Genomic DNA, 41010 nt, shown 5'->3' with positions numbered 1-41010 from the left:
GCCGGCCTATCCAATGTTGGGCCGTCCCTAATGGCCAAATCGCGCGTTCAGTTCATCTGCCAGAATTGCGGCTCGGTGCATCAGCGCTGGGCCGGCAAATGCGATGCCTGCGGCGAGTGGAACACGCTGGTCGAGGAAGGCACGTCCGGTGGCATCGGCTCGGGGCCGGCGAACACGCGCAACGCCCGCAAGGGCCGCGCCGTGGTGCTGACCAGTCTCGCCGGCGACATCGAGGACGCGCCGCGCATCGTGTCGGGCATCGGCGAGCTCGACCGCGCCACCGGCGGCGGCTTCGTGCGCGGCTCGGCACTTCTGGTCGGCGGCGATCCCGGCATCGGCAAGTCGACGCTCTTGACGCAGGCAGCCGCCGCGCTCGCCTCGAAAGGCCACCGCATCGTCTATGTCTCGGGCGAGGAAGCGGTGGCGCAGATCCGGCTGCGGGCACAACGCCTCGGCGTCGCCTCGACGCCGGTCGAGCTTGCGGCCGAAACCAATGTCGAGGACATCCTGGCGACCATCGCCGACGGAAAGCGGCCGGACCTCGTCATCCTCGATTCCATTCAGACGCTGTGGACCGATCTTGCCGATTCGGCCCCGGGCACCGTCACCCAGGTGCGCGCCGCCGCCCAGGCGATGATCCGCTACGCGAAATCCACAGGCGCGGCGATCGTGCTCGTCGGCCATGTCACCAAGGAAGGCCAGATCGCCGGCCCTCGCGTCGTCGAGCATATGGTCGACGGCGTGCTCTACTTCGAGGGCGAAGGCAATCACCACTTCCGCATCCTGCGCACGGTGAAGAACCGCTTTGGGCCGACCGACGAGATCGGCGTGTTCGAAATGTCGGACAAGGGGCTGCGCGAGGTTTCCAATCCATCCGAGCTTTTCCTCGGCGAGCGCCACGCAAAGTCCCCGGGCGCCGCGGTTTTCGCCGGCATGGAAGGCACGAGGCCGGTGCTGGTCGAGATCCAGGCGCTTGTCGCACCCTCCTCGCTCGGCACGCCGCGCCGCGCCGTCGTCGGCTGGGACGGCGCGCGGCTGTCGATGGTGCTCGCCGTGCTGGAGGCGCATTGCGGCGTCCGCTTCGGCCAGCACGACGTCTATCTCAACGTCGCCGGCGGCTATCGGATCTCGGAGCCGGCGGCCGATCTCGCGGTCGCCGCGGCGCTGGTTTCGTCGCTCACCGGTCTTGCCCTTCCCGCCGATTGTGTCTATTTCGGCGAAATCAGCCTATCGGGCGCCGTGAGGCCGGTTGCGCATGCGCAGCAGCGCCTCAAGGAAGCCGAAAAGCTGGGTTTTGGAAGCGCGGTGCTGCCGCTCGGCAGCGAGGAACTTGCCGGGGGGATCGGGGCCGGCGCTTTCCAGCCCACCGAGCTTGCCGACCTTGTGGCGCGCATAGCCGGCACACGGCGCGGTCGTGCCGACGACGGGGAGTGATGCGGCTCGTCGGGCCGTAAGACAGGAAGTGGGGCGAGAACCATGCCGATTACGCTGCTAGACGGAATCCTCGTCGGCTTCACCCTGGTCTCAGCAATGCTCGCCATGGTGCGCGGCTTCTCCCGCGAAGTGCTCTCGGTGGTTTCCTGGGCGGCGGCGGCGGCGGCGGCTTTCTTCTTCTACAAGCCGGTCCTGCCCTATGTTCAGCCCTATGTCGACAACGACAAGATCGCGATGGCGGCTTCGGCGGGCATCGTCTTCCTCATCGCGCTGATCGTCGTCTCCGTCATCACCATGAAGCTCGCCGACTGGATCATCGATTCGCGCATCGGCGCGCTCGACCGCACGCTCGGCTTTCTCTATGGCGCGGCGCGCGGCATCCTGGTGGTCGCGGTGGCGCTGCTGTTCTTCAACTGGCTGGCCGGCGCCAAGGCGCCTGCCTGGATCGCCAACGCCAAGTCGCGGCCGTTGCTGGAGACGATCGGCGCCAAGCTCGAAAGCGTGCTGCCGGAAAACACCGAGGAACTGGTCAACAAATACACCCATAAGGGCACGCCGCAGGCCGGCGCACCGGCCACGACTGACCAGCCCGCGGCCGAGCCTCCAGCAGGCGACGACAACGCGCCGGCGCCAGACGACAGCGAGGGCGAGGCGCCTGCCGACAACGAGCCGGCGCCGGCCACGCCAGCGCCCGCCCCGGCTCCAGCGCCGGCAAACTGATTGCGGGCCGGCTTGGCGCCGGTTGTGAATGCAAAAAAGCGTGCGTTGCGTTCGGCGAGAGATCGCCTTATATGGCGGCTTTAGCGGAGCTTGAGCACCAGATGGCAGACTCAACGGCAGATGAAGGCAAGGTCCTTTCCGCCGAGGCCGACGATCATTTTCATGACGAATGCGGCGTGTTCGGCATCTTCGGCCGGCAGGACGCGGCGGCCATCGTCACACTCGGCCTTCATGCCCTGCAGCATCGTGGCCAGGAAGCGGCCGGCATCGTCTCCTATGACGGCACCCAGTTCCACGTCGAACGCCATGTCGGCCTGATCGGCGATACCTTCACCAAACAGCGCGTCATCGACAGCCTGCAAGGCAACCGCGCGATCGGCCACACGCGCTACGCCACCACCGGCGGCGCCGGGCTGCGCAACATCCAGCCCTTCTTCGCCGAGCTCGCGGAAGGCGGTCTTGCCGTGGCCCACAACGGCAACCTCACCAACGCGCTCACCGTGCAGCGCGCGCTGCAGAAGCAGGGCTCGATCTTCTCCTCGACCTCCGACACAGAGACGCTGCTGCATCTGGTCGCGACCAGCAAGGAGCGCGATTTGAATTCGCGTTTCATCGATGCGATCCGCCAGGTCGAAGGCGCCTTCTCGCTGGTGGCGATGACCGCCAAGAAGATGATCGGCTGCCGCGATCCGCTCGGCATCCGCCCGCTGGTGCTTGGCGACCTCGACGGCGCCTGGATCCTCGCTTCCGAAACCTGCGCGCTCGACATTATCGGCGCCCGCTTCGTGCGCGACATCAAGCCCGGCGAGATGGTGGTGGTCACCGCGAAGGGCATCGAAAGCATCTTCCCGTTCGAGCCGCAGAAGACGCGCTTCTGCATCTTCGAATATGTCTATTTCGCGCGGCCGGATTCCTCGGTCGAAGGCCGCAACGTCTATGGTGTGAGGAAGCGCATTGGCGCGGAACTCGCGCAGGAAAGCCCGGTCGAGGCCGACATCGTCGTGCCGGTGCCGGATTCCGGCACGCCGGCCGCGATCGGCTTCTCCCAGGCCGCCGGCATTCCCTTCGAGCTCGGCATCATCCGCAATCACTATGTCGGCCGCACCTTCATCCAACCAGGCGATTCCATCCGCCACATGGGCGTGAAGCTCAAGCACAACGCCAACCGCCGCATGATCGAGGGCAAGCGCGTGGTGCTGGTCGACGATTCGATCGTGCGCGGCACCACCAGCCAGAAGATCGTGCAGATGGTGCGCGACGCCGGCGCCAGGGAAGTGCATATGCGCATCGCCTCGCCGCCGACCAGCGCGTCCTGCTTCTACGGCGTCGACACGCCGGAGAAGTCGAAGCTGCTTGCGTCGCGCATGTCGGTCGAGGAGATGGCGGAGTTCATCCGCGTCGATTCGCTCGGTTTCCTGTCGATCGACGGGCTCTACCGCGCCGTCGGCGAGGCACGCCGCGACAACGACCAGCCGCAATTCTGCGACGCCTGCTTCACGGGACAGTATCCCACCCGTCTGCTCGACTTCGAAGGCCACGACAATGTGCGCACGCTGTCGCTGCTGGCGAGCGGCGGGGCGTAGGGCGCCCGGACTATCAATTGCCTTCGCCGAGCTGTTTCGCGCCTTATGGAATCTCTCACATGACCCTCGACCTTTCAGGCCGCGTGGCGGTCGTAACCGGCGCCTCGCGCGGCATCGGCTATTTCATCGCCAGGGAGCTGGCGGCAGCCGGCGCGCATGTGATCGCGGTGGCGCGCACGGTCGGCGGGCTGGAAGAGCTGGACGACCAGATCAAGGCCGACGGCCGCGGCCAGGCGACGCTGGTGCCGCTCGATCTTGCCGACATGGCCGGCATCGACCGGCTGGGCGGCGCGATCCATGAGCGCTGGGGCAAGCTCGATGTCCTGGTCGCCAATGCCGGCGTGCTCGGCGTCATCTCGCCGATCGGCCATGTCGAGGCCAAGACCTTCGACAAGGTGATGACCATCAATGTGACGGCGACCTGGCGGCTGATCCGCTCGGTCGATCCGCTGCTCAGGCTCTCCGACGCCGGCCGCGCCATCATCCTGTCGTCCAATGCGGCGCATTCGGCGCGCGCCTTCTGGGCGCCCTACGCGGCCTCGAAAGCGGCGGTCGAAACGATGATGCGTTCCTGGGCACATGAAACCGAGAGCCTGCCGCTGAGGGTGAACGCCGCCGATCCGGGCGCAACCCGCACCGCAATGCGGGCGCAGGCCATGCCCGGCGAAGACCCGGAGACGCTGCCGCATCCGTCCGAGATCGCCAAGCGCATCGTGCCCCTGGCAAGCCCGGAACTGAAGGAAACCGGCCTGATCTTCCAGGCCAAGCACAACCGCTTCGTCGCCTACCGGCAGCCGGAATAAAGCCTGGGCGCCTGAGGCGTCGCGACCCCTCTATTCACGGGTCTGTGAACGGGGCGGCGAAAGCGTGTGCCGCCTCGCTGCTTTCGCTGCTCCATGGGAGTTGCTAGGATCGGCCCGACTCCGACATTTCAAAGCGAGGAATTCCCATGGCTGCTACTCCCAGCGTAGCGTTGGTCTGGTATCTGGTGATCGCCGGCCCGCAGGGCGGCATGGTGGTGCTGCCCAGCACCTTCGACACCCGCGAACAATGCACCAACGCCATCACCGAATATCAGAAGCAGCCGACCCCTCAGGGCTGGGCGGTGCAATGCGTGCCGAGCGCTTCGCCGTTTACCGATGAAGGGGATGCGGAAACGCCCTCGGCGCAGTAGCACGAGGCGTCGTTTCAGCGCCCAGCGCTCACGCTCAACGCCGGCTTGTTGTTGATCGTCTGGAACACCACGCAGTAGCGCTCGGTGAGCTTGATGAGCGAATCGATGCGCTCCTGCGGCTCGTCGGTGTCGAGATCGAATTTCAGTCTTATCTCGCGGAAGCCGACCGGCGCGTCGCGGGCGACGCCGAGCGTGCCGCGAAAATCGAGGTCGCCCTCGGCCTCGACGGTAGCGTTGCCGAGCTTGAACTCCAAGGCGGTCGCCACCGCTTTTAGCGTCACGCCGGCGCAGGCGACCAGCGCTTCCAGCAGCATGTCGCCCGAGCATAGCTCGAGGCCCGAGCCGCCGGTGGCCGGATGAAGCCCGGCGACAGCAAGCGCCCTACCGGTCTCCACCTTGCAGGCGATCGACTGGTCGTCGAGCGTGCCGCGGGCCTTCAGCGTGATCAGCGCCCTTGCGGCATCCTCGCGATAGGCGTCCTTCAACGGAGCCTGCATGGCCTTGAGGGCGGTGGAGTCCATTGTGTTGTCCTTCCGATCAGCCTTTGATGCCTTGATACCACTGATAGGCCGGCGGGACAGCGCCCCCCTCTGTCCTGCCGGACATCTCCCCCTCTTGGGGGGAGATTGGCAGCTTCTCCGGCGGCGCCCTTTCTGCAGCGCGTGGGAGATTAGCGAGCGTGGGAGAATGACGAAGGCCGACGCGACATCTGATCTCCTCCCTTGAGGGGGAGATGCCCGGCAGGGCAGAGGGGGGCGCGAAGGATCGCAACGTTTGCGATTGTTGTTTTGACTTCGCACGCCCAGGCCATACCTATTCCGAGACCATTTCCGGAGCCCACATGCGATCCAAGCTCGTCTCCCTCGTCCTGCTGGCGCTCGCCGCCTTCGCTCAGCCCACCTTCGCCGAAGCACCCGAGCGTCCAGCCCCGACCGGCGGCGTGCTGTCGCTGTTGCCGCCTCCGCAGGTGACAGAGCATTCGATCACGCTCGGCGGGCGCAAGCTGGATTACCAGGCGAAGGCCGGCACGCTGTCGCTCCTATCCGGCAAGGGCGAGGTGACGGCCGAGATCTTCTATGTCGCCTACTCGCAGCAATCGCCCGCCCCGGCGAAGGAGCGGCCGATCACCTTTGTCTTCAACGGCGGGCCCGGTGCTGCGTCGGCTTACCTGCATCTCGGCGCGATCGGGCCGCGCATCGTCGAGACCGCCGCCGACGGCGAGTTCCTGCGGCCGCCGCAGAAGCTCATCGACAACCCCGACAGCTGGCTCGACATGAGCGATCTCGTCTTCGTCGATCCGGTCGGCACCGGCTACAGCCGCGAGGCGCCTGGGCACGAGCCGAAGGAATTCTGGAGCGTCGATGCCGACGCCAGCTCGGTCGGCGCCTTCATCCGCCTCTATCTGGCGCAGAACGGCCGCACCGGATCGCCGCTGTTCCTCGCCGGCGAGAGCTATGGCGGCTTTCGCGCCGCGCTGCTTGCCCGCACGCTGCAGGAGAATGTCGGCCTCAGCCCCAGCGGCATCGTGCTGATCTCGCCAGCGCTGGAATTCATGCTGGTGCGGCCCGACCAATTCGACCAGCTGCACTGGGCGCTGGAGCTGCCTTCGCTGGCGGCAACGCGGCTGAAGGGCGACGGCGTGAGCGGCGACGCGTTGCGCGACAGGTTGGCCGAGGTCGAGCATTATGCGCTCGGCGATTACCTGACGGCGCTGAACAGCGGGCTGGAGCAAGGCAGCAAGCTCGCCGGCGGGCGCGTTTCAGAGATCACAGGCCTGCCGCTGGAGCTCGTCCAGCGCAATTTCGCCCGCATCCCCATCGGGCTTTTCGCCAAGGAATTCCAGCGCGCCACCGGCAAGGTTCTGAGCCCCTACGACGCCACCATCGGCACTGCCGACATCGCGCCGCAAAGCGCCCGTGAGGCCGGCCCCGACCCGGTGCTCGACCGCAGCGTTCCGGTGCTGACCTCTGCCTTCGTCGCTTACGCCCGCGACGAGCTGAACTACCGCACTGACGTCAGCTACCGGCTGCTCAATGGCGAGGTCAGCCGCAGCTGGGATTACGGCACATCAGGCCAAGGCTATGCCGGTGTGATGAACGACCTGCAGCGCGCCCGCTCGCTCAACCCGGCGCTGGGTGTCGTCATCGTCAACGGCTATACCGACCTCGTCACCCCCTATCTCGCCTCGCGCTATCTGGTGAACCAGCTTCCTTCGCTGTCAGGCGCCAGGCCGATCCGACTCGACGTCGTCGAGGGCGGCCACATGATGTATCTGCGGCCGGACGGACGGCGCGCGCTGAAGGATGCGGCATCGGAGCTCTATCAGGCGACGCAGTAAGGCCGACCGGCCTCCGGCAAACGACCTGCGCCAACGCAAGCGCCGCGCTGGAGCAGCGCAGTGCAAGCTTTCGCCCCTATAGCTGGAGCAACGGTCCCGACCGGGGCGGAACCGCCTCACGCAAACACGCTGAGCCCTTATGGCCGATGTCGTCATCCTGGAAAGCCGCGAAAGGGTGCTGGCCGGCATCCTGCTCACGGCCGCCGCCTATTTCCTGTTTTCGGCGCAGGATGCCTCGATCAAGCTCCTGGTCGCTGGCATGACGGTCTGGCAGATCATGTTCGTCCGCTCGATCACCGTGCTCGTCGCCTGCGGCGCGGCCGGCGGCAGGCGGCTGTTCGCCGACACGATCGATTCGCCGATCGTCAGGCCGATGCTGGTGCGCAGCGCCTTCACGCTCGCCGCCTGGCTTTGCTACTACAACGCCGCGCGCTCGCTGCAGCTTGCCGAGCTCACCACCATCTATTACGCCGCGCCGATCATCGTCACCGTGCTGTCCGTGCTGATCCTGGGCGAGACGGTGCCGCTGCTGCGCTGGCTGGCGGTGTTCATCGGCTTCGTCGGCGTCTTCATCGCCTGCGATCCGACCCGGCTCGGCTTCTCCGTGCCGGTGCTCCTGGTGCTGGCAGCGGCCGTCCTTTGGGGGATCGCCGTGGTGCTGCTGCGCAAGACGGCGCTGCAGGAGCGCACGACGATCCAGCTCGTGCTCAACAATTTCTATTTCCTGCTCTTCTCGGCCGTGCCGGCGCTGCTTTGGTGGCGCATGCCCGATTGGCGGCAGCTTCTTTTGCTTGTCAGCGTCGGGGCGCTCGGCGGGGTGGCGCAATATGCGCTGTTCGAAGGCATGAAGCGCGCGCCGGTGTCGATTATTGCGCCGTTCGAATACACCTCGCTGGTCTGGGCCTTCGCGCTGGGCTACGCCATCTGGGGCGACGTGCCCCGCACGGAAGTGTTCATGGGCGCGGCGCTGATCATCGGCGCCGGCCTGCTCATCGTCGGCAACGAGCATTTCCGCAGACGGGAGCAGGTCTCATGACAGAGAGCTGTCAGGAGCAACCGGGTAGGCTGGCGCCATGACGGACACGCTCGACATGCCGGAAAAGCTTGCGCCTGCCGCCGCCGACGTGGCTGCCGAGCGCACGCTCGGCATTATCCTGGTGTCGGCATCGGCGATCGCCTTCGCGCTCACTGGCGTGCTGACCAAGTCGATCCATGCCGATCCGCTGACGATCACCTGCTGGCGCGGTTTTTTTGGCTCGATCCTGATCAGCTTCTACGTGCTGTGGCGCCGGCGCCGCTCGGGCGGGCGCGAAAGCCTGAAACTCGGCTGGCGGGGCTGGCTGCTCGCGGTCGAGGGCGCCGCCGCCAGCATCGCCTTCATCTCGGCCTTCAAATTCACCTATGTCGCCAATGTCGCGGTGATCTACGCGACCTCGCCCTTCATCGCCGCACTGCTCGCCTTCCTTCTGGTGCGGGAAAAATTCCGGCTGCAGACGATGCTGGCCGCGGCCGTATCGCTTTGCGGCGTCGCCATGATGGTGGGCGCCGGCCTCGGCAGCGGGCACCTGTTCGGCGACGCGCTGGCGCTTTTGATGACCGCCGGCAGCGCGCTCTACATGATCATGGTGCGCGCTTTTCGCGACTCGCCGGTCGTCTGGGCGGGCGCTGTCTCGGCCTTCCTGCTTTTCGTGCTCGGCTGGTTCGTCACCGATCCGCTGGCCGTGTCCGCCCGCGACGTGGCGCTGCTTGCCACCTTCGGCTGCTCTTTCGCGCTCGCCTCGATCCTGTGGACGGAAGGCTCGCGGCTGATCCCGTCGGCGGAAGCCGGCCTGCTCGGTTCCGCAGAGGTGCCGTTCGCCATCCTGTTTGCCCTGCTGTTTCTGGGCGAACTCCCACCGATGGCCAGCATCATCGGCGGAGCCATCGTGCTTTGCGCGGTCTTTGCGCATGCCGGACGCGACTGGCTGAAGGCGAAATCGGCGGGTTCATAAAAATATTTCGCCGGTCACGGAACCATCATCCGCGTGGAGCATTATTGGATCGACGGGTCACCCCCCAAGTCCCCCCAAACCCCTCGACCCGTCCGACTAGAAGCCGACCCTCAAAAAGGTCGGCTTTTTCTTTGGGCGACCGGCCTCAGGACGGAAGGGCCAGGCCGCCGGCAAGCAGCTCCGCCAGGTCCCGCGCCGGGCGGGCGGCTTCGCGGCCGAGCCGGATGGCGAAATCGGCCATCGGCAGCGGCGGGAGGTCGAAATCGGCAGATACCTCGACGATGCCGGAATGGGCGAAACGCCGGGTGCGCGGCGTCAACGCGATGCCGGCATTGACTGCGGCGCGCAGCCCGGCAAGGCTGGCGCTGCCGGCGGCGATGCGATAGCGACGGCAGGCTGCGTCGAGCGCATTGAGCGCCGCCTCCCTGAAGCCGCAATAGGGATCGAGCAGCGCCAGCGGCACCACCTCCTGTCGCGCCGCCAGGCCTTGTTCCGAGCAGAGCCACAGCATCGGCTCGCTGATCAGGGCCGCTTCATCCGGCGATGGGGCATGGCGCATGGTGATCGCGAGGTCGAGCTGGCCTGCCTGCAACGCCGACCCGAGTTCCATGGAGCGGCCGACGCGCAGCTCGACCCTGACGCGCGGATGGCTGGCGGCGAAGGCCCGGAGCAGGTCCGGCAGGCCCTGATCGGCGAAATCCTGCGTCGTGCCGATGGCGATGCGGCCGCCGGCGCGCGCTCCCTTCAGCGCCAGCCAGGCCTCGGTGTGGACGGCAAGGATGCGCCGCGCATGGCCGACAAGGTCCTCGCCGGCCGGCGTCAGCCCGCGTCCCCTGCCCTGCGGGATGAGCAGCGGCTCGCCGACGATCTCCTCCAGCCGCTGCATCTGCGCGGTCACCGCCGACGGTGTGCGGCCGACGGTGGATGCGGCCTTGGCGAGCGAGCCGCCGTCGACAAAGGCAAGGAAGGTTTTCAGAAGATCCGGATCGAGCGTTTCCATACTTCAATGGTATCGAACTATTTATCAAAAACAATTCGATTTTATTGATGCTATGCCGATGGCATGGTCCTCCCATCGACGGCGCGAGGCGCCCAACTCGGAGGATAGAAAAATGCCGATCATCAATATCAGCATCACCGGCAAGCCGGATGCCAAGCTGTCCGCGACAATCGCCAGGGTGGCGACCGAAATCACGGCGAAGCTGTTGCACAAGGATCCGACGATCACCACGGTCGCCGTCAACTACATCGATCCGCAGCACTGGTTCGCCGGCGGCAAGTCGCTGGCCGAGCACGGCACCAACACGTTTTGGCTCGACATCAAGGTGGTCGACGGCACCAACACAAAGCTCGAGCTCGAAGCCTATCTCAAGGCGATCTTCGAGGCCTTCGGCCGGCTGCTGGGCGGCGTGCATGAGGAAAGCTACGCCTTCGTGCACGAAGTGCCGGCGGCGGCCTATGGCTATGGCGGCAAAAGCCAGGAGTTCCGCTTCATCAGCGGAAGGTTGAAGGCGGCGTAGCGCCGTCTTCCCCTTCTCCCCTTGTGGGAGAAGGTGGCCGAGCGAAGCTCGGTCGGATGAGGGGTGTTGGACGGAGCGCGGCGTCGCAAGCTAAGCGCCTCAAGAGCTGGATTTTCCAGCGCCTCATTTCTTCCAACACCCCTCATCCGTCTCGGCGCTGCGCGCCGATCCACCTTCTCCCACAAGGGGAGAAGGGAAAGCTCTCCGACCCCGCATTGACCTTGCCCGCACTTCCGCTACCCTCTGCCACCGAAGCGGTCGCTCAAGAGCCGCACCCTGGAGGAGACTGGGAGAGAGCGGCATGATCCTGACCCTGGCGCTGCTGGCGGGCCTTGTCTTTGCCTGGCTGCTGATTGCCGTGATCGAGCGGGTCCGGCTCGACCTGCGCTTCACCCAGGCGCTGCTCTATGTGCCGTTCAAGCTCGCCTACCGCATCGCCGACAATCGCATGCGCATCGCCCGCAGCGCCAAGACGCCGGTCATCTATGTCGTCTGGCACCAGTCGCGCATCGAGCCGGCGCTGATGCTGTCGCTGCTTCCCGACGACACGCTGCATATCCTGGACGAGGCTTCGGCGCGCTCGCCCTGGCTGGAGCCGTGGCGCGAGCTTGCGCGTACCATCGCCTTCAACGCCGAGCATATCTTCGTCAGCCGCCGGCTGGTGCGCGTGCTGAAGGGCAAGGGGCGGCTCGCCGTCTACCTGCCGGACAATGTCGAGCCGGACGTCAAATCGTTCCGGCTGTTTCGCGCCATCACCCGCATCGCCATGCAGGCCGACGCACGCATCGTGCCGATCTTCGTTGCCGGGACGCGTGACCTGCCGGTGTCGCTGACGCCAAAGGAAAAAGCGCCGCGCCACTGGTTCCCGCAGCTTTCGATGAGTGTGCTGGAGCCGATGACCATCGCCGAGCTGGTGGCGCGCAACCCCGACATGGCATCCAACACCAACGCGCTGTTCGACCGGTTCGCCGAGGCACGGCTTTATGGCACCAATCTCGATCGCGGGCTCTTCCTCGCCATGCGCGACGCCGCCGACCGCATTGGACCTTCGCGCCCGATCATCGAGGATGTGATTTCCGGTTCGCTCAGCTACCGTAAGCTGTTCATCGGCGCGCGCGTGCTCGGCCGCCATTTCGAGGCGGTGACCGCGCCCGGCGAAGCGGTCGGCGTGCTGTTGCCCAACGCCAATGGCGTGGTGCTTACCTTCGTCGGCCTGGTCTCAGCTGCCCGCGTGGCGGCGATGATCAACTACACCGCCGGCCCGGCGAGCGTGACCGCGGCGGTCCGCACTGCCGTCATCAGAACGGTGGTTTCCTCCCGCGCCTTCATCGAAAAGGCGGGCATCGACGACATCGTCGCCGCGGTCGAGGCGGGTGGCGCCAAGATGCTGTGGCTGGAAGATGTGCGCGCCAATGTGACGACCCTGGACAAGGTCGCCGCAGCGCTTCTGTGGCGTTTGCCGCTGCAGCGGCAGCAAGCCTCGAAGCCCGCTGTCATCCTGTTCACCTCCGGCTCGGAAGGCACGCCGAAGGCGGTGGTGCTGTCGAACCGCAACCTGCTTGCCAATGTCATGCAGGCCGAGGCGCGCGTCTCCGTCTCGCCGGCCGACATCCTGCTCAACGTGCTGCCGGTGTTCCATTCCTTCGGGTTGACCGGCGGCACCATCCTGCCGCTGGTGCTGGGCGTTAAGCTGTTCCTCTACCCCTCGCCGCTGCACTACAAGATCATCCCAGAGATCGCCCGCAAGGTGAAGCCGACCGTGATGTTCGGCACCGACACTTTTCTGGCCAACTACGCCCGCACCGCCAAGGACGGCGACTTCTCCAGCCTGCGCTTTGTCGTGGCCGGCGCCGAAGCGGTGAAGCCGGAAACGCGGCGCACCTACCGCGACCGTTTCCAGGCCTCGATCGTCGAAGGGTTCGGGCTGACCGAGGCCGCGCCCGTGGTGGCGGTGAACACCGCCATCCACAGCCGCGACGGCACAGTCGGGCGGCCGCTGCCGGCGATCCGCATGAAGCTGGAGCCGGTCGAAGGCATCGCCGAGGGCGGCCGGCTGTGGCTCGACGGGCCGAACATGATGATGGGCTATATGACCGCCGATCGTCCCGGCGAATTGCAGCGGCTGGAAGGCTGGCACGACACCGGCGATATCGTCTCGGTCGACCGCGAGGGCTTCATCACCATACGCGGGCGGGCCAAGCGCTTCGCCAAGATCGCCGGCGAGATGGTGTCGCTGGGCGCCGTCGAGATGCTGGTGCAGTCGCTATGGCCGGAGGAGCGCCACGCGGCGGTGGCAGTGCCCGACAAGAGGCGCGGCGAGCGCATCGTGCTGGTCACCACCGCCGACGAAGCCAATGCCGAGGAGCTGCGCCAGTTCGGCAAGAAGGCCGGCGCGGCCGAGCTGATGGTGCCCAACGACATCATCAAGGTGGAAGAGATCCCGGTGCTGGGCTCGGGCAAGACGGATTACATCTCGGCGCGCAAGCTGGCGATCGACCGGCTGGGGCTGAGTGCGGCGGCCTAGGGCGCAGCGCTACCCGATATCCGACGGCGGCACCTTCTCGCCTTCGCGCATGGCCCGCTTGGAATAGGCGCGCACCGACAACGGCAGGAAAAGCAGGTACCCCGCGACGGAAGCCGTCAGCGTGTACCAGGGATAGGTCATCAGCAAGAGGATGTAGAGCACGACGCCGAGGATGACCGGCAGCACCCTGTCGCCCGGCACCTTGACGCTCTTGCCCGAATAGACCGGCAGGCGGCTGACCAGAAGGAAAGCGACCAGCACGGTGAAGCCGGTGGCGACGAAGGCGGCCGGCCGGCTGGGCTCCAGACCGAGCCGCAGGAAATAAAGATAGAGCGGCAGCATGACCAGCACAGCACCCGCCGGGGCCGGCACGCCGACGAAATATTCGGTCTGCCAGGCCGGCTGCTCGGCGTCGTCGGCCAGAACGTTGAAGCGGGCCAGCCGCATGCCGCAAGCGATTGTGAAGAGAAGTGCGGCGATCCAGCCCGGCGAGCCGGCTCGGTCGAGCAGGAAGGCATAGAGCACCAGGGCCGGCGCCACGCCGAAATTGACGATATCGGCCAGCGAATCCATCTGGGCGCCGAATTTCGAGGTCGCCTTCAGCATGCGCGCCAGTCGCCCATCGATGCCGTCGAGGAAGGCGGCAAGCAACACCATGACCACAGCGATCTCGAAGCGGTTCTCGAAGGCGAAGCGGATGCCGGAAAGGCCGGCGCAGATGGCAAGCACGGTGACCAGGTTGGGCAGCACCATGCGCATCGGGATCTCGCGGATGCGCGGACCGCCGCTGGCATGGGCTTCGAATTTCTTGAACGGCGCGCCCAACGCTCAGGAAACCCTGACCAAGGGCGTGACCGCGGTGCCGCCGAATTCGGCAAGCACGGTCTCGCCGCCGACCGCCGTCTGGCCGACCGCGACGCGCGGCACGGCGCCCGACGGCAGGAAGACGTCGACGCGCGAGCCGAAGCGGATCAGGCCGAAACGCTCGCCGATCGCGATCGTACCGCCGGCCTCGGCCCAGCAGACGATGCGGCGCGCCACAAGGCCGGCGATCTGCACGGCGGCAATCGTGCCGTTCGGGCTGTCGATGACCAGGCCGTTGCGCTCGTTCTCCGCGCTTGCCTTGTCGAGCTCGGCATTGAGGAATTTGCCGGGCTTGTGCTCGATGCGCGTGATCCGGCCGCGCACCGGAGCGCGGTTGATGTGGCACGAAAACACATTCATGAACACCGAGATCCGGGTCATCTCGCCGGAGCCCAGCCCAAGCTCGCTCGGCGGCACGGCGGGGCCGACGGCCGAGACCACGCCATCGGCCGGGCTCACCACCAGCCGGTCGTCGACCGGGGTGACGCGCTCGGGGTCGCGGTAGAAATAGATGCACCATGCGGTCAGGATCAGTCCGATCCAGAACAGGATCGAGGAGAAGTAGCCGAGGAACAGCGTCGCCGCGGCGAAGGCGGCGATGAAGGGGTAGCCTTCGCGATGGATCGGAACGAACGTATTCTTGACCGAGTCGAGAAGCGTCATAGGGCTTGGGGCGGTCTCTGTTTCAGGTTGCGCCTCAATAGCGGAAAGCCCCCCTCCCCGCAACGCAACAATGGGGGAGGCAGCAACGCCGGCGTGAAAGCCTAAATTTTGCTCCGGGTGTCGGACCCCGGCTCCGTCACGCGTCCTTGGCGAGAGGACACCCAAGGAGCCCGCCAATGCCTTCGCAGAAATCGTCTGCAACGAGCGCCAATATCATCACAACAGGCCTCGCCTTCGGCGAGTCGCCGCGCTGGCATGACGGCCGGCTCTGGCTTTGCAACTGGGGCACCGGCGAGATCGTCGCGGTGAACGACAATGGCCGGTGCGAGGTGATGCTTATCGTGCCGGCCGTCCTGCCCTATTCGATCGACTGGTTGCCGGATGGCCGGCTTCTGGTGGTCTCGGGGCGGGAAGGCCTGCTGCTCCGGCAGGAAGCAAGCGGGACGCTCGTCACCCATGCCGATCTGAGGCATCTGTCGAAGAACCCCTGGAACGAAATCGTCGTCGATGGGCGCGGCAACATCTATGTCAATGGCGGCGGGCCGGCACCGGCGCCGGGCGAGCATTTCGGACCGGGCACCATTGTGCTGCTCAGGCCGGACGGCGGCGTGCGGCAGGTCGCCGAGGATATCGCCTTCGCCAACGGCATGGCGGTGACGCCGGACAACAATACACTGGTCGTCGCCGAATCCCACGCCAACCGATTGACCGCCTTCGATATCGCCGAAGATGGGAACCTTTCAAACCGGCGCGTATGGGCTGATCTCGGGAACAATTATCCCGACGGCATCTGCATCGATGCCGAGGGCTGCGTCTGGTATGCCGACGTGCCCAACCGGCACTGCGTGCGCGTGCAAGAGGGAGGCGAGAAAATCGACAGGGTCGAGGTCGATCGCGGCTGCTTTGCCTGCATGCTGGGCGGCTCCGACGGCAGGACGTTGTTCATCCTCGCCGCCGAATGGCGTGGGTTCGAAAACATGGTGAGCGACGCCCGCACCGGCCAGGTGCTGAGCGCCGCTGTTTCGGTGCCCGGAGCCGGGTGGCCTTCCTATAGTTCGGGCACGCGCCGATAGTTGGCTATGTCGGCCTTGACGCCGAGGCGGGCGATCGTTTCCTGCGCGCTGAAGGCGATGCGCTCGTGCGCTGCCTTGACGATCGGCACCACCTTGTCGACCGCGGCTTGGCTTTCCCATTCGACCATGGTGACAAGGTTGAACTCGCCGGGGCCGGAAAATTGCTCGAGCAGGAAGTCCTGCACAAAACCCTCCTGCTGGCGCAGCAGTTCATGCGTCATCCTGGCCTTGCTGAGGATTTCGTCGCGCGCTTGCGCCGGCACGACGAATTTGTCGACGCGGAACACGCTACCGGTGCGGTGGTTTTGAGTGCTCATTTCGATCTGTCTCCACTCTTGTACGAGTTGCTTCGCAGGGGCTCAGAGACGGTTTGCAAGCTCAAGATAGGTTGAGGTCAAGGGGATTTTGCGCCTTTCCCTTCTCCCCTTGTGGGAGAAGGTGGATCGGCGCAAAGCGCCGAGACGGATGAGGGGTGCTGGAAGGAATGAGGCGAGAAAAGAATAGATGCTTCAAGCGCTTAGTCTTGTCGTGCGGCGATCCTTCCAACACCCCTCATCCGACCTCGCTTCGCGAGGCCACCTTCTCCCACAGGGGGAGAAGGGGAACAGGCGCTAGCTCACCTCCGACGTCCTTCTCCTCACAATCACCCCAAGCTCGTCGCCCTCGCGCGCGATGCGCAGGCGCTCCTCGGCTTCGGTCGCCTCGCGCTGGCGGTCCCACATCGAGGCGTAGAGGCCGTGCTTGGCAAGCAGCGCCGCATGGGTGCCGCGCTCGGCGATCTGGCCGTCCTTCAGCACGATGATCTCGTCGGCCGAAATCACCGTGGACAGCCGGTGGGCAATCACGATCGTGGTGCGGCCCTTGCTGACCAGGTCGAGGGCTGCCTGGATCTCCTGCTCGGTCTGGGTGTCCAGCGCCGAGGTCGCCTCGTCCAGCATCAGGATCGGCGGCGCCTTGAGGATGGTGCGGGCGATCGCCACGCGCTGCTTCTCGCCGCCCGACAGTTTCAGCCCGCGCTCGCCGACCATCGACTTGTAGCCCTCGGGCAGCTTCTGAATGAACGGGCCGATCTGGGCGAGCTCGGCCGCTTTGCGCACCTCCTCCTCGCCGGCGCCGACACGACCGTAGCGGATGTTGTAGGCGATGGTGTCGTTGAACAGCACGGTGTCCTGCGGCACCATGCCAAGCACCGCCCGCAGGCTCTCCTGGGTGACGTCGCGGATGTCCTGGCCGTCGATCAGCACCTGGCCGCCCTGAACGTCGTAGAAACGGAACAGCAGCCGGGAGATGGTCGACTTGCCGGCGCCAGACGGGCCGACGATGGCCACCGTCTTGCCGGCAGGCACCTCGAAGGAGACGCCTTTCAGGATCTTGCGGCCAGGATCATAGGAGAAATGGACGTCGCGGAATTCGACCTTGCCGGGCCCGACCTTCAACGGCCTGGCATCCGGCTTGTCGACGATCTCCTGGGGCACGTCGAGCAGGTCGAACATATGCTCGATATCGGTCAACCCTTGCCTTATTTCGCGGTAGATGAAGCCGATGAAGTTGAGCGGCACCGAAAGCTGGATCAGCATGGCGTTGATGAAGACGAAGTCGCCCACCGTCTGCCTGCCGGCCTGCACCTCCAGCGCCGACATGCACATGACGATGACCGTGCCGAGGCCGAAGATGAGGCCCTGGCCGAAATTCAGCCAGCCGAGCGATGTCCAGGTTTTCGTCGCGGCGAGCTCGTAGCGTGCCATCGAGCGGTCGAAGCGCTCGGCCTCCATGTGCTCATTGGTGAAATATTTGACCGTCTCGAAGTTGAGCAGCGAGTCGATCGCCTTGGTGTTGGCGTCGGTGTCGCTGTCGTTCATGTCGCGGCGGATCGAGATGCGCCAGTCGCTCGCCTTGACGGTGAACCAGACATAGAGGCTGACGGTGACGGCGACCACGGCGACGTATTTCCAACCATAGGTGAAGGCAAATATGCCGGCCGTCAGCGCGAATTCGAGGATGGTCGGCGCCGTGTTCAGCATGATGAAGCGCACGATGGTCTCGATGCCCTTGGTGCCGCGCTCGATGATGCGCGACAGGCCGCCGGTGCGGCGCTCGAGATGGAAGCGCAGCGACAGCTGATGCATGTGGACGAAGGTGCGGAAGGCGAGCTGGCGCACCGCATACTGGCCGACACGGGCGAACAGCGCGTCGCGCAGCTGGTTGAAGCCGAGCTGGATCAGGCGCAGCACGTTATAGGCGATGACCAGCGCCACCGGCGCCAGCAGGAAGGATGGCAGCGGCGGCGGTGTCTTCGAGCCATGGGCCAGCGCATCGGTCGCCCATTTGAAGAAATAGGGGCCGGCGACCAATGTGACCTTGGCGACGACCAGAAGCAGCGTCGCCCAGGTGACGCGGGCTCTGAGATCGGCGCGGTCGGCCGGCCACATATAGGGCCACAGATTGCGCAAAGTGGTGAGGGTGCCGGCTTCGGCGGATACGGTCTTTTCGGCCACTAGTCTTGCCTTATGGGTGAGAGGCTGGGGCAGCAGGAGTTGACGAGCTGGGTGAGCGAAGCGGAGACGCCCGCAAGCGCGGCGTGGTCGACCGCGTAGCGCGAGCGCTGGCGGTCGGCCTCGAAGCGGACGAGCCCGGCCTCGACCAGGATCTTCAGATGCTGCGAAACGGTCGACTGTGCGAGATCAAGGTGATCGACCACCTCACGGCAGGAGCAGCAGCGGCTGGCCGAGAGATGTTTCAGGATCTCGATGCGCGCCGGATGCGACAGCGCCGCCAGCCGCGCGGCAATGGCACGGCTTTCGGTGCAGCGGGTCTCGGGGGATTCGGACATCGTTCATCGGCGATAGACGATGAACGGTGAGAGGGCAAGCTAGGCGCATGGGTAGATTTGTTGAAGGAGATCGCAGCCCTCTCGTTCGTCATTCTAGGGCGTAGCGACGCGAAGCGTCGCGTAGACCCTAGAATCCATGCCGGGACGCGCGCGCGAGATGCCGCGATCGAGAATGGAACTCCGTAGGATGCCTGAAAAAGACAGGTCTGCACCGTGGCATCGCCTTTATGTCACGGCATGGATTCTAGGGTCTGCGCGCGTCGCTTTGCTCCTTGCTCCGCCCTAGAATGACGAAGTGCCCTACTCCGTCTTCGCCGGCGCGGCTGTCATCTGCTCGCCCATGGCCTTCATGTCGGCGGCCTCGCCTTCCTTCGAAGTCGAGGGCACCTTGAACACCTGGCCTGGCCAGATGCGATCGGGATCGCGGATCTGGTCCTTGTTGGCCAGATAGATCGTCGAGAAGCGCGTGCCATGGCCGTAGACGCGGCGCGAGATGCGCCAGAGCGTGTCGTTGCGGCGGATGATGACGGAGCTGTCGGCATGTTCGAGCTTTGGCGCGACCGTTTCGGGCACGTCGGTCGAGGGCGTCGCCTCGGCAACCTTGGCAGCGCCCCCGGCGGCCGGGGCCGGCTTGGCCGCTTCGGCCGTTGCTGTGTCGGTCGTGGTTTCGGCGGTCTTGGTCTCGGCCGGCTTGGCCTCGGCTGGCTTTGTCTTGCTTGGGGCGACGGCGGCGACCGAGGCGCCGGCCTCGCGCTCGAACGGGACGGCAGCGCGGGCGACGACCTTGACGCCGTCATTGTCCAGGCCGTCGACATGGATAGTGTAGCTGCCGACCGGAATGTCGCGCGTCGCTTCGATCAGGAAATGCCCGTCGGCCGAAGTCTTGGCGTCGCCGAGCAGGATGGCGTCGGCATAGGCGCGCACCTTGCGGCCGGGATCGGCCGTGCCGGCAACGAAGATCTTGCTGCCGTCGATTTCGACTGCTTCGACCGCGATCTTGGGTTCCGCCGCGGCGGCCGCAGCCGGCGCGGTCGCCTGGTCTGTGGCGGCCGGCGCGGTCGCGGCCGGCGCCGAGGCCGTGTCCGATGCCGCCGGCGCGGTCGTTGCCGGAGCTTGGGTCGCAGGCGCCGCTGCCTGATCGGTCGCCGCCGGCGCCGCCGGCTTGCTCTCAGTCTCAGGAACGGTGATCAGTTGCGAGGCCTTGCCTGGCTCCTCGACCATGGCCAGCACCTGGCCGGTCGGGCTCTGCGGCACCGACACGACGGCGGTCTGGGCCGAGGCAACGGCAATGCCGCCAACCGTCTGGCGCAGCGTGATCGTATAGTCGCCGGGCTTCAGCGGATCGTCGAGCACGATGGCGAAGGCGCCGTCGGGTCCGGACTCGGTCGAGCCGAGCACCGTGCCCCCATTCAAGATCTCGACCTTGGCGTTGGGCGCGGCGCTGCCGGCGACGACGATCGAGCCATTGCCCTCGACCCGCACGACATCGAAGGTCGGCAATGTCGGGCCGGCGGCGGGCGCCTGGGCGGCCGGCGCCATGGCGTTGTTGGCCGGCGCCATCTTATTGGCGGGCGCCATGGTGTTGGCTGGCGCCATCGTGTTCGCCGGAGCCATTGTGTTTGCCGGAGCCTGGGGCACGCGCGCCTCTGTGCCGGTGCTCGAGGATTCAGCCGGTTTCGCTTCGGTCTGCGGCAGCGTCGCGACCTGCGCCGGCTTCTGGTCGTTGATGTAAGGATCGAGCGCGCCCGAGCCGTAGGCGACCGCCGCGACGGCGACAACGCCGCCCGCCGCGAACAAAAACGCCTTAGAAGGATTGATCGCCATAATTCCGTATTGCCCCCTTAGCCACCTAACGCCCGGTCTAGCGTGTTTTCCCGAGTCCGACAAGAAAAAGCCCGTCCGCGGGCTTGACCCGGCCGACCGTCCCCATCACCAATCATCGCCATGAACACGATTCGATCCGTCTGCGTCTATTGCGGCTCGTCTCCGGGCCGCGACGAGGCCTATATCAAGGCCGGCCACACACTTGGCCGCTCGCTTGCCAAATCCGGGTTGCGCCTCATCTATGGCGGCGGCACCAAGGGCATCATGGGCGCTGTCGCCGACGGCGCGCTCAAGGCCGGCGGCAAGGTCACCGGCATCATCCCGCGCTTCCTGATCAACAAGGAGGCGACCGAGACCGCGCTCGACAAGCTCGACGAACTCTTGATCACCGACAACATGCACGAGCGCAAGCACAGCATGTTCGAAAAATCCGACGCCTTTGTGGCGCTGCCAGGCGGCATCGGCACGGTTGAGGAAATCGTCGAGATCATGACCTGGGCGCAGCTCGGCCACCACCGCAAGCCGATCGTCTTCGCCAACGTCAAAGGTTTCTGGGACCCGATGCTGACACTGATCGAGCATATGTCCGAGGAAGGCTTCATCCACACCGCGCATAAGGTGAAGCCACTGGTGGTTGACGACCCGGAAGCGATCGTCGCCGCCATCATGGTGGCCGGCTCGTCGGTCGACGCGCCGACGGAAGGGGTGCAGTCGGTGATCGACAAAATGTAGGCAATAGGGATTGGGCAGTAGGCAATAGGGAAAGACGACCCCTACTGCCTACTGCCTACTGCCTACTGCCTACTGCCTACTGCCTACTGCCTACTGCCTACTGACTACTGCCTTCCTCAAATCGGCAATCGCCGCCCTCCAATCATTGCGCCGCCAGGCAAGGTGGATCTCAACGCTGCGCTTGAACCAGAACAAGTCCCGGAAGACGATGCCGGGCGGCGCGGTGGAGCGCAGGCTTTCCTGTACCGTCGCCAGGCCCATCCCGGCGCTGACAAGGCCAAGCGAGGTCAAGGGATCGGCGGTCTCATAGGCGATGTCGGGCATGAAACCGGATTCGGCGCAGGCCGCCAGGAACTGCGCGCGGTTGGTGTCGCCGGGCTGGCGCACGACTGTGATCCAAACGCGGCCGTTGAGATGGCCGGGCGCGATGTCGGCGACAGCGGCGAGCGGATCGCCTTCCGGCATTGCCAGCACCAACGGCTCGCGCCGCACCAATATGCTCTCGATATCCGGATCGCGTTGCGGCGCCGGCGCATAGACGAAACCGAAGTCGAGGACGCGCTGCCTCAGATCTTCGAATTGCGCAGCCGTCCTCCGGCTGCGCAACTGCAGATGAAAATCCGGCCGCGCGCGGCGGAAATCCCGCAGCATGTCCGCGATCAGCCCCGCATGCACCGCGCCTTCGACATAGCCGATGGCCAAGCTGCCTGTGGCGCCGCTGGCAAGGTTGCGGCCGAGCTCTTCCAGCCGCGCAGCATTGGCAAGCAGCGCTCGGGCTTCGGCAAGAAAGGCCCTGCCTTCGGCATTCAGGTGGACACGCTGCCTCGCCCGCTCGAACAAGGCGACACCGAGCTGTTCCTCGAGTTGGATGATCTGCCGGCTCAAGGGCGATTGCGAGATGTGCAACTGCTCGGCGGCACGGCCGACATTGCCGGCCTCGGCCACGGCGACGAAATATCTGATCTGGCGCAGGTCGAGCATTTTTGCCCCCAACTCAAGTCCTCAAAGGTCTTAATTTTAGCCTAATCAGTCTTGGACAGTCTGACCAGCGGGCGCGATATCTTCCAGCATCAACCGGCCACCAAGGAGATTGCATGCAGTTCTTTGCCCTGCTCACCCGCAACACCCAGAAGTTCGGCGACGCCGACTTCGCGCCGCTGCTGCCGCCCGAGTCCGAGCAGCGCAAGACGCTCTACGTTCAAGGCGCCGTGCGCCAGATCTGGAACCGCGGCGACGTTCCCGGCAGCGGCATGATGTTCGAGGCGGCAGACGAAAAGGAGGTGCGCGGCCACCTTGCCACGCTGCCGCTGATCGAGGCAGGCATGATGGACATCGCGGCGATCGTGCCGCTCAACCCTTATCCGGGCTTTGGACCGAAGCGGTGAAGCAGCTGCGGCGGCCCACCTTGCAGCCTAACCGCGACCGAAAAGACGACTGAAAAGCCCCGGGCGCGCGCCGCTGTAGCGCTCGGGCAGAGGGCGGGTGAGCAGGAACTGTTCGTGGCCTTCGACGGTCTCGGTACCGCGATAGCTGCATTGCAGCGACCTTGCCAGCGGAACGATTTCCTTCAGCACGGAGCCGAAACCCTCGCCGTCGATCGGCACGTCCTTCGCCATCCTTAGCTCACGCGAGACTATCTCCAGACTCAAGAAGCGGTAGCCGCGCTTTTCAAGTTCGGCGCGCAGCTTCGCCAGAGAAGGCTCGGCGCCCCAGAACTCGAAGCGTGTCGGCCGGATGCGGGCATCCGCGGCGATTTCCAGCCGGAGGTCGCCTATCGCCTCGGCGGGAAGGATGAGCGGCGCCAGCGCGGCAAGCGAATGCTGTTCCAGCGTGAGCGGAAAGGCCAGCGCCTCAGCGGTCTTGCCAGCTATCCGTTCGAAACCGGCAATGTCTTCGGTCGTAAAATAGAAATCGCGGCCGCCCTCGCCATGCTGTTCGGCGATATAACAGGCTGGGCAGTTTGCGGCAGCCAGATCCTGGCAAAGCTTTTCGAGGAAAGCGTAGTTTCGCTGCGATCCCTCGGGCGTCAGCAGAGCGTCTCGCGCCGTCAACTCGTCTGCGCGTGGCGTGAGCTTCAGGCGCAGGATCGGCAGCGAGGCGGCGGCCCGCAGCAGCGCCATGTTCACCCGCGTATGGATGAAGAGCTCGCCGCCATCGGGGCGGTAGCGTACCAGCGCGCGATGCGGTTCGGCCTCGCGGATGACCTCTTCCGTCTCATCGTTCGAGACCTGTTCGCCGGTGACCGGAAATTGAAGCAAAGTCATGCGATTGCCCCCAAATCGCGTTGATCGAGCCACCCTGCCAGTTTGTTGCGACCCAGCCTAGATGCCTCACGGCCAAGCGTCCTGCATCGCGTTCACCGACAGCCACGCCATCGCGGGAAGCGCGACGAGCAGCGCCAGCCGCATCCCCGCGGATCGCGCTTGGTCCGGCTCGTGGCGCTGAAACCGGCGCCAGATCTGGAATGCCGCGGCGAGAATGAGCAGCGCATAGAAGCCGGCGAGCACCCAAAGGGCTGTCTGGCCGGATATCGCAATGCCGTTTTCCTCGAGCACCTTGCCGATCAGCATCACCGGCCCGGCAACGAAGAAGGCAATGGCAATGCCGAACAGGAAGCCGATCATGGCGCCCAGGAACGATGTGGCCGACATTGCCACAAGCACCGCCATCAGGATGAGCAGAGTGATGAACGCGCGCTGGCTCATGGCCGCACTCCCCGATCGAATGCCCCGGAATCTATCAGTCTGGCCTTAATTGCGCGTAACAGTTGGAATCCTTGCCAGCGCGGTCGGACCGGGCCTCCCCTTGCCGGCAACGGAACCGTCGCTATTGTCGGCGGCGATCCGAAAACAGAGGCGAAAACTTCCATGAAACTTGGCTTTGTCGGCACGGGCGCGTTGAGCTCGGCCATTGTCGCGGGGCTGAAATCGCTGCCGGGGGAGACGACGCCGGTGGTGGTCTCGCCGCGCAACGAGGCGATCGCCGCCGAGCTTGCCGCGCGTTATCCGGACGTGCGCATCGCTACCGACAACCAGGCCGTGCTCGACGATTGCGACACTGTGATGTTGGCGGTGCGGCCGCAGATCGCGCGCGAGGTGCTGAAGGAACTGCGGTTCCGTCCGGACCATCACGTCGTCAGCCTGATCGCCACCGTGTCGCGCGAGGAGATCGCCGCGCTTGTCGCGCCAGCGGCACAGGTGACGAAAGCCCTGCCCATGCCGATGATCGCCAGGCTGCAGGGCGCGACGATCATCTGCCCACCGAACCCGATGGCGGCGGCGTTCTTCGGCAGGCTGGGCGGGGCGATCGAGGTCGAGGACCAAAGCGAGTTCGATGCGCTGAGCGTCGTCACCGCGACCTATGCCAGCTATTTCAAATATCTCGACACGATCCACGCCTGGGTGCGCAGCCAGGGTGTTTCGGGCGACAGGGCACGCGACTACATCACCAGCATCTTCAAGGCGCTGGCCAATGCGCCGGATACGGCGCCGGACGAAGATTTCATGCATCTTGCGCAGGACTATGCGACGCGCGGCGGCATCAACGAGCAGGTGCTGCGCGAGCTGACCGAGCGGGGAACATTCGATGCCTTGGCGGAAAGCCTGGAGCGGGTGCATCGGCGCATTGCGGGGAAGTAGCCGGAGGACCCAAGCGGCGATTGCCGATCACTCAGCCGGCAGCGTCCGCGGCGACGGCCTCGGCGCGCTGAGCCGGTCGCCAAGCCCGACCGCTCGAACAACGCCAACTCTGCCGCGGCTTGTCATCGCGCATGCGCTTCTCCACGATTGCGGCACACGGCTCCCAAGAACCGCTAGGATCATGAGATGAGTGACACTATCCCCGCCATCGACATCGCGCCGCTGTTCGGCCCGACTTCGCCCGCACGCGACGAGGCCGACCGCCAGATCTTCACTGCTGCCTCCGGCATCGGCTTCATGACCGCGCGCGGCTTTCCGGGCGCGGAGCTTCTGACGCGCGAGCGGCGCGGCGAGCTCCTGAAGATCTTCGATTTGCCCGATGCGGAAAAGCGGAAGCTGCTGCGCTGGAATTTCGACCCGTCGAAATCGAACTATTATCGCGGCTGGTTCCCGCTGCAGCCGACCGCGGTGTCCTACAAGGAAGGCATCGACATGGGGCCGGACATCGCCCATGCCGACGCCGGGTTCGCGCCCGACGATCCGCTGCTCGAGCGCACGCCGCTTCCCGCCGAGGCCGATGCTCCAGGATGGAAGGCGACCGCCGCGCATTACTACCGCTCGATGGAGAAGGTCGGCGCGGCGCTGATGGGCTCGATCGCGCGCAGCCTCGGGCTTGAGGACGGTATTTTCGACGGCCATTTCCGGGGCGGCATCTCGACGCTCAGGCTGATCCGCTATCCGCTGCGCAGCGAGGACGGCGCGGTCGACCTGTCGAAGTCTGAATATTGGGTCATGCACAAGGGCGAGCGGCGGCTGGTCATCGGCCGTGAGCATGCCGATTCCGGCTTCGTGACACTTTTAGCGCAGGACGGGGTCGAAGGCCTGCAGGCCAGGAGCCATGCCGGCGAATGGATCGACGTGCCGCCCGCCGACGGCTCGCTGGTGGTGAATTTCGGCCAGCTGCTGGAACGCTGGACGGGCGGCGTGGTGCAGGCGACGCGCCACCGGGTGATCGCGCCGAAGACGGCGCGTTACTCCATTCCCTTCTTCTACGAGCCGCGCGTCGACGCCGAGATCGCGCCGCTGCCGATCAAAGGCGCCAGCGACTTCGCGCCGTTCCGCTATGGCGATTATCTGTGGGAGTCGGCGACCAATTTCGTCGAGATGGCCGGCGTCAAGACTTTGCGCAAGCCAAGGCGGCCGGCCGCCGCCTGAATGCCAATGCCTGCCGAGAGCGCGGCAGAAGCTCGACGATGAATGGCGCGGGGTGGCACTGGCGCGCAACCAGCCCAGCACCGAAGGGTCGAGGAAATTCCAGTCCTTCAGCGGGCGGATGCGCGACCCGCGCCGGGGGCGGGTGAGCAGCAGGCCATTGGCCGACAGGATCTTCACCGCTTCGCGCGCGGCCCTTCGGCTGGCGCCGAAGCGGGGCGCAGATCTCTTCCTCGCCAAGCAGCGTCGCGCCGGACGGAAACAGCCCGCCGAGTATCTCGCGGCCGAGACTGTTGGTTATGTCATCCGTCACCGATGAGGTCTGGTTGCCCACCCGGCCCGTTCGAGTCTGCCGCCGAGTGTTACACGTGCGGGATCGACCGCACCGACTAGTTGCCAGGGCGGCATCGCCCGCTTGTTAATCCGATTTATCAGATGAATCGGTTGAACGGAGCCGGGCTTTGCTGCTAGCTGTGCGAGGAAGAATTCCGGCACCCCTGCTCAGCAACACTTTGCCGCTCGCCGAGGCCCGCAAGGTCGAGCTGGCCAGCGACAAATCGCAATCGATGAAGGTGCAAATTGCGTTCGACTGATTATCTCGGCCGTCTCTTCGGCCTTGAAGGCCGGCATGCCTTCGTCACCGGCGCCAGCCGCGGGCTGGGGCTCGCTTTCGCGGAGGCGTTGGCTGCCGCGGGCGCACGCGTCACCATCGGCGGCCGCAAGGCCGACGAGTTGAAGGTCGCCGGCGACCGTTTGCGCGCCGAGGGCTACACGGTAGCGGAGTCATTGATCGACGTGACCGACACGCAGTCGGTCGACGCGGCAATCGCGGCGAGCGAAGCCGGCACCGCGCCGATCGACATCCTGGTCAACAATGCCGGCATCCAGCGCCGCGCGCCTCTGGAGACCTTTTCCGATGCCGACTGGGATGCGCTGATGGCGACCAATCTCGACGGCGTGTTCAAGGTGAGCCGGGCGACGGTCAAAGGGATGATTGCGCGCGGCAAGGGCGTGATCATCAACGTGTCGTCGGTGCAGAGCGCGCTCGCCCGGCCCTCGATCGCGCCTTACGCGGCGAGCAAGGGCGCCATCACCATGCTGACCAAGTCGATGGCCGGCGAATGGGGCCAGCATGGCGTGCGCGTCAACGCCATCGCGCCCGGCTATTTCAAGACCGAGCTCAACGCAGCATTGGTCGCCGACGAGAAATTCTCCACCTGGCTCGCCGGCCGCACCCCGATGCGGCGCTGGGGCGATGTCGAAGAGTTGGCGGGCGCGGCGGTGTTCCTGGCGTCGGATGCGGCAAGCTTCGTGACGGGACAGACGCTGCTGGTGGATGGCGGGATCACGAGCGTGTTGTAGAGGCCGCCCTCACCTCACGCGGACCCGCGTCTCAAACCGGCAAGCTCGTCTCCCCCACCGACGGATGCTGCTCGACGGGCGGATCGATCTTGGTGTCCTTCGCGAACCCAGTCAGCACCCTGTCCATCGACAGCCTGCCCGAACCGGCGAGCGCCAGGATGAACATGCCGCCGGCAATGGCGAGGTCCTTCTCGAAATGCAGCAATTCGTTCTGGCTGGCGAAGTTGGTGTGGAAGAGGCCGGCCGTCATCAGGCAGAACAGGCCGAGCCCGATCGCGCCCAACCGCGCCAGGATGCCGAGCGCCACCGACAGGCCGGCGCCGAGCTGCAACGCGATGGTGGCGAAAAGCAGCGGCGTGCCGACGCCGAGCGCGGCCATCGCCTTCTCAGCGCCCTCGAAATGGGTCGCCAGCTGCAGGCCTTCATGCACGAAGATCAGCGACAGCAGCAGCCGGCCGGCAAGCAGGACGACGTCGCTGGCGTGAAGTTTTTCGGCAAGTCTGATCGGTGTCATAGTCGGCTCCAGTCGTTGGAAACAGGCAGTTTGGAAAATGGGCGGTCGCCCGCGTCCATGCAGGTGCGCTTGAGATTGAAAGATCGGAGCCGGCGCGAGGGAGAGGAACGCCGGCTCCGGTTTTCGGGCGCTACCGCCGTGGCGCCCAAAAGGTGGCGAGCTCTTGCGAGCCGCCTATTTCGTCACCTTGGTGGCGATCGCCTGCTTGAGATCGGCAAGCTCCTCGCAGCCGGCCGGACAGAGCTTTTGCAGCGAGGCGAGTTGCTCGCTGGCCTTGGCCATGTCGCCGGTCTCGACATAGAGCTCGCCCAGATATTCATGCGCGGCTTTGTGGTCGGGCTGAAGCTCCAGCGCCTTGGTGTAGTAGGTGAGCGAGGTCTGGTAGTCGCCGGTCTTGCGCAGCGTGAAGCCGAGCAGGTTGTAGACGTCGGCCTGCTGCGTGTCCTGCGCGAGGTCGCGCAGGTCGGCCAGCGCGCTTTGATAGTCCTTGGCCTCGATCTTGGCTTTCACCGCCGTCAGGTCCGGCGCGTCGGCGCCTTCGATGTCGTCCACGGCATAGGCCGGAACGGCGATGGCGATCGGGGCCGCGGTCAAGACCGCAATGGCACCGAGCACCGCGAAAAGTGCGTGTTTCATTGTAGCTGTCGCTTTCTGTTCAGGATCCGATTCAAATCAGATCTGGGTTGGGGTGAAGGCGTAGGCATTGCCGTCCTTGACGAAGCTGCCTGTGCCGGGGAACGGGAAGTGCGAGCCGCAGATGCGGATATTGTCGGCGATCACCTGGTCGATAATCTTGTGGCGCGTGGCGATCGCCATCGGCCCGTCCTGGTCGTAGGCGCCCTGCCATTCGGGATGCGGGGCGAGCAGCGCCGGCACGTACATGGTGTCGGCCGAAACGAGGAACTGCTCGGAGCCGCCATCGACATGGTAGACGGAATGGCCAGGCGTGTGGCCGGGCGCCGCCATGATGCGGATGCCGGGCACCACTTCCGCGCCGTCGTCGACCAGCTTCCAGTTCTTCCATTTCGGGAAGTTCTCGGCGATGCGCTTGCCCGCGGGCTTGCGGCCCGCGGGCAGCTTGGCCAGACGGTCCGGATCGGTCCACCAATTATACTCAGTGGCGTTGACGATCAGCTCGGCATTCGGGAACACCGGATCGTTGGTGCCCTTTTCCATCAGGCCCCAGACATGGTCCGGATGGAAATGCGAGATCATGATGGTGTCGATCGCCTTGTAGTCGATGCCGGCCGCTTTCATGTTGGCCGGCAGATGCGTGGCGTTGGCTTGCCATTGGCCGACGCCGGAGCCGGCGTCCATCATGATGGTGCGGCCGTTCATCTGGAGCACCACGACGGTGAGCGGGATCGGCATGAACTCCGTGGTCAGCCCCGCCTTGGCGAGTGCCGCCTTGGTGTCATCGACCGACACGTCCTTGATGAAGGCCGGGTCGTGCGGCTTGCGCCAGATGCCGTCATAGACCGCGGTGACTTCGAGCGAGCCGACCTTATATTTGTAGAAGCCGACCAGCGGCTCGACCGGAGTTTCGGCGTGAGCCGCGGGCGCGAATTCCAGCTTGCCGGCAATGCCGAAGGCGGCAGCGGCGGCGGCGGATCCCAGCACCATGCGACGCGTCATATTGAACATCGGAAATCTCCTCTAATGGCTGCGGGTTGTTTCACGTTTCAGGCGGTAGTCCATTGGTTTGCCGCATGTCGTTGTCCCAAAACCGCTGCGCACTTTTGGGCGACATGCAGGGAATTGCGGAGGGCCGGTGCTGCCCTCCGCCGAGACTGCGGAAACCGGCGCCGACCGGTCCGACTGAAGACCGGCGCCGAGGAGATCAGGACTTCTGGCTTCCGACCCGGCGAGGCGTGCCTTCCTCACACTGGTGTCAGGACCTTCGGGCCGCCTCCTAGGCGAGGACCTTTCGGTCCCGCCTGGGATCAGAACCTGCGGTTCTGACTCCTGGGCGAGGACCTTCGGTCCTGCCGGCTTAATGACCCCAAATGCCCTGGCCGGGCTCTTCCGCAGCAATCCTGGCCGCCGGCTTCATGGCGTGGCGGGCCATTTCGGGCCTCGCGATGGAAGCGGTGGTGGTGGTGTCGACGACGGCAGCCTGCTGGCCGCCATTCGTCCAGGAGAAGTGGTCGCTGCCGGCAAAGGCGCTGCCGGTGACAACCAGGATGGCGACTGCGGCAAAGGCGGTTCTGTTCATGTGCGTATTCCTTCCGGGTTGGTTGATGCGTGCCTAGGGAGGATGGCCTCGCTACAGCCAAGACCCGGAAGGCCCGGGCTTTATTCCCCGGGGGCGGAAAGAATTTTTTGGAGGCAACGGAAGATCACGATTTTTGCGCGATGAACGGCCCGGTTAGCCGGCGTTAATCATGGCTTGAGTTTGTTGGCTCAAGGCAAGCCTCCAGGCCGCGAATGGCGCAACTTGAGGCGGGCATGGAAGTTCTAATTTAAGCACTTTCCTTTAACTCCGATCGATGGCGCATCGTCCTCCGATCGACGGAGCGTCGCCCAGGAAAGCTATTCGGGTTGAATTGACCGCGACAAATTTCACCATCGGTCGTATCAGGCAGGCCGTTTTCTCTTCCGCCAACGTGCCGGCGGCGATTGCCTTCGTCGTGCTCATGATCTGCGCGATCTTCGTCGACCAGCAGAACAAAACGGTTTCCGATCAACTCACGCGCGCCGACGTCCTCTACAAGGTCAACATCATCCGCGCCAAGCTGGAAGGAAACATCAACGGCAATCTCCAGCTGGTTCAGGGCCTCGTCTCGGCCATCGTCACCGAGCCCTATATGGGGCAGCAGAGATTTGCCTCCCTCGCTGCCAATCTCTTCAAGCAGAAATCGCAGTTGCGCAACATTGGCGGCGCGCCCGATCTCGTCATTTCGCTGATGTATCCGATGGAAGGCAACGAGAAGGCGATCGGCCTCGACTACCGCAAGAACGAGGCGCAACGCTTGGCGGCGCTTAGGGCGCGCGACCAGCGCATATCGGTGCTAGCCGGTCCCGTCGACCTCAGGCAGGGCGGGCGCGCCTTCATCGGCCGGATCCCTGTCTTCGTGCCGACAGCGGGGGGCGGCGATCGCTTCTGGGGCCTTGTCTCGGCGGCTATCGACATCGATCGGCTCTACGCCGCAAGCGGCCTCACCGACCCCGGTCTCGACATAGATGTGGCGCTTACCGGAAAGGATGCGCTTGGCGGTGGCGGCCAGCGCTTCTTTGGTGGCGCCGACATCGTCAAGAACAATCCGGTGACGGCAGAAGTGCAGCTGCCGTTCGGTTCCTGGCAGATATCGGCAATCCCAAAGGGCGGTTGGCCGACCGTGCCGAAGAACGAGCGGGTCTTGCAGGCGCTCATGGCGCTCGCCGCTGTGCTGGTGGTGCTGCCCATCCTGGTGGCCGGACGGCTGTTCGGCGAAAGGCAGAAAAACTATGCCGAATTGAGGCGCCTGTCCGGGAGGCTGGAACTGGCTCTGGAGGCTTCGGGCATCGGCGTGTGGGAGCAAGACCTCATCACCGACGAGCTGCTGTGGGACGATCGCGTCAATGAGATCTACAGCAAGCCCGCCGACGGGAAACCGCGCGGCTATGATGACTGGGCACTGGCGATCCACCCCGAGGATATCGCGCGGGCACAGCGCGAGTTCGACCTTGCCGTGGCTGCAAAAGGTCCCTACTCGTCGCAGTATCGACTGCTTCGCCCAGACGGCACCGTCCGCCATGTGCGCGCGCGTGCAAGCTACTTCCAGGACAGCGACGGCACGCCGAAGATGGTCGGGGCCGAATGGGACGTGACCAGCGACGTTCTGCTCAACGAGAATCTGGTGCGTGAACGGCAATTGTCGGAATCGAAGAATGCCGAACTCAAGACCGCCAAGGCGCGCATCGAGCATGTTGCGCTGCACGATTCATTAACAGGCCTGCCCAATCGCCGTTACCTCGACGAGATGCTGGCCAATTCGCCCGAGGATCGCACAGCGCTGCTGCATCTCGACCTCGACCGCTTCAAGCACATCAACGACACGCTCGGCCATGCGGCAGGCGACGCCATGCTCATGCATGCCTCGAAGGTCATCAAAGCCAACGTCCGGGTAGGCGACTTCGTGGCGCGCATCGGCGGAGACGAGTTCGTTGTGGTGTGCCAGGGGCGCGATGACAATGAACTCGCCGCGCTAGCGGACCGTATCATCGAAGAAATGCGCCAGCCCGTCGACTATAAAGGCCACCAATGCCGGTTCGGAGTCAGCATCGGGATTGCCGCGCTTAGCGGCGTCGATGCAAAGCAGCTGCTGGTCAACGCCGATCTCGCGCTCTATCGAGCCAAGAGCCGCGGTCGCAATCGTTATGAGTTCTTCAACGAAGAGCTGCAGAGCGAGATCGTCAGGACCAAGCAGACCGCGGACGAGATCCTGGGCGGGCTGGAGCGCAACGAATTCATCGCTTATTACCAACCACAGTTCGATGCGAAGACACTCGAGATCGTCGGCGTCGAGGCGCTGGCTCGCTGGCGCCATCCAAGACGCGGCATCCTCGCCCCCGACATCTTCCTCAAAGTGGCCGAGGAATTGAATGTGGTCTCGCTGATCGACCGCACGATCCTCGAACAAACGCTGCAGAATTTCCAGCGCTGGTCGCGCGACGGTCTCAACATCCCGCGCTTTTCCGTCAACGTCTCGGCACGAAGGCTGGAGGACAAAGACCTGATCAACGGCCTGCGCAAGCTGCCGATCAAGGAGGGAACCGTCTCATTCGAGCTCGTGGAATCGATTTTCCTGGACGAAAATGACGAGCTTGTCGCCTGGAACATCGAGCACATCAAGGAACTCGGGATCGACATCGAGATCGACGATTTCGGCACGGGCCATGCATCCGTCGTCAGCCTGCTCAAACTGCAACCGAGCCGTCTCAAGATCGACCGGCAGCTCGTCACGCCGATAACCGGCTCGGCGGCGCAGCGGCGGCTGGTGTCGTCAATCATCGAGATCGGCAAATCGCTCGGCATTGGCGTCGTGGCGGAAGGCGTCGAGACGATGGAACATGCGCGCATCCTGAAGGACCTCGGCTGCGACATCCTGCAAGGCTACGCATTCGGGCGCCCGATGGACGCAAAATCCTTCAGGACCTTCGCCATATCGCGCAAATGGCTGGCCACGGCATAGCGGACGATGCGAGCCGCCGTTGACAGCACCGCCGCCGGCCGCGCGGGTTGTCCAGCAACGATAGGACAGCCTTGTCGAGAGTGACAGCAGCTCTAGTCATCCAACTGTCACACCAGGCGGCAACCTCCATGGTAGGTTTGCCGTGGCCGCCCCCGCGGCCCCGACCGCATCAAGAGCCGGCGAAGCCGCCATGAACATCGCCCTCCCCGCCGAAGGCACCGACCTCTCGCCCTATTTGCCGGACGAGCACGGGCTGTTCTTCATCTACCATTTCAAGGCCGATGGGAGCCGCACCATGGATCCAGCGGAGGCGCATTGGAGCTGGCGCAGCTACCAGATCACCGACATGCGCGCCCGCCAGGAGATCAGCGCCGAGCAGGCCCTGCCGGCGCCGGTGCGCGATGCCTTCCTGTTGCCCAGCCATGGCTGCCAGATCGATTTCGAAGACGACTTCCTCTATGGCGACCTGCCCGACCTCAGGCACGATTTCGCCGAGGCGCGCGGGCTCACCCATTTCCGCTTCGCCTTCAACGACAGGATGCTGATCGGCGCCCGCAAGCAGCCGCTGGAATCGGTCGACAAGATCCGCAAGCTGGTAGAGAGCGGCGCGCGAAAATTCCGCACGCCGGCCGAGCTGATCGAGGCGGTGATGGGCCAGTCGCTCGACGGCATGGCGGCCGAGCTCGACAAGATGGGCGACAGGCTCGACGGCATCGAGGACCGCATCGTGTGCGATGCATGGCACAATGAGCGCCAGGCGCTGGTCGACGCGCGCCGGCAGCTGGTGCTGATCCACCGGCAGATGGCGACGCTCACCAGCCTCTTCCGCCATCTCGACCATTCGCATCGCAACGAACTGCCCGATCCCATCAACGACATGGCGACCAGGCTCTCGCACCGGGCGCACACGCTGCATCACGACGGCGAGCAACTGCAGGCGCGCACACGCCTGTTGCAGGACGAGCTGATGGCCAAGCTGACCGAGCAGTCGAACCAGTTGCTCTATATCCTCTCCGTCATGACGGCGGTGCTGTTGCCGATGACCATCATCTCCGGCCTGTTCGGCATGAATGTCGGCGGATTGCCGCTCGTCGGCACGCCGCAGGGATTCTGGGTGGTGACGGCGATCTCGGTCGTCATCGCCGGCATCATCTACATGTTCGTGCGACGGCTCGGGCGGGTCTGACCATCAAGCTGTTGCCCGCAAATCCTCGACGATGGTGCCGGCGGCACGGACTTCGGCTTCGTGGCCAGGCTCGCGCCACGTCTCGGCAAGTCCGGCCGCGTACCATTCGCGCATGGCCGGTAGATCGAGCAGCCGCCGCGGATAGTTAGCCGCTTCGCCTTCGAAAGTCAGGCCATAGGACTGCGCCCTGAATGCGATGGGAGCAAAGAAGGCATCAACGGCGCCGAAACGGTCGCCGGCCAGGAAAGGTCCGCCGAAACGCGCAAGGCCGTAGTTCCACAAATCTCCCATGCGGAAGATGTCTTGCTTCAGCGCGCCGGACATCGGCAATGGCGCGACGCGCACGCCGCAGCTCATCGGGCAGTCATTGCGCATCGCGGTGAAGCTCGAATGCATCTCGGCGGCGGCCGAGCGCGCCCACGCGCGCGCCTTCGCCTCCGCCGGCCACACGCCCTGGTGGCGTTCGGCCAGGTATTCGACGATCGAGAGCGAATCCCAGACCGCCCAGCCGTCATCGATAAGGCAGGGCACCCGGCCGTTGGGCGAGAATTGTCGGTAGAGATCGAAACTCGATCCGCTCGGGAACGGCGCCAACCGCTCCTCGAAGGGAATGTCGAGGACGCGCATCAGCAACCACGGCCGCAGCGACCAGGACGAATAGTTCTTGTTGCCGATATGCAGAACGTACATCAGTCCCCTGCCCTGTTTGATGCAACCCTAGACGGAAAACTGTCTCGAACTTTCCCTGGAAGCTACTTTATCGCGGGCTCCGGCTGGCGGACCTCGCGGCCCCTGAACATCGACCATGAATACATCGCCAGCGCCGTCCAGATCAGCGCGAAGGCTATGGCCTGGGTGGTGCCGAACGGTTCATCGAAGATCAGCACGGCGATCAGGAAGACCATGGTCGGCGCGATATATTGCATGATGCCGATGGTGGACAGGCGCAGCAGCCTGGCGCCGAAGGCAAACAGCAGCAACGGCACTGCGGTGACCGGACCGCAGCCGATCAGCAAGGCCGCGTCGGCACCCGTGCTGGAGATGAAATGATCCTGGCCGGTGGCGATCAGGTAGACGATGTAGCAGAGCGCCGGCACCGACAGCAAAAGCACTTCGAGCAGGAAGCCCTGGCTCGGGCCGATCGGCAGCGTCTTGCGGAAAAAACCGTAGGCGGCAAAGGAGAAGGCGAGCGCCAGCGATACCCATGGCAATTTGCCGGCCTCGACTGTGAGCACCGTCACCGCGATCGTGGCGAGCGCCACCGCGGCGATCTGCAGCCTGTCGAGCCGTTCGCCGAGCAGAACGGCGCCGACGACGACGCTGACCAGCGGGTTGATGTAATAGCCGAGCGCCGTCTCGACGGTGCGGTCGACCGCGATCGCCCAGACATAGATGCCCCAGTTGATCGAGATCAGCACTGCCGTCAGCGCAGCCATGGCAAGGCTTTTCGGCGAGCGGATCGCCGCCTTGAAGTCGGCGGTGCGGCCGGCCCAGATGAGCACCGCCGCGGCGATCGGCACTGACCAGACGACGCGGTTGGCGATCACCTCGGCAAGCGGCAGATGCGCCACCGCCTTCATGTAGAAGGGCAAGAGCCCCCAAAGGAAATAGGCGCCAAGTGCCAGGAGGAAGCCGCGGCGGCCTTTGGCATCCTGATCGAGATCGACTGTAGCGGTGACCATGGCCTAACGCTATGGCCCAGCGGAGCGCCCAAGACCATCACAAAATTATGATGGATCAATGGAGTTTTGGTGATGGTTCAAGGAAGTCGCAGTTCCTCGCCCCACGGAGTGGGGAGAGGTGGCCCGGCGAAGCCGGGACGGAGAGGGGTCAGCGCCGCGGCTGACAATCACCGCTTCGGGTAAGCATTCTGGTGACCAACCTCGCGCCCTCTCTTGCATTGACTCTGGCTTCGCGAAGGTCGCCCCCTCTCCGTCCCGGCTGCGCCGGGACACCTCTCCCCCACTTTGTGGGGGCGAGGAAGGGCGGCGGCCTACTCCGCCGCCACCAGTCCCGCCATCTCGCGGTTCTTCATCAGCTTGTAGACGATCGAATCCATCAGCGCCTGGAAGGAGGCGTCGATGATGTTTTCCGACACGCCGACCGTCCACCAGCGGGCTCCAGTGGAATCGTGCGATTCGACGAGGACGCGAGTGATGGCCTCGGTGCCGCCGTTGAGGATGCGCACTTTGAAGTCGGCGAGCTCGAGGTCGACGATCTCGCTCTGGTACTTGCCGAGATCCTTGCGCAGCGCGATGTCGAGCGCGTTGACCGGGCCGTGGCCTTCGGCCACCGACATCTTCTCCTCGCCGTCGACCTCGACCTTCACGATCGCCTCGGAGACGGTCTTCAGATTGCCGTTGGCGTCGAAGCGGCGCTCGACCATGCAGCGGAAGGAGGTGACGTTGAAGAACTCCGGCAGGCCGTGCAGCATCTTGCGGGCAAGCAGCTCGAACGAGGCGTCGGCGCCCTCATAGGCATAGCCCTCAGCCTCGCGCTCCTTGACCACTGCAATCAGCGCGTCGAGCCGGTGATCGTCCTTCGGCACGTCGATGCCGCGCCGCTTCAGCTCGGCGAGGAAATTGGCCTTGCCGCCCTGGTCCGAGACCATGACGCGACGGCGGTTGCCGACGGCTTCCGGCGGCACATGCTCATAGGTCGCCGGCTCCTTGGCCAGGGCCGAGGCGTGGATACCGGCCTTGGTGGCGAAGGCGGAGGAGCCGACATAGGGTGCCTGCGCTTCCGGCGCCCGGTTGAGCAATTCGTCGAAGGCGCGGGAGAGCCTGGAGATTCCGGTCAGCGCCTCGGTCGAAATGCCGGTTTCGAAACGATCGGCGAAGGCGGGCTTCAGCGAAAGCGTCGGGATGATGGAGATGAGATTGGCGTTGCCGCAGCGCTCGCCGATGCCGTTCAGCGTGCCCTGGATCTGACGCACGCCGGCTTCGACGGCGGCGAGGGAATTCGCCACCGCCTGGCCGGTGTCGTCATGGGCATGGATGCCGAGATGATCGCCCGGGATGCCGCCGGCGATGACCTTTTCGACGATGGCACGTACTTCCGAAGGCTGCGTGCCGCCATTGGTGTCGCACAGCACCACCCAGCGCGCGCCGGCATCGTAGGCGATTTTGGCGCAGGCCAGCGCGTAATCCGGATTGGCCTTGAAGCCGTCGAAGAAATGCTCGCAGTCGACCATGGCCTCCTTGGCCGAAGCGACCGCCGCCTCGACCGAGGCCTTGATCGATTCGAGATTCTCCTCGTTGGTGCAGCCGAGCGCAACGCGCACATGATAGTCCCAACTCTTGGCGACGAAGCAGATGGCGTCCGACTTCGACTGCACCAGCGCGGCCAGCCCCGGGTCGTTGGAAGCCGAGACCCCCGGCCGCTTCGTCATGCCGAAGGCGACGAATTTCGCGCTCTCAGTGCGTTTCTTCTGGAAAAACGTCGTGTCGGTCGGGTTGGCGCCCGGATAGCCGCCCTCGACATAGTCGATGCCGAAGTCGTCGAGCAGCTTGGCGATCGCGATCTTGTCCTCGACGGAAAAGTCGATGCCTGGCGTCTGCTGGCCGTCGCGAAGAGTCGTGTCGAAGAGGTAAAGGCGTTGCTTGGTCATGGCTGTAGCTCGAAAGGCTGCGATCCTTCGCCGTGGAGAGCGACGTGCATCACTATTTCCCCGCGAACCGATCGGTCGCCCGGATCAGCCGGTCCAGTATCCCGGGCTCCGAATAGGCGTGGCCTGCCCCCTCGATGAGGTGGAAATCAGCCTTCGGCCAGGCCTTGTGCAGCGCCCAGGCATATTTCGCCGGGCACGGCATGTCATAGCGGCCGTGGACGATGGTGCCGGGGATGTCCTTCAGCTTCCAGGCGTCGCGCAGCAGCTGCCCCTCCTCCAGCCAGCCGGCGTGGACGAAATAGTGGTTCTCGATACGGGCGAAGGCGATCGCGTAGTCTTCCTGGGCGAACGGGTCGCTGGTCTCGGGCTCGGGAAGCAGCGTGATCGTCTCGCCTTCCCAGATGCTCCAGGCACGGGCGGCCTGAACCTGAGCATTGCGGTCGGAGCCGACCAGCCGCTTGCGATAGGCGGCCATCATGTCGCCGCGCTCGGCCTCCGGGATCGGCGCCAGGAAGCGCTCCCATTTGTCGGGGAACATCTCGGAGACGCCGAACTGATAATACCATTCGAGCTCGGCGCGGGTCAGCGTGTAGATGCCGCGCACGACGAGTTCGCTGACGCGCTCGGGATGCGTCTCGGCATAGGCGAGCGCCAGCGTCGAACCCCAGGAGCCGCCGAACACCAACCATTTGTCGAAGCCGGCCATCTCGCGCAGGCGCTCGATATCGGCGACGAGGTGCCAGGTGGTGTTCGCCTCCAGCGAGGCGTTGGGTGTCGACTTGCCGCAACCGCGCTGGTCGAACAGGATGACGTCATAGAGTTTCGGGTCGAACAGGCGCCGGTGTTTCGGCGAGATGGTGCCGCCCGGGCCGCCATGCAGGAACACGGCGGGTTTGGCGCCCTTGGTGCCGCAGCGCTCCCAATAGACGGTGTGGCCGTCGCCGACGTCGAGCATGCCGGAATCGAACGGCTCGATCTCGGGGTAGAGCGTACGCAAGGAACCGCTGTGGATCGTCATAGTTTCAAGCCCTGCTGCGGCCAGTTGGCCGTCTCGTGGTCGGGATGCTGGAAGGAGATGATCTGCTCCTGCCGCCGATAGAAGTCGGGGTCGTCAAGGATCGGCGCCTCGAAGATCTTTTCCACCCAGGGTAGGCGAACCGCGTAATTCACCTGGATCTGCGGCGCGAGGTCGGAGCGGTCGTCGAAAGCGCCGATGGCGATCTCCAGCGAGCCGGGCTGGCGATAGGTCAGCGGCGTGCCGCAGCGGGCGCAGAAGCCGCGGTCGATGTTGACCGAGGACTGAAAGTAGCTCGGCTCCTCATGGGTCCACTCGACGCCGTCCTTCGGCACCGTCACCAGCGCGCCGAAGAAATTGCCGAACTGTTTCTGGCACATGCGGCAATGGCAGATGGACGGGCGCCCGAGCTTGCCGTGGACGCGGAAACGTACGGCGCCGCACTGGCAGCCGCCTGTTCGAACTTGATCGGTCATGGTCTTTCCTCCGGCGGCCATTGGTCGGTGTCGTGATCGGGATGCTGATAGGAGACGAGCTCGGCCAGGTAAGGCGCAGACGCGATATCGGCCATCGTGTCCTCGGACGGCAGTTTGGGGATGGCGTCGACATAGGGAAGCTTTGCTTCGATGCCCCACTGGATGGTGGGCGCGATGCCGGTCGGATCATCGAAGGCGGCGATCGCCAGTGCTGTGCCATCCGGTGCCTCGAAAGTCAGCGGCGTTCCGCATTCGGCGCAGAAGCCACGCCAGACGGCGTTGGACGAGCGGAAGCGCTTCGGCTCGCCGCGCGTCCAGTCGAGCGTGGCGCCGCGCACCGAGACCAGCGGCAGATAGAAATTGCCGCTCGCCTTCTGGCACATGCGGCAATGGCAGACCGAAGCGTCACCCAGCGCGCCCTCGACGCGGAAGCGCACGGCGCCGCACTGGCAGCCGCCTGTATAGACCGGCCGGTTGTCGAGGCTCATCGGTCACTCCTGGTCATGGGCTTACTCCGCATCATGGCAGACCGCCTCGACATTGTTGCCGTCGGGATCGAAGACGAAGGCGCCGTAATAATTGGGGTGGTAGTGCGGCCTCAGGCCCGGCCCACCATTGTCCTTGCCGCCTGCGGCAAGCGCTGCTGCATGGAAAGCGTCGACCTCGGCGCGGCTGCGTGCGGTGAAGGCGACATGCTGAGTGGATTTGGGCTTGTCCCTGCTATCGCTCAGCCAGAACACCGGCCGGTCGCGGCCATAACCGCCAACCTTGGCGCCGCCGGTATATTCTTCCGGCACCATGTAAAGCAGCGAAGCCCCCAGCGGTGCCATCGCCTTGTCGTAGAAAGACTTGGATTTATCGAAGTCGGATACATTGACGCCGAGATGATCGATCACGGGACGAGCTCCTCCGTTTGTGGCGCGGGCGCATCGGCCAGGCCGGCCACGATGACGATGTGCTTGCAGGCATTGTCGATATCGCGGATCACGTCGTCGTTCCAGAAGCGCAGGATGGTCCAGCCTAAAGCTTCGAGCTTCGTGCTTCGTGCTGCGTCGGAAGCCGAAACTTCTTCAAGGGCGTGCTGAGAGCCGTCGATCTCGACGATCAGCTTTTTGTCGGGGCAGGCAAAGTCGACGATGTATCCTGCGATAGGCATTTGGCGTCGGAATGACAGGCCCATGAGCCTATGTGCCCTGATCTCGTTCCAGAGCTTCAGTTCGGCATCAGTCATTGCCTTGCGCATCTTGCGCGCATTGCCGCGATTGGCGGGAGATACCCGATGATGGGTCATCGCGAGGCCCCCCTCTCTGTCCTGCCGGACATCTCCCCCTCAAGGGGGGAGATTGGATGTCGCCTAGCCTTTCGCCAATCGCCAACGTTGGAGATGGGACGCTGTCGCCGAAGCTGCTGATCTCCCCCCTTGAGGGGGAGATGCCCGGCAGGGCAGAGGGGGGCGCCTCGCGCCAACCTCTCCACTAAAGGAACATCCGTCCTCACCGCTTGATCTCCCAGGTCGTCACGCGCTCGCCGGTAACCGGATCCTTGCCGTCCTT

42 protein-coding genes (1 of these 42 cut by a window edge) are annotated in these 41010 nt (G+C 64.9%); 18 read left to right on the top strand and 24 right to left on the bottom strand.

All coding sequences use genetic code 11. The annotated features are described in order from the left end of the window. Window positions 1-30: 30 nt before the first annotated feature. From radA to LB520_RS25755, 5 genes are all read left to right on the top strand, one after another. The gene (gene radA / locus LB520_RS25775; RefSeq protein WP_224639829.1) at window positions 31-1434 is read left to right on the top strand and encodes a DNA repair protein RadA; all 1404 of its coding nucleotides are present in this window, start codon (window positions 31-33) and stop codon (window positions 1432-1434) included. Window positions 1435-1476: 42 nt separating this feature from the next. Continuing rightward, window positions 1477-2154, top strand: coding sequence for a CvpA family protein (locus tag LB520_RS25770; protein ID WP_140636064.1), 678 nt, complete (start codon window positions 1477-1479; stop codon window positions 2152-2154). A gap of 101 nt (window positions 2155-2255) precedes the next feature. Beyond that, window positions 2256-3737, top strand: coding sequence for an amidophosphoribosyltransferase (purF, locus tag LB520_RS25765; RefSeq protein ID WP_224639826.1), 1482 nt, complete (start codon window positions 2256-2258; stop codon window positions 3735-3737). A gap of 59 nt (window positions 3738-3796) precedes the next feature. Further along, on the top strand, window positions 3797-4540 hold the full coding sequence (locus LB520_RS25760) for an SDR family NAD(P)-dependent oxidoreductase (protein WP_224639825.1): 744 nt from the start codon (window positions 3797-3799) through the stop codon (window positions 4538-4540). Between the two features lie 146 nt (window positions 4541-4686). Continuing rightward, window positions 4687-4911: a hypothetical protein gene (locus tag LB520_RS25755; protein ID WP_041008353.1), complete on the top strand. Its 225-nt coding sequence runs from the start codon at window positions 4687-4689 to the stop codon at window positions 4909-4911. 14 nt (window positions 4912-4925) lie between these two features. Here the strand turns inward: LB520_RS25755 and LB520_RS25750 are convergent, their stop codons facing one another. Then, on the bottom strand, window positions 4926-5432 hold the full coding sequence (locus LB520_RS25750) for an OsmC family protein (RefSeq protein WP_224639824.1): 507 nt from the start codon (window positions 5430-5432) through the stop codon (window positions 4926-4928). 320 nt (window positions 5433-5752) lie between these two features. Here LB520_RS25750 and LB520_RS25745 point away from each other — a divergent pair, with 320 nt between their 5' ends. The 3 genes from LB520_RS25745 to LB520_RS25735 all read left to right on the top strand — a co-directional run bounded on the left by LB520_RS25745 (window position 5753) and on the right by LB520_RS25735 (window position 9240). Continuing rightward, entirely contained in the window at window positions 5753-7249 is a 1497-nt protein-coding gene (locus LB520_RS25745) for a S10 family peptidase (RefSeq protein ID WP_224639823.1), read from the top strand. 139 nt (window positions 7250-7388) lie between these two features. Beyond that, a complete protein-coding gene (locus tag LB520_RS25740) occupies window positions 7389-8285 on the top strand; it encodes a DMT family transporter (protein WP_224525052.1) in 897 nt (298 codons plus the stop codon). Window positions 8286-8322: 37 nt separating this feature from the next. Further along, the gene (locus LB520_RS25735) at window positions 8323-9240 is read left to right on the top strand and encodes a DMT family transporter (RefSeq protein ID WP_224525056.1); all 918 of its coding nucleotides are present in this window, start codon (window positions 8323-8325) and stop codon (window positions 9238-9240) included. Between the two features lie 145 nt (window positions 9241-9385). On the opposite strand, the gene LB520_RS25730 is transcribed toward LB520_RS25735, so the two are convergent. Further along, window positions 9386-10240, bottom strand: a complete 855-nt coding sequence (locus LB520_RS25730) for a LysR substrate-binding domain-containing protein (protein WP_224639822.1) — start codon at window positions 10238-10240, stop codon at window positions 9386-9388. Between the two features lie 112 nt (window positions 10241-10352). Here LB520_RS25730 and LB520_RS25725 point away from each other — a divergent pair, with 112 nt between their 5' ends. Further along, window positions 10353-10760: a tautomerase family protein gene (locus LB520_RS25725; RefSeq protein ID WP_224639821.1), complete on the top strand. Its 408-nt coding sequence runs from the start codon at window positions 10353-10355 to the stop codon at window positions 10758-10760. Window positions 10761-11061: 301 nt separating this feature from the next. Next, the gene (locus tag LB520_RS25720; protein ID WP_224639820.1) at window positions 11062-13284 is read left to right on the top strand and encodes an AMP-binding protein; all 2223 of its coding nucleotides are present in this window, start codon (window positions 11062-11064) and stop codon (window positions 13282-13284) included. A 9-nt stretch (window positions 13285-13293) separates the two neighbouring features. On the opposite strand, the gene LB520_RS25715 is transcribed toward LB520_RS25720, so the two are convergent. Then, window positions 13294-14109 carry a CDP-alcohol phosphatidyltransferase family protein gene (locus LB520_RS25715; protein WP_095766986.1) on the bottom strand — a complete coding sequence of 272 codons (816 nt, stop codon included), beginning with the start codon at window positions 14107-14109 and terminating at the stop codon, window positions 13294-13296. Between the two features lie 3 nt (window positions 14110-14112). Then, window positions 14113-14850, bottom strand: a complete 738-nt coding sequence (locus tag LB520_RS25710) for a phosphatidylserine decarboxylase (RefSeq protein ID WP_318012144.1) — start codon at window positions 14848-14850, stop codon at window positions 14113-14115. Window positions 14851-14987: 137 nt separating this feature from the next. On the opposite strand from LB520_RS25710, the gene LB520_RS25705 reads away from it, so the two are divergent. Next, window positions 14988-15884, top strand: a complete 897-nt coding sequence (locus LB520_RS25705; protein ID WP_224639818.1) for an SMP-30/gluconolactonase/LRE family protein — start codon at window positions 14988-14990, stop codon at window positions 15882-15884. Here LB520_RS25705 and LB520_RS25700 read toward each other — a convergent pair. The 4 genes from LB520_RS25700 to LB520_RS25685 all read right to left on the bottom strand — a co-directional run bounded on the left by LB520_RS25700 (window position 15860) and on the right by LB520_RS25685 (window position 20538). After that, complete coding sequence (locus tag LB520_RS25700) at window positions 15860-16201, bottom strand: antibiotic biosynthesis monooxygenase (RefSeq protein ID WP_224639817.1); 342 nt, start codon at window positions 16199-16201, stop codon at window positions 15860-15862. The genes LB520_RS25705 and LB520_RS25700 overlap by 25 nt on opposite strands. 294 nt (window positions 16202-16495) lie before the next feature. Next, window positions 16496-18379: an ABCB family ABC transporter ATP-binding protein/permease gene (locus tag LB520_RS25695; RefSeq protein WP_224639816.1), complete on the bottom strand. Its 1884-nt coding sequence runs from the start codon at window positions 18377-18379 to the stop codon at window positions 16496-16498. Then, entirely contained in the window at window positions 18379-18714 is a 336-nt protein-coding gene (locus tag LB520_RS25690) for an ArsR/SmtB family transcription factor (protein WP_224639815.1), read from the bottom strand. The genes LB520_RS25695 and LB520_RS25690 overlap by 1 nt, the downstream gene beginning before the upstream one ends. Before the next feature lie 300 nt (window positions 18715-19014). Then, window positions 19015-20538, bottom strand: a complete 1524-nt coding sequence (locus tag LB520_RS25685; protein WP_224639814.1) for a LysM peptidoglycan-binding domain-containing protein — start codon at window positions 20536-20538, stop codon at window positions 19015-19017. Between the two features lie 120 nt (window positions 20539-20658). On the opposite strand from LB520_RS25685, the gene LB520_RS25680 reads away from it, so the two are divergent. Further along, complete coding sequence (locus tag LB520_RS25680; RefSeq protein WP_095766979.1) at window positions 20659-21270, top strand: TIGR00730 family Rossman fold protein; 612 nt, start codon at window positions 20659-20661, stop codon at window positions 21268-21270. Window positions 21271-21360: 90 nt separating this feature from the next. Here the strand turns inward: LB520_RS25680 and LB520_RS25675 are convergent, their stop codons facing one another. After that, window positions 21361-22251, bottom strand: coding sequence for a LysR family transcriptional regulator (locus tag LB520_RS25675; RefSeq protein ID WP_224639813.1), 891 nt, complete (start codon window positions 22249-22251; stop codon window positions 21361-21363). A gap of 113 nt (window positions 22252-22364) precedes the next feature. Here LB520_RS25675 and LB520_RS25670 point away from each other — a divergent pair, with 113 nt between their 5' ends. After that, window positions 22365-22655, top strand: coding sequence for a muconolactone Delta-isomerase family protein (locus LB520_RS25670; RefSeq protein WP_095766977.1), 291 nt, complete (start codon window positions 22365-22367; stop codon window positions 22653-22655). 27 nt (window positions 22656-22682) lie between these two features. Here the strand turns inward: LB520_RS25670 and LB520_RS25665 are convergent, their stop codons facing one another. Beyond that, entirely contained in the window at window positions 22683-23534 is an 852-nt protein-coding gene (locus tag LB520_RS25665) for a hypothetical protein (protein WP_224639812.1), read from the bottom strand. Window positions 23535-23600: 66 nt separating this feature from the next. After that, window positions 23601-23975 (bottom strand): hypothetical protein, encoded by a 375-nt coding sequence (locus tag LB520_RS25660; protein ID WP_224639811.1) that lies wholly within the window; start codon window positions 23973-23975, stop codon window positions 23601-23603. 162 nt (window positions 23976-24137) lie between these two features. Between LB520_RS25660 and LB520_RS25655 the strand changes: the two genes are divergently transcribed. The 3 genes from LB520_RS25655 (at window position 24138) to LB520_RS25645 (ending at window position 27482) form a co-directional block, all read left to right on the top strand. Then, the gene (locus tag LB520_RS25655; protein ID WP_224639810.1) at window positions 24138-24908 is read left to right on the top strand and encodes a pyrroline-5-carboxylate reductase; all 771 of its coding nucleotides are present in this window, start codon (window positions 24138-24140) and stop codon (window positions 24906-24908) included. A gap of 186 nt (window positions 24909-25094) precedes the next feature. After that, window positions 25095-26123, top strand: a complete 1029-nt coding sequence (locus tag LB520_RS25650; RefSeq protein WP_224639809.1) for an isopenicillin N synthase family dioxygenase — start codon at window positions 25095-25097, stop codon at window positions 26121-26123. 576 nt (window positions 26124-26699) lie between these two features. Further along, window positions 26700-27482, top strand: a complete 783-nt coding sequence (locus LB520_RS25645; RefSeq protein WP_224639808.1) for a glucose 1-dehydrogenase — start codon at window positions 26700-26702, stop codon at window positions 27480-27482. Window positions 27483-27513: 31 nt separating this feature from the next. On the opposite strand, the gene LB520_RS25640 is transcribed toward LB520_RS25645, so the two are convergent. From LB520_RS25640 to LB520_RS25625, 4 genes are all read right to left on the bottom strand, one after another. After that, the gene (locus LB520_RS25640; protein WP_224639807.1) at window positions 27514-27996 is read right to left on the bottom strand and encodes a DoxX family protein; all 483 of its coding nucleotides are present in this window, start codon (window positions 27994-27996) and stop codon (window positions 27514-27516) included. Window positions 27997-28170: 174 nt separating this feature from the next. Further along, on the bottom strand, window positions 28171-28632 hold the full coding sequence (locus LB520_RS25635; protein WP_224525091.1) for a tetratricopeptide repeat protein: 462 nt from the start codon (window positions 28630-28632) through the stop codon (window positions 28171-28173). Window positions 28633-28668: 36 nt separating this feature from the next. Continuing rightward, window positions 28669-29640 carry an MBL fold metallo-hydrolase gene (locus tag LB520_RS25630; RefSeq protein ID WP_224639806.1) on the bottom strand — a complete coding sequence of 324 codons (972 nt, stop codon included), beginning with the start codon at window positions 29638-29640 and terminating at the stop codon, window positions 28669-28671. A gap of 349 nt (window positions 29641-29989) precedes the next feature. Next, entirely contained in the window at window positions 29990-30211 is a 222-nt protein-coding gene (locus LB520_RS25625) for a DUF680 domain-containing protein (protein ID WP_224639805.1), read from the bottom strand. Window positions 30212-30632: 421 nt separating this feature from the next. Here LB520_RS25625 and LB520_RS25620 point away from each other — a divergent pair, with 421 nt between their 5' ends. Together LB520_RS25620 and LB520_RS25615 are read left to right on the top strand one after the other, a co-directional pair. After that, a complete protein-coding gene (locus LB520_RS25620; protein WP_224639828.1) occupies window positions 30633-33170 on the top strand; it encodes an EAL domain-containing protein in 2538 nt (845 codons plus the stop codon). Between the two features lie 190 nt (window positions 33171-33360). After that, window positions 33361-34356 (top strand): transporter, encoded by a 996-nt coding sequence (locus tag LB520_RS25615; protein ID WP_224639804.1) that lies wholly within the window; start codon window positions 33361-33363, stop codon window positions 34354-34356. 3 nt (window positions 34357-34359) lie between these two features. Here the strand turns inward: LB520_RS25615 and LB520_RS25610 are convergent, their stop codons facing one another. The 9 genes from LB520_RS25610 to cysS all read right to left on the bottom strand — a co-directional run. Beyond that, window positions 34360-35046: a glutathione S-transferase gene (locus LB520_RS25610; protein ID WP_224639803.1), complete on the bottom strand. Its 687-nt coding sequence runs from the start codon at window positions 35044-35046 to the stop codon at window positions 34360-34362. Between the two features lie 62 nt (window positions 35047-35108). Then, window positions 35109-36038 carry an EamA family transporter RarD gene (gene rarD / locus LB520_RS25605; RefSeq protein ID WP_224639802.1) on the bottom strand — a complete coding sequence of 310 codons (930 nt, stop codon included), beginning with the start codon at window positions 36036-36038 and terminating at the stop codon, window positions 35109-35111. 311 nt (window positions 36039-36349) lie between these two features. Next, complete coding sequence (gene cimA / locus LB520_RS25600) at window positions 36350-37966, bottom strand: citramalate synthase (protein ID WP_224639801.1); 1617 nt, start codon at window positions 37964-37966, stop codon at window positions 36350-36352. 52 nt (window positions 37967-38018) lie between these two features. After that, window positions 38019-38984, bottom strand: coding sequence for a prolyl aminopeptidase (gene pip, locus LB520_RS25595; RefSeq protein WP_224633104.1), 966 nt, complete (start codon window positions 38982-38984; stop codon window positions 38019-38021). Continuing rightward, window positions 38981-39457, bottom strand: a complete 477-nt coding sequence (locus tag LB520_RS25590) for a GFA family protein (RefSeq protein ID WP_095767181.1) — start codon at window positions 39455-39457, stop codon at window positions 38981-38983. The genes pip and LB520_RS25590 overlap by 4 nt, the downstream gene beginning before the upstream one ends. Further along, entirely contained in the window at window positions 39454-39945 is a 492-nt protein-coding gene (locus LB520_RS25585) for a GFA family protein (RefSeq protein ID WP_095766961.1), read from the bottom strand. The genes LB520_RS25590 and LB520_RS25585 overlap by 4 nt, the downstream gene beginning before the upstream one ends. Window positions 39946-39966: 21 nt before the next feature. Further along, entirely contained in the window at window positions 39967-40353 is a 387-nt protein-coding gene (locus LB520_RS25580) for a VOC family protein (RefSeq protein ID WP_224639800.1), read from the bottom strand. Beyond that, window positions 40350-40748 (bottom strand): endonuclease domain-containing protein, encoded by a 399-nt coding sequence (locus LB520_RS25575; protein WP_224639799.1) that lies wholly within the window; start codon window positions 40746-40748, stop codon window positions 40350-40352. The genes LB520_RS25580 and LB520_RS25575 overlap by 4 nt, the downstream gene beginning before the upstream one ends. Before the next feature lie 202 nt (window positions 40749-40950). Continuing rightward, window positions 40951-41010: the final stretch of a cysteine--tRNA ligase gene (cysS, locus tag LB520_RS25570; RefSeq protein WP_224639798.1), read on the bottom strand. 1392 nt of this gene lie beyond the right edge of the window; 60 of the gene's 1452 nt are visible here — the last part of the coding sequence; its start codon lies off the right edge, out of view — the gene reads right to left on this strand; the stop codon is at window positions 40951-40953.

The sequence above is a fragment of the Mesorhizobium sp. CA12 genome (assembly GCF_020165255.1).
In the GTDB taxonomy this organism is placed as follows: Bacteria; Pseudomonadota; Alphaproteobacteria; order Rhizobiales; family Rhizobiaceae; genus Mesorhizobium.
This window is presented reverse-complemented; position numbering and strand designations above follow the sequence as displayed.

Excerpts from the sequence above, each read along its gene's own strand:
- LB520_RS25680 (WP_095766979.1), top strand. The coding sequence starts at position 20,659 with ATGAACACGATTCGATCCGTCTGCGTCTATTGCGGCTCGTCTCCGGGC.
- cimA (WP_224639801.1), bottom strand. The coding sequence starts at position 37,966 with ATGACCAAGCAACGCCTTTACCTCTTCGACACGACTCTTCGCGACGGC.
- LB520_RS25750 (WP_224639824.1), bottom strand. The coding sequence starts at position 5,432 with ATGGACTCCACCGCCCTCAAGGCCATGCAGGCTCCGTTGAAGGACGCC.
- LB520_RS25655 (WP_224639810.1), top strand. The coding sequence starts at position 24,138 with ATGAAACTTGGCTTTGTCGGCACGGGCGCGTTGAGCTCGGCCATTGTC.
- LB520_RS25725 (WP_224639821.1), top strand. The coding sequence starts at position 10,353 with ATGCCGATCATCAATATCAGCATCACCGGCAAGCCGGATGCCAAGCTG.
- LB520_RS25735 (WP_224525056.1), top strand. The coding sequence starts at position 8,323 with ATGACGGACACGCTCGACATGCCGGAAAAGCTTGCGCCTGCCGCCGCC.
- LB520_RS25575 (WP_224639799.1), bottom strand. The coding sequence starts at position 40,748 with ATGACCCATCATCGGGTATCTCCCGCCAATCGCGGCAATGCGCGCAAG.
- LB520_RS25635 (WP_224525091.1), bottom strand. The coding sequence starts at position 28,632 with ATGAAACACGCACTTTTCGCGGTGCTCGGTGCCATTGCGGTCTTGACC.
- LB520_RS25700 (WP_224639817.1), bottom strand. The coding sequence starts at position 16,201 with ATGAGCACTCAAAACCACCGCACCGGTAGCGTGTTCCGCGTCGACAAA.
- LB520_RS25640 (WP_224639807.1), bottom strand. The coding sequence starts at position 27,996 with ATGACACCGATCAGACTTGCCGAAAAACTTCACGCCAGCGACGTCGTC.
- LB520_RS25685 (WP_224639814.1), bottom strand. The coding sequence starts at position 20,538 with ATGGCGATCAATCCTTCTAAGGCGTTTTTGTTCGCGGCGGGCGGCGTT.
- LB520_RS25660 (WP_224639811.1), bottom strand. The coding sequence starts at position 23,975 with ATGAGCCAGCGCGCGTTCATCACTCTGCTCATCCTGATGGCGGTGCTT.
- LB520_RS25705 (WP_224639818.1), top strand. The coding sequence starts at position 14,988 with ATGCCTTCGCAGAAATCGTCTGCAACGAGCGCCAATATCATCACAACA.
- LB520_RS25755 (WP_041008353.1), top strand. The coding sequence starts at position 4,687 with ATGGCTGCTACTCCCAGCGTAGCGTTGGTCTGGTATCTGGTGATCGCC.
- LB520_RS25585 (WP_095766961.1), bottom strand. The coding sequence starts at position 39,945 with ATGAGCCTCGACAACCGGCCGGTCTATACAGGCGGCTGCCAGTGCGGC.
- pip (WP_224633104.1), bottom strand. The coding sequence starts at position 38,984 with ATGACGATCCACAGCGGTTCCTTGCGTACGCTCTACCCCGAGATCGAG.
- LB520_RS25745 (WP_224639823.1), top strand. The coding sequence starts at position 5,753 with ATGCGATCCAAGCTCGTCTCCCTCGTCCTGCTGGCGCTCGCCGCCTTC.
- LB520_RS25675 (WP_224639813.1), bottom strand. The coding sequence starts at position 22,251 with ATGCTCGACCTGCGCCAGATCAGATATTTCGTCGCCGTGGCCGAGGCC.
- LB520_RS25740 (WP_224525052.1), top strand. The coding sequence starts at position 7,389 with ATGGCCGATGTCGTCATCCTGGAAAGCCGCGAAAGGGTGCTGGCCGGC.
- purF (WP_224639826.1), top strand. The coding sequence starts at position 2,256 with ATGGCAGACTCAACGGCAGATGAAGGCAAGGTCCTTTCCGCCGAGGCC.
- LB520_RS25670 (WP_095766977.1), top strand. The coding sequence starts at position 22,365 with ATGCAGTTCTTTGCCCTGCTCACCCGCAACACCCAGAAGTTCGGCGAC.
- LB520_RS25630 (WP_224639806.1), bottom strand. The coding sequence starts at position 29,640 with ATGTTCAATATGACGCGTCGCATGGTGCTGGGATCCGCCGCCGCCGCT.
- LB520_RS25590 (WP_095767181.1), bottom strand. The coding sequence starts at position 39,457 with ATGACCGATCAAGTTCGAACAGGCGGCTGCCAGTGCGGCGCCGTACGT.
- LB520_RS25625 (WP_224639805.1), bottom strand. The coding sequence starts at position 30,211 with ATGAACAGAACCGCCTTTGCCGCAGTCGCCATCCTGGTTGTCACCGGC.
- LB520_RS25665 (WP_224639812.1), bottom strand. The coding sequence starts at position 23,534 with ATGACTTTGCTTCAATTTCCGGTCACCGGCGAACAGGTCTCGAACGAT.
- LB520_RS25760 (WP_224639825.1), top strand. The coding sequence starts at position 3,797 with ATGACCCTCGACCTTTCAGGCCGCGTGGCGGTCGTAACCGGCGCCTCG.
- LB520_RS25770 (WP_140636064.1), top strand. The coding sequence starts at position 1,477 with ATGCCGATTACGCTGCTAGACGGAATCCTCGTCGGCTTCACCCTGGTC.
- LB520_RS25650 (WP_224639809.1), top strand. The coding sequence starts at position 25,095 with ATGAGTGACACTATCCCCGCCATCGACATCGCGCCGCTGTTCGGCCCG.
- LB520_RS25620 (WP_224639828.1), top strand. The coding sequence starts at position 30,633 with ATGATCTGCGCGATCTTCGTCGACCAGCAGAACAAAACGGTTTCCGAT.
- LB520_RS25720 (WP_224639820.1), top strand. The coding sequence starts at position 11,062 with ATGATCCTGACCCTGGCGCTGCTGGCGGGCCTTGTCTTTGCCTGGCTG.
- LB520_RS25615 (WP_224639804.1), top strand. The coding sequence starts at position 33,361 with ATGAACATCGCCCTCCCCGCCGAAGGCACCGACCTCTCGCCCTATTTG.
- radA (WP_224639829.1), top strand. The coding sequence starts at position 31 with ATGGCCAAATCGCGCGTTCAGTTCATCTGCCAGAATTGCGGCTCGGTG.
- LB520_RS25690 (WP_224639815.1), bottom strand. The coding sequence starts at position 18,714 with ATGTCCGAATCCCCCGAGACCCGCTGCACCGAAAGCCGTGCCATTGCC.
- LB520_RS25610 (WP_224639803.1), bottom strand. The coding sequence starts at position 35,046 with ATGTACGTTCTGCATATCGGCAACAAGAACTATTCGTCCTGGTCGCTG.
- rarD (WP_224639802.1), bottom strand. The coding sequence starts at position 36,038 with ATGGTCACCGCTACAGTCGATCTCGATCAGGATGCCAAAGGCCGCCGC.
- LB520_RS25730 (WP_224639822.1), bottom strand. The coding sequence starts at position 10,240 with ATGGAAACGCTCGATCCGGATCTTCTGAAAACCTTCCTTGCCTTTGTC.